Consider the following 57,671-nt stretch of genomic DNA (forward strand, 5'->3'; position numbering starts at 1 on the left):
TTTGCTGATCGGCCACGGTGACGGCGTTAAGCCCCTGCCAGTCGCTGACCAGCTGATAGCCCAGTGCCTGCGCCTGCTCATTCAGCGTTTTACCCTGATATTCGCCGGCTTTCGCTACCTCGGCGAACGATTTTGCCCCGCCTCCTAAGGTTACGTCGGGACGGGTTTTCAGTAACTGTTCGCTAATCGATCCCTTACCGCCCTGCTCTGCGGCGTTGGTCGGACAGAGTTCGCTGGTCTTCTCCGGTCCGTAACATTTACGTGAGGTCACGTGCGAGAACAGCACCGCGGGCGTCGCATCCTGCAGTTCGGCGGTCGAGACATCGCCGGTGGCTTTGCCCGCTGCTTTCGCCAGCTCCAGCAGCGTCATCTGATCCTGACCATTAACATCGACGCTGATGGCACCGTTATAACTTTTGGTGCCGGTTGCCCAGGCCGTGGCTGACGCGGCCGAGTCGGTGACGTAATTAGGTTTGTGGGTTTTCTTATCTAACGAATAATGGGTGTACTGGCCGGTCAGCGGCAGCGCATCGATACCTTTAAAAAAGCCGCCTGCGCCTTCTGCCAGATTACGCGCCGCGGTGATTTCAGAGTCACCCATGCCATCGCCAATCAGCAGGATGACGTTTTTGGCGGTGCTATTGCGTAGCGAGGCTTTTAACGCCTCAGTCTGGTCACCGGTCAGCCGACGAGCCCCACCATGCTGGCTGAGATCGCCCTGCGCCGCTCGGGAAACGAGGTCGGTATCCGCTATGGCCGAAGTCGCGATCGCTGAAGCGAGCAGAGAGAGGGTAAACAGAGGAAGCTTTTTCATTATTCGATCCTTGTAAGCAAAAAATACCAATGATTTCAGGCGGTAATTTTGCGACGATCGGGTGATATTTTTGTGTCACTGGGATTTCAATTTGATGACAAAACCGGCGGAGTGCGTAACGCTAAATCGATTCGTTCAGAGCTTAAGCGAATAGAACAAAAGAGAAAAATAGTGCTTGACCCTTTTCAGCCGACTCCCTATAGTAGCGCCCCGTTGACCCGGCGCGGTCAATGGAAAAAATGTGGTGAGGTGTCCGAGTGGCTGAAGGAGCACGCCTGGAAAGTGTGTATACGGCAACGTATCGGGGGTTCGAATCCCCCTCTCACCGCCACATTCAAAGAAGAGCCTGAACGAAAGTTCAGGCTTTTTTTTATGCGTAGTTTTGTGCAAAGTTCAGAGAGGGGGTGAGAAGCCCCGCCGGGGTTCGACAACTGGCGCAGCCAGTTGAACAGCGGAGCCTGCGACGCTGCCCGCAGGGCGAGCGCAGCGAGTTCATCCCCCTCTCACCGCCACATTCAAAGAAGAGCCTGAACGAAAGTTCAGGCTCTTTTTTATGCGCAATTCTATGCGCTGTTCAGCGACGGTAAGAAGCCCCGCCCCACCATAAGAAAACCCGGCCGAAGCCGGGTTTGGGCGCTACACTGCTACTCAATCAAACGCTAGCTATACGCGTGCAGGGTGCGCTGACACAGCGCAGAACGCACACAATCCTCTTTGCCGAAACGTACGATGCCAACCATCTCGTCCTCTTCGAAACGCGCCAGCGCGTCTGCGAGACCGGAAGGCACCCCAGCGGGCAAGTCGCACTGGGTAATATCACCATTCACAATGACCGTGACGTTTTCGCCCAGGCGGGTCAGGAACATTTTCATCTGGGCGGCGGTCACGTTTTGCGCCTCATCCAGAATAACCACGGCATTTTCAAAAGTCCGGCCGCGCATATAGGCGAACGGGGCAATCTCGACCTTGGCGATTTCCGGACGCAGACAGTACTGCATAAAGGATGCGCCAAGACGTTTAACCAGAATGTCGTACACCGGTCGGAAATAAGGGGCGAATTTCTCGGAGATATCGCCGGGCAGGAATCCCAGATCCTCATCGGCCTGTAATACCGGGCGCGTAACGATAATCCTGTCAATATCCTTATGAATCAGGGCCTCTGCCGCTTTCGCAGCGCTGATCCAGGTTTTGCCGCAACCGGCTTCACCGGTAGCGAAGATCAGCTGTTTCGATTCTATGGCGTTGAGATAGTGTGCCTGAGCTTCATTACGGGCTTCTATCGGTCCCCGGTCGCGCACATCGCGCGCCATGCCAATTGAGTCCAGCCCACCCATTTGCACCAGCGAAGTGACCGATTCTTCTTCACGCTGACGATGACTCCGGGAGTCATTGCGAAGCACTCGTCTTGCTTCCCGACGCGCTTTGATCACTGCTTTCTGTCTTCCCATAGTGGCACCTTACAGTTGGTTTCATTTCCCGCGTCAGGCCAGTAGCCCGTTGCGATTACGTGAACGCTTTAGAGGTTTCAGTTGGCTTCCTTTAGAGCCGTGACAGGCCATGAATTCAGGCATGCAGCAGCAGTACAGCGTTGCTGTATACCGGTAAAAAAAGGATGCGAAATGACAAGAGAGAACGTTGGAGAGAGGAGGATGTTACGAGGCAGAATAGCCCTCGCGGTTAAGCGCAATCTAATTACTGATACAGACTTTCCATAAAAGAATCGACCCATGCGCGAACTCCAGTGTGATACATCAACACGTCTGATTACGCTTACTGAATAAAGTGCACCATTTTATTGGCGCTTTGCAACAGTAATTTTACTTCATGGCAAAGTAATTGCGAATCGGGTGTTAACACTTTAGCAGTCAAATACAGCATATTCTTTTATTTTCAATGCTTTATTTTATTTTGTCACACTCAAAATCGCGTTAAAATTTCAGCTAAAACTGAGCAAAAAAAGCGTCTGGGCGGGTTATCAGACAAAAAAATGCTCCGCCGGTGGCCAGGCAGAGCAGGATGGATGAAATTTAATCAGGCTTCAAGTAACGGCTGGGCTAAATAATGGCTGGCATCGGCGACGCCGGGCAGAACAAAAAAGTATCCACCGCCAAACGGCCGGATATATTCTTCCAGCGCTTCGCCATTCAGACGCTGCTGGACGGTAAGAAAGCCCTTTTCCAGATCGTGCTGATAACAGACAAACAGCAGCCCCATCTCCAGCTGCCCTGAAGCGGAAATCCCTGCCGAATAGCTGTAGCCGCGACGCAGCATCAGGCTGCTGGCGGTTTCCGGGGTTCGCGGGTTGGCGAGACGAATATGCGAATCCAGCGCAATCAACTCACCATCCGGATCGTTGTGGTAATCCGGAATGTCGCGTTCATGCTGCATCCCCAGCGGCGCCCCGCTCAGCTTATCGCGGCCAAAAATGGTTTGCTGCTCGCCCAGCGGCGTGCGGTCCCACATCTCAACGTGAAAACGGATCAGGCGCACCGCCTGATAGCTGCCGTTACGTGCCCAGACCGGTTCATCCTGATCGTCCGTCACCCATAACAGCTGATTCATCAGGGCACGATCGTGAGTATCCGGATTGGCGGTGCCATCTTTGAATCCCAGCAGGTTGATCGGCGTCTCCGCCCCCTGACTGCGCGCCGCGTGATCGGAAATAAACCCTTCTCGCCGCCAGCGTACGCCCAGCAGATCGGGCGTATGCTTGATGATGTCACGCAGGGCATGAATCACCGTATCCTGGGTGTTGGCGCACAGCTGCAACAGCAGGTCACCATGGCACTCGGCAGCATCCAGTGAATCGTTGGGAAAACGGGTCATCCGCTGCAGTTTTTTCGGCTTATGCGGTGCCAGACCAAAACGTTCATCGAACAGCGAATCCCCCACTGACACGGTAATTGTCAGGTTATCCGGGGCGATAGTGGCACCCAGAATGCCGGAGTCCATCGGCGGCAGACGCGGATTGGTCACCTGCGGCGCAGGACCGCCAGCGGTCAGAAAAGCGATGCGCTGGGTCAGCAGACGAAACAGCCGCTCCAGCTCTGCTTTGTCACTGCTCAGCAGATCAAACGCCACCAGCATCATTGATGCCTGCTGTGGCGTCACGATGCCCGCCTGATGCGGACCATAAAATGGCTGCGCCTGTTGCCGCGCCTGCGGCGTTACCGTGCCCGGTGAAAAGCTGTCGGCGGCCGCCGCATGAAACGGACAACCGCCACCCAGTGCGGCCGCCCCACCCAGCAGGCCCAGACCTTTTAATAAACGACGACGCGCGGGCTGCGCGTCATCTTCCTGACGACTCATGATTAATCCAGACCCAGGGTGCCACGCAGTAATGAAAGATCTTCCGCCAGGGCGGTAATCGGTCCTTTCAGCGCATTACGATCGGCGCTGGTCAGTTTCTCATACGATTCGAAACCGGTTTTGGTGCGATATTTGCTCAGGATCGCATCCACTTTCTTAAAGTTGCCGTCGATTTTTGCCAGTAACTGCGGGTTAGCCTGACTGACCATCGGCCGCAGCAGTTCAACAATTTTCTGGGCACCATCAACGTTGGCCTGGAAGTCCCACAGGTCGGTACGGCTGTAGCGATCTTCTTCACCTGAAATTTTGCTGGAGGCGACCTCTTCAATCAGCCCAGCCGCACCACCGACCACTTTGGCTGGCGGGAAAGCCAGTTCGCTGATGCGGGTCTGTAAATCTTTAACGTCTTTGTTCAGCTGATCCGCGTAACCCGCCATCCCTTCGGTGCTGTGATCGGCAAACAGCGCTTTTTCCAGCCGGTGGAAACCGGTGAATTTTGGATCTTCCGCTTTCTTCTCATAATCATCTTCGCGGGCGTCAATGCTGCCGTCGAGATCGGAGAACAGCTCAGCAATCGGCTCAATACGCTCATAATACTGACGCGTCGGGGCAAACAGCGCTTTGGCTTTTTCAACATCGCCAGCTTTAACCGCATCGGTAAAGGCCTGAGTTCCATTCACCAGCTGATTCACCTGCTCAGTGACATAGGCTTTGTAGGCGCTGATCGGGCCGACCAGCTGCATCCGCTCGGACGGCGCGCTTTTCGCTGCGGCGTCACCGGCCTCAACCACCAGCTTGCCTTTCGGATTACTCAGCAGGCCACAGGTCATCTCATATTCGCCTGGCTGCAGATTGGCGGTCAGCTTCTGGCTGAATCCGGGTGCGATGTTCTCGCGCTCTTCAACCACCATCACCCCTTTCAGGATCTCCCACTCCAGCGCTTTCTGACTGTTGTTCTTGATCAGGAACTGAGTTTTACCGGCCTTAACGGTTAAGGTCATCGGTTCACACTGCTTGTCGTTAACGCTGACGGTCACCTGAGGCACCGCGGCGGCAGCGGAGGCGGAGATCGCCAGCAAAGGAACCAGCAGTGCCTTGCGGCGGAAACGCATTGTCATGTTTATTTCCCTATCACGTTGTTGAGCGCGGCAGGCACGCCCGATAAATGGCTTAGCGCACAGTGGCCGACGCGGCAGGACGCGCGGGCATAAAAAACAGAATCAGAGCGGGGATCAGATAGAGGCCCCAGACCACCACTTCGCTGACGCTGGGGGCTTCCTGATAGCCAAGTACCCCTTCCAGCAGCGTACCGAACAGCGAATGGGTCGATAAGGTGTTGCTGAGATCAAACGCCACATCCTGAAAGCGATTCCATAGTCCTGCTTCATGGAAAGCCCGAATCGCCCCGGCCGCCAGCCCCGCCGCGACAAACAGGATAAAGATGCTGGTCCAGCGGAAAAAATGGGCCATGTTAAGGCGAATACCGCCCCAGTAAAGCAGCATGCCCAGTACCACCGCGGTCGCCAGCCCCAGCACCGCACCAATCGGCGGCGCGTAGCCAACATCCTGGGTAAAGGCCGCCAGCAGGAAGAACACCGACTCCAGCCCTTCGCGCGCCACTGCCAGAAACACCATCAGCACCAGTGCCAGTCCGCCGCGCCCTGAGCGTTGCAGCGCCTGGTCCACCGCCTGCTCCAGCTCCACTTTGATATTGCGCGCCACTTTGCGCATCCAGAACACCATCGAGGTGAGGATAACCACCGCGACCAGCGCAACCAGCCCTTCAAACAGTTCCTGCTGTTTCTGCGGAAACTCGCCGGTGGTGGCGTTGATGAACAGCCCGAGCCCGAGGCAGAGCGCCGCAGCGATTACTACCCCAGCCCACATGGCAGGAAACCATTGGGTGCGCTGGGTGCGCTTCAGGTAGCTGGCTATCAGGCTGACAATCAGTGCGGCTTCTAAGCCTTCGCGCAGCATGATGAGAAACGGAACAAACATCGCCAACCTCTTGAATGTTAAGCAGCGTCAATAAAAGTAAAATCAGGTAAAATGTAAACGATACCGATTATCATTATCGCCACGAAAAAAACAAGTTGCCGGATGAGATAATTTCGCATTTGAGTGGTTTATCTTTGTAACAAAAAAAAGCCCGCCACGATTAACCGGCGGGCTTTTTTACGCTCTGCGCGCGTTATTTAGTCTGGAACTCCGCTTCCGCGGCGGCAAAACGCTGCTGCGCTTCGGCTGAAGGTTCACGTCCCATCAGGCTGAACACCACAATGGCGATACTGGCGAACAGGAAGCCCGGGATGATTTCATACAGGCCGAGCCAGCCATATTGCTTCCACACCAGCACGGTTAACGCGCCGATGATCATGCCCGCCAGCGCGCCGTTGCGGTTCATGCGCTTCCAGCACACCCCGAACAGCACCACCGGACCAAACGCTGCCCCAAAGCCCGCCCAGGCGTAGCTTACCAGGCCCAGCACCCGGTTCTCCGGATTAGACGCCAGCGCGATAGCGATTAACGCCACCAGCAGCACCATCAGACGTCCGACCCACACCAGCTCTTTCTGGCTGGCGTTTTTTCGCAGCAAACCTTTATACAGATCTTCAGTCAGGGCGCTGGAGCAGACCAGCAGTTGGCAGCTCAGGGTCGACATCACCGCCGCCAGAATCGCTGACAGCAGAATACCGGCTACCCACGGGTTAAACAGGATACGCGCCAGTTCGATAAACACCCGCTCCGCGTTGTCATTGACGCCCGCCGCCAGGGTCGGGTTGTTCTGGAAATAAGCGATACCGAAGAAGCCCACGCCGACCGCACCGGCCAGGCAGAGGATCATCCAGGTCATACCGATACGGCGTGCGGTGCGGATTGAACGGTGGGAGTCGGCCGCCATAAAGCGCGCCAGGATATGCGGCTGACCAAAATAGCCCAGTCCCCAGCCAAGCAGTGAAATCACCGCGACAAAGTTCAGACCTTTCAGCATGTCGAGGTTTTCGAGGCTTTTCGCTTCAATCACGGCCATGGAGTCAGACCAGCCGCCGACCGCGATGATGACAAACACCGGCGTCAGAATCAGCGCAAAAATCATCAGGCTGGCCTGCACCGTGTCAGTCCAGCTCACCGCGAGGAAACCGCCAACCAGGGTGTAGAGGATGGTCGCGGCTGCGCCCGCCCACAGCGCCGTCTGGTAACTCATCCCAAAGGTGCTTTCGAACAAACGTGCGCCAGCCACCACGCCAGAAGCACAATAGATGGTGAAGAACACCAGGATCACGATGGCAGAAATGATGCGCAGGATTTTACTGTGATCTTCAAAGCGGCTGGTGAAAAAGTCCGGCAGCGTCAGCGCGTTATTGTGATGCTCAGTCTGTACCCGCAGGCGACCGGCAACAATTTTCCAGTTCAGCCAGGCACCAATCGTCAGGCCGATGGCAATCCAGCTCTCGGAGATGCCGGAGATGAAAATGGCACCGGGTAATCCCATCAGCAGCCAGCCGCTCATGTCTGACGCACCGGCAGACAGCGCCGTAACCACGCTGCCGAGACTGCGGCCGCCGAGGATATAGTCATCAAAGTTTTTGGTTGAGCGGTATGCCACAAAACCAATCAGCACCATCCCAAGAATATAAACTACAAAGGTCACCAGCATCGGTGTACTTAGACTCATCTGTCTCTCCACTTATTATTTGATATCCCAGAGAAATCGCCAGCTGCCTGCTTGCCGGAACGGGGCAAAACGGACCGATTATCCTCGTCAGGGCGTTAGCCATTTCCCTGCGGCGCGGTATCCTGCCGGAAAGGCGTTCGGCGCACAATGGATTTAACACAGGCGTTACAGCGATTTCACTAACCGATTGCGAAAAAGTGTTCAGAGGTTGCACTCGCTCACATAACGTCGGTTGCAACCCGGCGCAACCTCACATAAACCGCGCGTTGCCAGGCCCGTCAGGTTGGCGAGGATCTTGCAGCAATATCCGTGCCGCATTGCAAAAATTAACAATTGACGGCGTTAAAAGGGTGTTAACTGGCTCACATTTAACACGGTTGCACAAAGTTGCAACTTAAGTGATAGTGCAGCCACGCCGTATCGAACCACTATAAGGAGCACTGGAGTCATGGGTACAACCACCATGGGGGTAAAACTGGATGACGCGACACGTGAGCGCATCAAACTGGCTGCGCAGCGTATCGATCGCACGCCACACTGGCTGATTAAACAGGCGATCTTTAACTACCTCGGCCAGCTTGAGTCGGGCGATTCGCTGCCTGAAATCCCGTTATCCAGCCTGGCGACAGTGGAGGCTGATGAGGCGCTGACCGACGAGACGCATCAGCCGTTCCTTGACTTCGCAGAGCAGATTTTGCCGCAGTCGGTGAACCGTTCGACCGTGACCGCCGCCTGGCGTCGCCCGGAGACCGACGCGGTGCCGATGCTGCTGGAGCAGGCACGTCTGCCTGCGGCGCTGGCGGAGAAAACCCATCAGCTGGCTTACCAGCTGGCCGACAAGCTGCGGCACCAAAAAGGAGCAACCGGACGCGCTGGCATGGTGCAAAGCCTGCTGCAGGAGTTCTCTTTATCCTCGCAGGAAGGCGTGGCGCTGATGTGCCTCGCCGAAGCGTTATTGCGTATCCCTGACAAGCCGACCCGCGATGCGCTGATCCGCGATAAGATCAGCAACGGCAACTGGCAGTCGCATCTCGGTCGCAGCCCGTCGCTGTTCGTTAACGCCGCCACCTGGGGCCTGCTGTTCACCGGCCGTCTGGTCTCAACCCATAACGAAGCCAATCTGTCGCGATCGCTGAACCGCATTATTGGCAAGAGCGGCGAGCCGCTGATCCGTAAAGGCGTGGATATGGCGATGCGTCTGATGGGTGAGCAGTTCGTCACCGGCGAAACCATTGCTGAAGCGCTGGCTAACGCCCGCAAGCTGGAAGAGAAAGGGTTCCGTTACTCTTACGACATGCTGGGTGAAGCGGCGCTGACCGCCAGCGATGCCAAAGCCTATCTGGTCTCCTACCAGCAGGCGATTCACGCCATTGGCAAAGCGTCCAATGGCCGCGGCATTTATGAAGGCCCGGGCATTTCGATCAAGCTGTCGGCGCTGCATCCGCGCTACAGCCGCGCTCAGTATGAGCGGGTGATGGAGGAGCTCTACCCTATTCTGAAATCGCTGACGCTACTGGCTCGCTCCTATGACATCGGCATCAACATTGATGCCGAAGAAGCTGACCGGCTGGAGCTGTCGCTCGACCTGCTGGAAAAACTCTGTTTCGAGCCGGAACTGGAAGGCTGGAACGGCATCGGCTTTGTCATCCAGGCCTACATGAAGCGCTGTCCGTTCGTGATTGACGAGCTGATCGACCTGGCACAACGGAGCCGCCGTCGCCTGATGATCCGTCTGGTTAAAGGTGCCTACTGGGACAGCGAAATCAAACGCGCCCAGATGGAGGGGCTGGAGGGCTATTCGGTCTATACCCGCAAGGTCTACACCGACATCTCTTATCTGGCCTGCGCCCGTAAACTGCTGGCGGTGCCGAACCTGATCTACCCGCAGTTTGCCACCCACAATGCCCATACGCTGGCGGCGATTTATCAGCTGGCTGGCAACAACTACTATCCGGGTCAGTATGAGTTCCAGTGCCTGCACGGCATGGGCGAACCGCTGTATGAGCAGGTGGTAGGCAAAGTGGCGGACGGCAAACTTAACCGTCCCTGCCGTATTTATGCGCCGGTCGGTACGCACGAAACGCTGCTGGCTTATCTGGTGCGTCGCCTGCTGGAAAACGGTGCCAACACCTCCTTCGTTAACCGTATCGCCGATACCTCACTGCCGATTGATGAGCTGGTCGCCGATCCGGTGACGGCGGTGGAGAAGCTGGGTGCCAGCGAAGGGGCGATTGGCCTGCCGCATCCGAAGATTCCTCTGCCGCGCGATTTGTATGGGGCTAACCGCGTCAACTCGGCCGGTCTGGATATGGCCAATGAACACCGTCTGGCCTCACTGTCCAGCGCCCTGCTGAGCAGTGCCGCGCAGCCGTGGCTGGCTCAGCCGATGATTGAAGGTGAGCTGGGTGAAGGTGAAAGCCGCACTATTGTTAACCCCGCTGCGCCGAACGATATTGTCGGACAGGTACGCGAAGCGACTGAGCAGGAAGTCTCTCAGGCGCTGGACGCGGCGGTCAACAGCGGCCCGATCTGGTTCGCCACTCCGCCTCAGGAGCGTGCTGCAATTCTGGAACGCGCGGCACAGATCATGGAAGGCCAGATGCAGCAGCTGATTGGCATTCTGGTGCGTGAAGCCGGTAAGACCTACAACAACGCCATCGCTGAAGTGCGCGAAGCGGTCGATTTCCTCTATTACTATGCCGGTATGGTGCGGGATGATTTCGATAACGAAACCCATCGCCCACTGGGTCCGGTGGTCTGTATCAGCCCGTGGAACTTCCCGCTGGCGATCTTTACCGGTCAGATTGCTGCGGCGCTGGCTGCGGGTAACAGCGTGCTGGCCAAACCGGCGGAGCAGACACCGCTGATTGCGGCGCAGGCGGTACAGATTCTGCTGGATGCGGGCGTGCCAGCTGGCGTGCTGCAACTGCTGCCGGGTCTGGGTGAAACGGTTGGCGCGCAGCTGACCGGCGACGATCGGGTTCGCGGCGTCATGTTCACCGGTTCAACCGCGGTTGCGACGCTGCTGCAACGTAATCTGGCCGGTCGTCTCGATCCGCAGGGTCGCCCGACACCGCTGATTGCTGAAACCGGCGGAATGAATGCGATGATCGTCGACTCCTCCGCGCTGACTGAGCAGGTGGTGATTGATATCGTCGCGTCTGCCTTCGACAGCGCCGGTCAACGTTGTTCTGCCCTGCGTCTGCTGTGCATTCAGGAAGATGTTGCCGACCACACCCTGAAGATGTTGCGCGGTGCGATGGCGGAATGCCGGATGGGTAATCCGGAGCGCCTGTCGACCGATATTGGTCCGGTGATCGATGCTGAAGCCAAAGCCAATATTGAGCGTCACATTCAGGCGATGCGCAATAAAGGCTTCACGGTCTATCAGGCGGTGCAGGAGAATCCACACGATAGCAAAGAGTGGAGCAGCGGCACCTTCATCAAGCCGACCCTGATTGAACTGGATCAGGTTAAAGATCTGGATAAAGAGGTGTTCGGCCCGGTACTGCACGTGGTGCGTTTCACCCGCAATAATCTGCCGCAGTTAATTGAACAGATTAACGCCTCGGGTTATGGCCTGACGCTGGGTGTACATACCCGCATCGACGAGACTATTGCTCAGGTGACGGCGAATGCCAGAGTCGGCAACCTCTACGTCAACCGGAATATGGTGGGCGCGGTGGTTGGCGTGCAGCCGTTTGGTGGCGAAGGATTATCCGGTACCGGCCCGAAAGCCGGCGGACCGCTCTATCTCTATCGTCTGCTGGCGCATCGTCCGGACGGCGCGCTGCGACTGACGTTTGATCGTCAGGATGCCGAGCGCCCTGCCGACAGCACCCTGCGTCAGGCGTTGCTGGCACCTCATCAGGCGCTGACGGGTTGGGCTAAAGAGAAGCCTGAACTGGCGGCGTTGTGCCAGCACTATGCCGATCTGGCGCAGGCGGGCGTAGTACGGTTACTGCCCGGTCCGACCGGCGAGCGCAACACGTTCTCGCTGTTGCCGCGTGATCAGGTGCTCTGTCTTGCCGACAACGAGCAGGATGCGTTAGTGCAACTGGCCGCCGTCACCAGCGTGGGCAGCAAGGCGCTGTGGCAGGATGATGAGTTGCATCGTCGCCTGCTGACTTCCCTGCCAGACGCGGTGAAAGCGCGTATTACCCTGGCGCGTGATCCGTTAGCGGCAGAATTTGATGCGGTGATTTATCACGGTGATGCCGATCAGCTGCGCACCCTGTGTGAGCAAATTGCCGCACGCGAAGGCGCGATTGTTTCGGTGCAGGGCTTCGCCCGCGGTGAGACCAATCTGCTGCTGGAACGGTTGCTGATTGAGCGTTCGCTGAGTGTGAATACCGCCGCAGCCGGTGGGAATGCCAGTCTGATGACAATCGGGTAAGGAGCTGCGTGTTCGCTGTGCGAACGGGGCTGAGAGGGTTTCGTTCACATGGTGGCCACGGGCTGGGGTTCGCTGCGCGAACGGGGCTGAGAGGGTTTCGTTCGCCAGCCGGTGAGGTTTGGCGGTTCGCTGCGCGAACGGGGCTGAGAGGGTTTCGTTCGCCGGCTGGTGAGGTTTGGGGGTTCGCTGTGCGAACGGGGCTGAGAGGGTTTCGTTCGCCGGCTGGCTGTGGCAGTTTCAGCTTCGCCGCTGCCGGCGACCGACAAGGGGGCGCCAGTCGCCGCGCCCCCTTGACCCCGGGCTCCGGCCTGCTTCACCGCCGCTTCGCGGTCCCTTCGCCTCTTCCGGATTTCTCACGGACCGTCGGGACGCGCCATCCCTGGCACGACCCCGACTCTTCGCGACCTCCCTGTCGCTCGTCCTGAAATCTCTCATCGGCTCAGCGGTTCTGACGGCCTCCTAACTTCTCGCTGTTATTTCTTTTTTTATGTCGGGTACTTTATCGCTGTCGGTTTTTGGGATTGCCTCTGGCTTTCGGCTCAGCAGACAGAATGTTATTCAACCCACCCGCTGTTATCTATTCTTTTTATGTTGGGTATTTTATCGCTGTGGATTTTTGGGATTGTCTTTTCTATCGGGTCGGCAGACAGCGCGGCTTTGTAAATCGCAGCGGTTGTTTCGTCTTTTTCAAGTTGGGTTCGTCATCCCGGTAAATATTGAGGTTTGTCTTTGCAACGGGCCATCAGACAGCACGGCAACAGCGAAATGAAAAAAATAATTACAGGCGGAGGTTTGTGAGAGGCGTCCGCAGCGCTGAGAAGTGAACGGAGGCCAGGAGAGCCGACAGGAAGTCGGCAAAAGGACGGATCGCGCCACGGATGGCGCGTCCGGCCGGTCCGTCGGCCGCAGGGAGTGACGAAGGAACCGCGCGCAGCGTGGCGCGCAGGCCGCCGGACGCCGGGATTGTTAAGGGGCGGGCGTCCGCCCCTTGACGCGTCCGCCTGCTCAGGCAATCTGAAACTCCCCACTGCCCGGCGGGCGTAACCTTACTCTATGCCAGCCCGCAGCGATACGTAACCTGCTGAATGACAGCCCGCTGCACAGCGTTAAACCACTGCCAGCCGGCTCCTGCGCATTCAGGCGCTCAGCCACCCCAACTTAATCACAAACAGAATCGACAGGATCACCAGCGCCGCGTTGACCTCTTTGGTGCGGCCACTCAGCAGCTTCACCAGCGTCCAGGTAATAAAACCAAACGCGATACCGTTGGCGATCGAATAGGTCAGAGGCATCGCCAGCGCCGTGACGGTTACCGGTGCGGCAGTGGTGATATCTTTCCAGTCAATCTCCGCCAGACCCGAGGCCATCAGCACGGCGACAAACAGTAAGGCAGGCGCAGTTGCATAGACCGGTACGCTGGAGGCCAGCGGTGAGAAGAACAGCGCCAGCAGGAACAGGACAGCGACCACAATTGCCGTCAGACCGGTACGGCCGCCCGCACTGACGCCAGCCGCAGATTCCACATAGCTGGTGGTGGTCGAAGTACCCAGCAGCGAACCAAACAGGGCGGCCGCACTGTCAGCGATCAGCGCCCGGCCCATCTTCGGCACGTTACCCTGCTCATCCGCCAGACCGGCACGTTTGGTCACGCCCAGCAGCGTCCCGGTATTGTCGAACACATCAACAAACAGGAAGGCGAAAATCACGCTTACCAGCCCGACGTTAAAGGCACCGGCAATGTCCAGTTGCATAAAGGTCGGCGCGATCGACGGCGGTGCAGAGAACACGCCGGCAAAAGGTGACAGGCCGATACCCATCGAAATAAAGGTCACCAGTAAGATACCGATCAGCACTGCGCCGGTTACACGACGCGCTTCCAGCACCACAATCACGATAAACCCCAGCATGGCCAGCAGCGGCCCAGGCTTAGTCAGATCGCCAATCCCCACCAGCGTAGCGGGGTTATCGACCACAATGCCCGCCCCTTCCAGCGCAATCAGCGCCAGGAACAGCCCGATACCGGCACCAATACCGGCGCGCAGCGGCAGCGGAATGCTGGCAATGATCCATTCGCGGATTTTAAAAATCGACAGCGCAAAGAAGATTACCGCCGACAGGAATACCGCACCCAGCGCCACCTGCCAGGTGTAGCCCATGTGCAGCACCACGGTGTAGGTAAAGAAGGCGTTCAATCCCATGCCCGGTGCCAGTGCAATCGGGTAGTTAGCGATCAGCCCCATCAGAACGCAGCCAATCGCCGCCGCCAGACAGGTGGCCACAAATACCGCGCCTTTATCCATGCCGGTGGCACCCAGAATGCTCGGGTTCACAAACAGAATGTAAGCCATCGCCAGGAAGGTGGTGATGCCGGCGATAATCTCGGTGCGAACCGTAGTGTTGTGTGCTTTGAGTTTGAATAATTTTTCTAACATCATCATCTCTCGATACAGGAGACGTCACGAATGTGCGTTCTCACTTGCCAAAGGGGTTTGCATGCTGATTATTCTGTTTCCGGTACAGCGAAACGGGCTGCTGCATACTCGCTAGCCTGAATTCGGTGAAAAAACGTTTATTGACCCACAGCCCAAAGCAATTGCCATGCCATAAGCCGACGCAATCGATTACCTGGCGCGCTACAGAAGGGCTAAGACAATTCCGAACCAAAACAAGGCGCGATTATGGTGCAATGCACTGATTGTGCGCAATCGTTTTCCTGCGGCGACATTGACCGCCTGAAAAACTCTGCGCCAGCGCACGATTCCGCACTCTGCCAGGCGAAGCTGGTCACGTTTCAGCAGGCTCATACAGCAACCGTTGTTAGCCTGTGTACACTCCAGAATTAACTCTTTCGTAACATTGGGGCCGCGCAATGAAGCCAGCGATTTTGGTGGTGGATGATGATCTTGCCGTCTGCGACGTGTTGCAGGACGCGCTAAGTGAACATGTGTTCAATGTCTACAGCTGTCATCAGGGCAAAGAGGCCCTGACGATGCTCCATCAGCACCCGGAGATTGGGCTGGTGATGCTGGATATGATGCTGCCGGATACCAATGGCCTGCTGGTGTTACAGCAGTTACAGCGCCAGCGGCCCGATGTGCTGGTGATTATGCTGACCGGAATGGGATCGGAAGCGGAAATGGTGGTCGGGCTGGAGATGGGCGCGGATGATTATATTGCCAAACCGTTTAATCCACGGGTGGTAGTGGCACGCGCGCGGGCGGCCCTGCGCCGGGGAGGACGCCTGCTGCCGGCCGAACAGGAACAGGAAGGCTGGCGCTTTAACGGCTGGCAACTCGACGAGAGCCGCTGCCAGTTATTTAATCCGCAACGTGAACTGGTGCCGCTGACGCAGGGCGAATATAGCCTGTTGCGTGCGCTGGTGCGTCATGCCCGCAAGGTGCTGACCCGCGATCAGCTGCTGGAGCTGACCCACAGCGAAACGCTCGACGTATTTGATCGCACCATCGACGTACTGATCATGCGGCTGCGGCGTAAGATCGAAACCAATCCACATCAGCCTAACCTGATCCGCACCATTCGCGGCCTCGGCTATGTTTTTTCCGCTGATGTGGTCAAACCCGATACGCTGGCGCGCACCAGCCAGATTGCCTGACTGACCGCGCCGCGCCTGCCCTGCTCACGGTAGCCAGTGCGCATAATCGTTGCACAGCAGCCAGCGCGGCGTCTCATCCTCCAGCAGTGGATTGAAACGTGCCAGCGGCGTCAGAAACACGTTGTCATTTTCGTCATCATTCGGCATCGACACCTCACCCACCAGCACGTCCCCGAAGCCGTTCTCGCCCCAGAAACTGTGCCAGATGCCCGCTTCCAGCGTCACGCTTTCACCCGGTGACAGCCGCAGTTGCGAGCCGGCAACGTGCGACTGACGCATGCCGTCGAGCGTCACCGCGACCGCCGAATGTGCCAGTCCGTCGCCGTCGCGGTTATGTATTTCGATAATCAGATTGCCGCCGCCGCGATTGATAATGTCTTCCATTTTCTGCGGATGATAGTGCATCGGCGTCCGCTGGCCCTCACGCACGTGCATCACCTTTTCGGCATAGGGTTTGTGCCACGGATGCCCACCCGGTGAACCGTTACGCAGAGTGAACAGCGTCAGACCGGTGTGCAGAAAGTCAGCCGCGCCAAAGCTGGTCAGATCCCAGCCCAGCCGCAGCGCCAGAATCTCCTGCGCCTGCTGACGATCCTGAGCGCGCCACTGGCTGAGGCTGAAATCGGCCCACGGCGGCAGATGCACATCCTGACGCATCAGAAACTCGCGGGTCAGTTGCAGATAGTGATTCACCTGTGATCGCTGCATTGTGGCCTCCTGTGGGCGGCACCCGACGGTGCCGCCGGTGGCTTATTTCACCGTCCAGCCCTGATAGCTGCCGATGTTGTTACGATCGATCAGCTTCACCGGAATCAGCACCGGCTTATCGGGTGCCGGTTTGCCCTGCAGAATGTCATAGCCGATCTCCACCGCTTTGGCCGCCATCACCTGCGGGTCCTGCGCCGGTGTAGCGACGAACAGCGAGTTCTTACGTTTCAGCGCCTCTTCACCGTCCGGCGATCCATCGACGCCGACAATAAAGAATTCGTTACGTTGCGCCTGTTTGGCCGCCAGATCGGCACCAATCGCCGTCGGATCGTTGATGGCGAATACCGCATCGATCTTCGGATTCGCCGACAGCAGACCGGTCATCACTTCCAGCCCGCCTTCGCGGCTGCCTTTGGCGTTCTGGTTGTAAGAGAGCAGCTTGATATCCGGATGGCGCTTCAGCTCGGTCATACAGCCCTCAACGCGGTTCTGTACCGCCGAAACCGGCGGCCCGTTGATGATCACCACGTTGCCTTTGGCTTTCAGACGGTCAGAAATATATTTACACGCCATCACCCCGGCCTCGGTGTTATCGGAGGTGATGGTGGCGTTGGCACCATCGGCCGCCACGTCAACCGCCACCACCACGATGCCGGCGTCCCGCGCCCGTTTCACCGCCGGGGCGATGCCTTTGGAGTCGGCAGCGTTGAGGATGATCATATCGACTTTCGCCGCGATAAAGTTATCGATCTGGCCGACCTGCTGACCGAGATCGTAACCGCTGGAGACCAGCGTCACGTTGACCTTATCCCCCGCCAGTTCCCGCGCTTTCATCTCCGCACCTTTGGTGATCTGCACGAAAAACGGGTTAGCCAGATCGCCGACCGTCACGCCGATAGATTTGAGTTCTTTTGCCTGAGCCATGCCGGTACTGAACAGCGTCGCCGCCAGCAGTCCGGTTACAATCGGATTAAAACGCATAGACCTTCTCCTGCGGTTATCAAAGTGCCAACGACTAAATGGCGTTTTTATGGCGGCGGACGCGCGGCTGCGCATCCCCCTTTCCAGCCTTAACTCACGTGATGGCGGGTGCGATATTTGTCGATCAGCACCGCAATAATGATCACCGCGCCCTTGATCACCAGCTGCCAGAAATAGGAGACGCCCATCAGCGTCATGCCGTTATTCAGGGTGGCGATAATCAGCGCGCCAATCAGCGTACCGGTAATGGTGCCGATGCCGCCGACGAAACTGGTGCCGCCGAGGATCACCGCAGCGATTGCATCCAGCTCATAGCCGACGCCGAGGTTACCGTTGGCGCTGTAGAGCCGTGAGGCGCTCATCAGTCCGCCCAGCCCCGACAGCAGGCCGCTCATGCCGTAGACAAAAATCAGCACCATGCTGACCTTGATGCCGGTCAGGCGGGCAGCCTGCATGTTGCCGCCCACCGCGTAGATATGTACCCCAAGCGTGGTGCGGCGCAGGATAAACCAGCAGATAGCGATGACAGCGAATGCGATCACAATCAGCCACGGCACCGGGCCGAGATAGCCGTTGCCGATCCATTCAAAATTGATATCGGAGTTGATTACCGTGGTGCCGTCCGCCAGCAGATAGGCCGCTCCGCGCAGCGCGGTATAGGTGCCAAGCGTGACGATAAACGGCGGCAGCCCTGCCCACGCCACCAGCACACCGTTGAACAGCCCCATCACCAGTCCGGCACCCAGCGCCATCGGAATGGTCATTGAGGCCAGCATTGGATCGAGCGACGCCACCAGCGCCACCACTGCGGTAGTGCCCAGCATTGATCCGACCGACAAATCGATGCCGCCGGTCAGGATGACAAAGGTCATGCCCGCCGCCAGCACGATATTGATTGAGGCCTGGCGGGTAATGTTCAGCAGGTTCGCTTCGGTAAAGAAGTTCGGCGTAACAAAGCCAAACACCGCCACGATCAGGATCAGAATCGGCAGGATACCGACGGTTTGCAGCAGATCGCCCATCAGCGCGCGTTTCAGCGTCGGGGCTTTGGTCCGGGCCAGTTGTGTCATGATGGTATCCTTATACCTCGAGCGGTGACGCGCTGTGCGCACCGGTTGCCAGCGTCATAATATTTTCCTGACTGATGTTGCTGCCTTCCAGCTCACCCACGATGGTGCCTTCGTGCATCACGTAAACGCGGTCGCTCATCCCGACCACCTCCGGCAGTTCGCTGGAGATCATTAAAATCGCCACGCCCTGCCGCGCCATCTGCTGCATCATGCGATAAATTTCGCTCTTCGCGCCGACATCGACGCCACGCGTCGGCTCGTCGAGGATCAGAATGCGCGGGCCAATCGCCACCCAGCGCGATATCAGCAGCTTCTGCTGATTACCGCCGGAGAGTCCGCCAGCCCGGACCTGGGCATGCGGCACCCGGATATTGAGTGAAGCGATCGCCTCATTGGCAATCGACTGTCCTTTGCGACGGTCTAGCATGCCGTAGCTGGCATCACGTTCCAGCGTGGCCATCACGATGTTTTCCTGCGCCGCCATCTCCAGAAACAGCCCCTGCTCTTTGCGGTTCTCGGTCAGAAAACCGATCCCGCGCGCAATCGCCTCACGGGGTGAGCGAATCGTGACCTTCTCGCCGTCGATCCAGATCTCGCCGTCTTTCGGTGGGTGTACGCCAAATATCAGCTGCGCCAGTTCGCTGCGCCCCGCACCCACCAGCCCGGCCAGCGCCACGATTTCACCGGCCCGCACCGCCAGACTGCTGGGATGAATTTTGCCGCCGTCGGTGAGGTGATTCACCGCCAGCCGGATATCGCCGAGCGGAATAGTACGGTCCTTATTGAACAGATCGCTGAGCGGCCGCCCGACCATCATCCGCACCAGTTCGCTGGCGTTGAGCTGTTCGCGGGTCAGACTGCCGACATACTGGCCGTCGCGCAGCACGCTGACCCGGTCGGACAGCTCATAGACTTCGGCCATTCGATGACTGATGTAGATGATCGCCATCCCTTCGCTGCGCAGCCGTTTAATCAGCGCAAACAGCTGTTCGGTCTCACGGTTGGATAGCGCCGCGGTTGGCTCATCCATCACCAGAATGCGGCTGTTACGTTGCAGCGCACGGGCAATTTCTACCTGTTGCTGCTCGGCAATGCTCAGCCGGCTGACCAAATCCCAGGCGCTGAACTGCGCGCCCAGCCGGTCGATAACCCGCTGCGCCTGCTCCGCCATCTGCCGCCGCTTCACCAGCCCACCGGGCGCAATTTCGCTGCCGAGGAAGATGTTCTCCGCCACTGTCAGATTGGGCGCCAGATTGATCTCCTGATAGATCAGGGTAATCCCGGCGGCCAGCGCCTCTTTGGGCCCCTTCAGCGCATAGGGTTTACCTTCGATTAAAATTTCCCCGCTGCTGGCGGTATAGGCACCGGCCAGAATCTTCATCAGCGTACTTTTACCGGCGCCGTTCTCGCCCATCAGGGCGTGAACTTCGCCGGGATAGACGGTGAGATCGACCCCTTTCAGGGCATAAAAACTGCCGAAGCGCCGGGTGATCTCCCGCATTTCCAGTATCGGTGTGGCTGTCATCGGCCGGCTCCTGCTGATTATGAAGAGCCGCCAGTTAAGCAACGCCAGATAAACGGAAAATGTCAGGGCCCGTTCATATTTGTCATATTCGTCCGCCTGTGCGCTCCTATACTCGGCCCATCGTTGCAGTGATGATGAGGTCGTGGGATGCAGCGCAGTTATCCGTGGCAGGCCGGGGCGCGCGGCCGCCTGTTACTGTTCAATCTGCTGGTGGTGCTGGTCACGCTGATGGTGAGCGTGGTGGCGATCTTTGGCTTTCGTCATGCTGGCGCGATTCAGGAACAGGCCCAGGCGCAGACGCTGGCCGACATGAACGGCAGTCTGGCGCTGGCGCGCGATACCGCCAACGTGGCCACGGCGGCGGTGCGGCTGTCGCAGGTGGTCGGGGCGCTGGAGTACCAGAGCGAATCACAACGCCTGAAACAGAATCAGCAGGCGCTGCAGCATTCACTGACGCTGCTGGCCAGTGCGCCGCTGGCAGCGCGCCAGCCGGAACGCATCGCCCGCATTCGCGCCCGCAGCCTGATGCTGGAACAGACCATCAACCAGTTACTGCTGACCGGCCATCAGCGCCACCTGCAACGTAACACCATGCTGAGCGACCTGTGGCAGGCGCAGCTGTTGCTCAGCCATATCGACCAGCTGGTGCGACGTGAACAGCAGACTCAGCCAGACGCCGCGCTGCGCCAGCAGACCGAGCGGCTGATCGGGATCGCCATTCGTACTCCCTCGCCCGTCGCGGTGATCGATCAGTTACAGCAGGTGATGATGCAGTGGCGCGCGGTGCCGTTGCAGGGCGTCACCGGCGAGAAAGTGCAGCGCCTGCTGGCGACTCAGCAGCGCCTGCTGCCGCTGGCCGATGCGCTGGAACAGAGCGATCTGGCGATTGCCTACGCCACCTATCGCATCAAAGCGCTGGTGGCGATGCTCAATGAGGACATCAGTGCCTCGGTGCAGCAGGTGGCGTTGCAGAGTGAGGCGCGGACCCTCGCCACCCACCGCGAGCTGGATTCGATAATCGGCTTTATTACGCTGTTTGCGCTGCTGGCGCTGGCGATCACCGGTTACGCCGGCATCTATATCTACCGCAATCTCGGTTCCAGCCTGACGGCGATTGCCGGGGCGATGACCCGGCTGGCGCAGGGTGAACAAAACGTCAGCGTGCCGGGGCTGCAACGGCGGGATGAGCTGGGCGAGCTGGCGCGCGCCTTCAACGTCTTCGCCCGCAATACCGCCTCGCTGGCCCACACTTCACGCCTGCTGAAAGAGAAGAGCAACCAGCTGGAATCCACTTTTCTGGCGATGCGCGACGGGTTTGCGCTGTTTGATAACGACGGTCAGCTGGTGGTGTGGAATGCGCAGTATGCCGAGCTGCTGGGCATTCCGCCGCGTGAACTGCACCGGGGCGTGCCGTGGCAGCAGCTGCTGCAACCGCTGGCGGTTGATCTGCATGGACCCGGTGAACCGCAGGAGATCCGGCTGGCCGATGGGCGGACGCTGGAACTGCGCTTCAGCCCGATCCCCCGGCGCGGCATGGTCAATACGGTGCTGGAACGCACCACCCGCAAAGCGCTGGAAGAGGCGTTGCTGCACAGCCAGAAGATGAAAGCGGTCGGTCAGCTGACCGGCGGCCTGGCGCACGACTTTAATAATCTGCTGGCGGTGATCATCGGTAGCCTGGCGCTGACCGAAGGCCAGCTGACGCCTGGCCCACTCGCCAGCCGGATTGAGCGGGCGCGCCAGGCAGCCGATCGCGCTGCCCAGCTGACCCAGCGTTTGCTGGCCTTCTCACGTAAACAGGCGCTGTTTCCACGCGCGGTCTCGGTGGTGACGCTGGTGGATAATCTGCAGGGGCTGTTGCAGCACTCGCTGCTGCCCGGTCAGCAACTGGTTATTGATGCGCAGCGTCCCGGCTGGCCCGCCTGGATCGATGCCAGCCAGCTGGAAAACGCGCTGATGAATCTGGTGGTCAACGCCCGGGATGCGATGCAGCAGCAGAGCGGAGAAATCCGCATCCGCATCTGGAACCAGCGGCGACTGGAGCAGGAGGAGAAACGTGACCGTGTCACAATTGAGGTAATTGACCACGGTTGCGGCATGTCGGCCGCGGTGCGCGAGCAGGTATTTGAGCCGTTCTTCACCACCAAAGCCACCGGCAGTGGCAGCGGGCTGGGGCTGTCGATGGTGTATGGCTTTGTCCGCCAGTCCGGCGGTCAGATTGAACTGGAGACGGCACCGGGACAGGGAACCACGGTGCGGCTGCTGTTGCCGCGCGCGCCAGAGATGCCGGCCACCGCCCCGCTCCCGCCGGTCCAGCCGACGCCACCCGACGCGGCCAACGATCGGCTGGTGCTGGTGCTGGATGATGAACCGGCGGTGCGCCAGACGCTGTGTGAGCATCTGCACCAGCTAGGCTACCTGACGCTGGAGTGCGGCGACGGTGAACAGGCGCTGGCGCTGCTGCGTCAGACGCCCGATATCGATCTGCTGATCAGCGATCTGATGCTGCCGGGCGAGATCAACGGCGCTGAGATGATCCGCCAGGCGCAGCAGAACTGGCCGCAGCTGGCGACCCTGTTGATCAGTGGTCAGGACCTGCGCCACCAGCCGGTCACCTTACCGCTGTGCGAACGGCTGGCGAAGCCCTGGCAGCAGGCGCAGCTGGTGCAGGCGCTGCAGCGCGCCTGGCAACGCAGCGAACGGCTTAATCGCGCCCAGCAGGCTGCCACAGCGGCACCGGTGTCCCGCTGATATAGCGCTTGCGCAGACGACTGGAGAGCGCATCCATCGCCATCACCACCACCACCAGGATCAGCGTCAGGAACATCACCACGTCCCAGTTCCACAGCCGCATATTCTCGGCATACACCAGGCCGACGCCACCGGCGCCGACGAAGCCCAGCACCGCCGCTGAGCGGGTATTGGACTCAATCTGATAGAGGCTGAGCGCCAGAAACTGCGGGAACGACTGGGTAAAAATGCCGAAACGGTGCTTCTGCAGACTGTTGGCACCGACGGCACCCAAGCCGCGGCTCGGCGAGCGCTCAACCGATTCGTGCCCTTCGGCATACAGTTTGCCCAGCAGCCCGACATCCTGCAGGATAATCGCCAGTACCCCGGCCAGTGGCCCCATGCCGACTGCCCGGACAAAAATCAATCCCCAGATCGCCATGTCGATGCCGCGCAGCAGGTCAAACAGCCGGCGCATCACAAAGGCAACCGGTCGGGTCGCCCGGCTGTGCATCACGTTGCGCGCCGCCAGAAATGACAGCGGCAGCGCCAGCAGCGTGGCGGTCAGGGTGCCGGCAAACACGATGCCCAGCGTAATCCCGACCTGCGAGAAGTAGTAGCCAAACGGCCAGTTGGCAAAATCCTGCCAGACAAACATCCGCAGAAAGTAGCGCCCCAGTTGCTGACAGCCGTTCAGCAGGCGCGACCACTCAATGCCATAAAACGAAAAGAAGAACAGATAGTAGAGCAGCAGCGCCAGCGCCAGCAGGCCAAGGCGGCGCAGGTAGCGCGGTTGCGCGGCAAACAGCGCGCGATGCTGCGCTCTGAGATGCGTGATATCCGGTACGACGCTGATCATGCGGTTTCTCCTACGACGCGACGGCGCAACTGGCCGGAGAGCGTATCCAGCAGCGACACTACAATCAGGATCAGCAGCAAGGTCATGCTCACCTGGTCGTAGCGATCGAGTTTGATATTGGTCATCAGCTCCTGGCCGATGCCGCCCGCGCCCACCAGCCCGAGGATGGTTGAGGAGCGGAAGTTGATCTCCAGCCGCATAAAGCTGTAGGAGAGAAAGATCGGTTTTACCTGCGGCCAGAAGGCGAAGCGCATCCGCTGCAGGGTGGTGGCACCACAGGCCGCCAGGCCGCGCACCGGCTTGTCAGACGCCGATTCAATCGCCTCGTAAAACAGTTTGGTCAGGCTACCTATCGTGTGCAGCGCCAGCGCCAGAAAGCCGGGGATTGCGCCGATGCCAAACGCCATCACGAACATCACCGCCCACGCCAGCTCCGGCATGGTGCGCAGAAAGGCGACAAAGGCGCGGATAGCCAGTCGCAGGCTGGCGGGCGTACGGGTATTGTCAGCGGCAAAAAAGGCCAGCATTGCCGCCAGCGCCACTGCCAGCAGAGTGGAGGCCAGCGCCAGCTGCAGCGTTTCCCAGATCAGCGGCAGCTGGATCGGCAGACGGTAGCCCCAGTAAGCCAGCGACCCTTCGGTTTTGCCATCCGCGAACAGCAGCGGCAGATGCAGCACCGGCATAATTTCATGCAGATAGTCGAAGAAGTGTGGCAGCGACTGCCAGACGGTCAGCAGATTGAACTCCGCCACGTTGCCCGCCGCCAGATAGAGGGCGACCAGCAGCAGTGACCAGAGCAGCGTGTCGCGCTTCTGCTGGTGTCGGATGCGTTGGTAGTAACGTTCGAATTCGGTCAAGAGGGGGATCTCCGGAGCTGAAGCAGCGGGACGCCGGCCGGTTTGCCGCGTCCCCCTTCCCCGGATAGTCAGGGAAGGAGGTAATGAGATTGCCGCCGCCGCGTTAGCCGCGGCTGCCTTTCATCAGGTCGCGCTTCATATCAATGATGTTCTGATAATCTGCCACGGTGGCATTACCGATATGCTGCTCACCGCCAACCGCTTTGACGAAACAGGCGTGATCTTCTTTATCCAGCTTCTTAATCGCCGCCACCACTTTGGCTTTAAAATCCGCCGGCAGTTTGTTGCTGACCAGCACCGGACCGTTGGGGATCAGCGGCGACTGCCAGATAATGCGGATCTGCTTCATCAGATCCGGATGGTCCATACGGATCAGACGGCCAAATGCGCCGGAGGTATAGCCGCTGTTGTAATCGCCGACCAGTGAGGTCCAGGTCACTGCGCCGTCGAACTGGTTGTTCAGCACGCCGAGAATGTCCTGCTCATGGCCGCCGGAGAAGGTCACGCTGGAGAAGGTATTGTTGTATTTATCGTCTACCGTGCCGCCAAACTGTTTCTTAAAGGTCTGGTTAGGCATCAGAAAGCCGGAGGTCGAATCGGGATCGGCCATGCCAAACGATTTGCCTTTCAGGTCTTCCAGTTTTTTATACGGGCTGTCCGCTTTGACGATCACCACCGAGTGATAGCCGCGTGACTGATCTTTGTCATCCACCACAATGCCGACCACATCGACCGCTTTCGGGTCCTGCAGGTAAACCGAGGCAAACGAGGCCGGTGACATGCTCAGCACCATATCAATTTTGCCGCCCAGCAATCCCTGGATCACCCCGGAGTAGTCAGAGGCGTTACGCATCTGCGTATCCACGCCCAGCTCTTTATCAAAGAAAGTCTTCACACACTGGTTATCACCAATCTGCTGGGTGGCGTTTTGTCCGCCCAGAATGCCGAGGTTGAGTTGTTTCGGCGCATCCGCTGCGTTAACACCAAAAGCCATTACACCCGTCAGTAGCGCTAAAGAAGTCAGTTTCATTCGAGGTTGTTCTCTTGCCGTGGAAGTTAGTGGATCTGATTAAGTTCATCGCCGTACAACTGATGCAGCAGGCTGTCGGTAAGCTGCGACGGATGGCCATCGAACAGCACCACCCCGCGCTGAATACCAATCACCCGGGTGCAGTAACTTTTTACCAGTTCGATTGAGTGCAGGTTCACCATCACGCTGATGCCCTGCTCGCTCACCTGACGCAGCACATCCATGATGCGTTTGGTGTTTTTCGGGTCGAGTGACGCCACCGGCTCATCGGCCAGCAGGATTTTGGGGTTCTGCATCAGCGCCCGGCAGATCGCCACGCGCTGCATCTGACCGCCCGACAGGTTTTCCGCGCGTTGCAGCGCCTGCGGCAGCATGTTCATCCACTGCAGCAGTTCAATCGCGTGGGCGCGGTCATGGTCAGAAAAAATTTTAAAGAACGATTTCAGCGTACTGGTCTGGCTCAGTCGGCCCAGCAGCACGTTGGTCAGCACATCGAGACGCGGCACCAGACAGAAATCCTGAAAGATCATGCCGCACTGGCTGCGCCATTCCCGCAGCTGGCGGCTGCTGAGTGCGACCACGTTGCGGTCCGCTTCGCCCTGATGCAGGCTGATAATCGCGCCGGAGCTGGCGGCAATGGTGCCGTTGAGCATGTGCAGCAGGGTCGATTTCCCGGCGCCGGAACGGCCAATCACCGCCACCAGTTCCCCGGCGTGCAGATCGAAGCTGACCTTATCCAGCACCTTGCTGTCGCCGTACGCTTTGCTCAGACTCTGCACCGACAACACTTTTTGTCCGCCGAGACTGGCCGGTGGCAGGTCGTTATCGACCACCGTTTTCAGAAGTGCCTGTGCCATATTGTTCTCCGTCATCACTGATTACGTTCTGCCGGTTATTAAGGCGTGGCGGCATGAAGGCGGCATGACAGTCAGATGATCAAACTGTGACAGGCCAGCCGGAGCCCGATGACAGGATCAGACCATCGCGCGCAGGCTGAACCGCCTCTGGCAGCGGGTGATTGGCTAACCAGTTGTCCATCTCGTGACTGAGGTGGGTTAACCAGGCCTGACGCGGCTGAAGCCGGTCGATGATCGCCAGCGCCAGGTTGAGATCGTTGTGATTGCGCGGCGCGGTCTGCGGCGGATCGTTACAGTCGATCACCAGCCGATCGAGCGGCTGACCGCGCAGAAAATCTTCGGTATCGGGCGGCAGGCCACAGGTATCGCACAGCCAGGCCAGCCGGCTGCCCTGCCAGTCGAACAGGTAGCCATGGGTCAGCCGTGAATGCTGCAACGGCAGCGGCGTGACCTGCAGTTCACCAAACGACTGGGCAACAAACGGGGTTAATGAGGGCCGGAAATCGAGCAGGCCGGGATGCTTAAACAGGTCATCGCTGCCGCGCGTATCGGGCGGCCCCCACACCGGAATAGAGGCACCCTTGCCCCAGCGCAGCGCAAACAGCCCCTGCACGTGATCCATATGGTAGTGCGTCAGCAGAATGCGGGTCAGCTCACCGGGCCGGAAACGCGTGGCCAGCAGCGGCAGGCCGGCGTCGAGCAGGATGCGCTCGTTGCCCGCCTCAATCAGCGCACTGCACGGCGCACGATGATAACGCCGGTCCTGCTGCGCTCGCTGACAGGCGCGGCAGTCGCAGCCAAACAGTGGCGCGGCGGTGACCCCGCCAGTCCCCAGAAAAGTGAGCTTCATTGATACGCCTCCGGTCGCTGAAGTCGATGCCGGACTGTCTCCGCGCTGCCAGCAAAGGTCTGTTTCATTGATGCGTCTCCAGCAGCTGTCGAAGTTGCTGTACCGTGCGGTCCAGCGCCCCGTCATTATTGAGCAGCAGACACCCGTCCGGCTGGGGCTGGGCAGCACGCGCCAGCCGCCGGGCGATCGCCGCGTCATCTTCCCGTCCCCGCTGACGCAGCCGCACCGCCAGCACCGACGGTGTCACCTGCAGACAGAGCGGCAGCAGCTGCGACCCGAATCGCGCCTGTGCCTGCGCCAGATGCAGCCGCGAGCCGTTAACCACCACGTTCTGACCGCGCTGCAGCCAGCTTTCCACTTCAGTACCGATGCCGTAATGAAACCCGTGCGCCTGCCAGCTGACCGCGAACAGCCCCAGCGCGGCACGCCGGGCGAACTCCGCCTCACTCAGCGCCACATGGTTTTCACCGCCAGCATCGGCGGCGCGGGTGATGTAGCGATGGGCAATCAGCAGCCGTGCCGGCGGGGCATCGCGCAGCGCATTCAGCAGGCTATCCTTGCCCGATCCGGACGGCCCGATTAACCAGATAAGGCGCGCCATTAATAGACCTGCCGGCCTTTGCTCCAGACGTGGCGCACGTGCGGGTGACCGTGGGCGGTATGCGCCAGCACCAGATCGGCGCGGCAGCCTTCTGCAATCACGCCGCGATCTTCCAGTCCCAGCGCCCGCGCCGGATTACAGGTCACCAGCGCGATAGCCTGCGCCATGCCAAGGCTGTTGCGCTCATCCGCCGCCAGCCGGAACGCCGCATCCAGCAGGCTGGCCGGGTAGTAATCTGACGACAGGATATTCAGCAACCCGTGTGACGCCAGCTCCCAGGCGGCGACGTTGCCGGAGTGCGAGCCGCCGCGCACGATGTTTGGCGCGCCCATCAGCACCTGCATATTGCGATAACGCGAGGCGCGGGCCGCCTCCAGCGTGGTCGGGAACTCGGCGATACGGCTGCCCGCCGCATGTGACTCCTCAACGTGCGCCGCGGTGGCATCGTCGTGGCTGGCGATGGCGATGCCATGCTCACGGCACAGCGCAGCAATCGCCTGGCGGTTAGGCTGAGACCAGGCAGCCGCCAGCGTGAGCTGGTCATGCTCGAACAGGTTCATCTCCTGATCGTTGAGCTGATATTTGCCCTGATAGTACTCGCGATATTTTTCCAGCGAGGCGTACTGACGCTGCCCCGGTGAGTGATCCATCAGCGATACCAGCGCCAGTTCCGGCGTCCCCATCAGCGCCTCAAACAGCGGCAAGGTGGTCGGATGCGGCAACTCACAGCGCAGGTGCAGCAGATGCTCGGCGCGGTTCAGCCCTTTACGATTGCTGTCGCGGATGGCGTCGATCATCTTGCTGAGATTCTCCAGCCGGTGCCCGCCGTCGCGCACGTCTCCGACGCCAATCGCATCCAGCACGGTGGTAATCCCGCTGGAAACCATCAGCGCATCGTGGCTGCTCATCGCCGAATGGGCCGGCCAGTCCACTTTGGGCCGGGGAGTGAAAAACTTGTCGAGGTTATCGGTGTGCAGCTCCACCAGCCCCGGCAGCAGCCAGGCGCCCTCGCCGTCCAGCGCGCCCCGCTGCTGACTGGCGGTTTCGCTGAAGCTGCTGATGCGGTCGTCACGGAACTCCAGCGATCCGGCGACCACCTCGTTTTCCAGCACCAGTCGGACGTTATTAATGATCATGCTTGTGCTCCTGTGGCGATCGGTTGCATCAGGTGCAGCCGATCGGCCACCCGGTCGCGCACCGCTTCATCGTGGAAAATGCCGACAATGGCGGCACCGCGGGCGCGCGCCTGTTCAATCAGTCCGACCACCGCGTCACGGTTAACACTGTCGAGTGAGGCAGTCGGTTCATCCAGCAGCAGCACCGGATAGTCGGCGATAAAACCGCGCGCGATGTTAACCCGCTGCTGCTCACCGCCGGAAAAGGTCGACGGGGCCAGCGACCAGAGACGCTCCGGCACGTTAAGCCGGCTCAGCAGCTCACGGGCGCGCTTTTCACAGAAGGCGCGCTCGACGCCGCGCTCCAGCAGCGGCTGCATCACAATCTCCAGCGTCGGCACCCGCGGAATAACCCGCAGGAACTGGCTGACCCAGCCGACCGTATCCCGCCGGATGGCGATGATCTGCCGCGCCGTCGCCTGCGCCATATCGATCAATTCGCCCTGATGCTGCAGCCGGATATGGCCGCTGTTGGGCTGATAGTTGCCGTACAGCGCCCGCAGCAGAGTCGATTTACCGCTGCCGGAGTGGCCCTGCAGCACCACACATTCGCCCTGACTGACCGTCAGGCTGGCGTTCTGCAATACCGGCAGCGCAGCGCCGTTCTGGTTATGCAGCACAAAGGTTTTACACAGATTCTCAACCTGCAACATGGGGGTGTGAGTCATCATTTAATTGAGCACCGAAGAGACCAGCAATTGCGTGTAAGGATGATGGGGATCGTCAAGCACCCGATCGGTTAATCCGCTCTCCACCACCCGCCCCTGCTTCATCACCAGCAGCCGGTGCGCCAGCAGTCGCGCCACCCCGAGATCGTGGGTGACAATCACCACCGCCAGATTAAGTTCCCGCACCAGCGTGCGCAGCAAATCCAGCAGTCGCGCCTGTACCGACACATCCAGCCCGCCGGTCGGCTCATCCATAAACATCAGGCGTGGCTGGGTCACCAGGTTGCGGGCAATCTGCAGACGCTGCTGCATCCCGCCGGAAAAGGTGGTCGGCAGATCGTCGATACGGTTAGCGGCAATCTCTACCGCCTGCAGCCAGCGGCTGGCTTCGGCACGGATATCGCCATAGTGGCGCTGGCCGACCGCCATCAGCCGTTCGCCGATATTGCCGCCGGCGCTGACCTGCGGCCGCAATCCGTCCAGCGGATGCTGATGCACCACGCCCCATTCGGTGCGCAGCAGACGACGGCGATCGCTTTCGCTCATCTGATAGAGGTCGCGTCCCTGATAAAGAATGCTGCCCTGTTGCGGCGTCAGACGCGCCGACAGGCTGTGCAGCAGTGTGGTTTTGCCGGAGCCGGACTCGCCGACAATGCCCAGCACTTCGCCCGGATAGAGATCAAAACTGACCTGTTCGAACCCTTTGCCCGGCGCATAAAGATGGGTGAGCTGGCTGACCGCAAGCAGCGGCTGATCACTGTGCATGTTGCTGTTCCTGCTGCTGATGGCAAAAGTCGGTGTCGGAGCAGACAAACATCCGCGTTCCCTGATCGTCCATCACTACCTCGTCGAGATAGCTGTGGCGCGAGCCGCACAGCGCACAGGGTTCATCCCACTGCTGAACGGTGAACGGATGGTCGTCGAAGTCGAGACTTTCTACTTTGGTATAGGGCGGTAAGGCGTAAATGCGCTTTTCGCGGCCGGCACCGAACAGTTGCAGGGCCGGCATCATGTGCATTTTCGGGTTATCGAATTTGGGGATCGGCGATGGGTCCATGACATAACGATCGTTGACCCTGACCGGATAGGCATAGGTGGTGGCGATATGACCGTAGCGGGCAATATCTTCATACAGTTTGACCTGCATGATGCCGTACTCCTCCAGCGCGTGCATGGTCCGGGTTTCGGTTTCACGCGGCTCGATAAAGCGCAGCGGCTCCGGGATCGGCACCTGGAAGATCAAAATCTGGTCCTCTTCCAGCGGCGTTTCCGGAATGCGATGCCGGGTCTGGATCAGCGTGGCATCGGCGGTACGTTCGGTGGTCGCCGCCCCGCTGACCCGCTGAAAAAAGCGACGAATCGACACCGCATTGGTGGTGTCATCTGCACCCTGATCGATCACCTTCAGCACATCCTGATCGCCAATCACGCTGGCGGTGATCTGAATGCCGCCGGTGCCCCAGCCGTAAGGCATCGGCATTTCCCGTCCGGCAAACGGCACCTGATAGCCAGGGATCGCCACTGCTTTGAGGATCGCGCGGCGGATGGTGCGTTTGGTCTGCTCATCCAGATAGCCGTTGTTATAACCGTGGAGTTCAGCCATGGTTGCGCTCCTGATGATCCTGCCGCAGCCGTTTCAGCAGTTCCAGCTCGGCCTGGAAATCGACGTAGTGCGGCAGTTTGAGGTGGGAGACGAAGCCCGCGGCTTCGACGTTATCGGCGTGCGACAGCACAAACTCTTCATCCTGCGCCGGGCTGGTGATGCGTTCCTGCTGCTCACGGCTCTGCAGCGCCCGGTCAACCAGCGCCATCGCCATCGCTTTGCGTTCGGCGCGACCAAACACCAGACCGTAGCCGCGGGTGAAATGCGGCGCGCTGTCATCGCTGTGGGCGAAGCCGTTGACCATTTCGCACTCGGTCAGCAGCAGTTCACCGATCTCCAGCTCAAACCCCAGCTCTTCCGGGCAGATGCTGACGCTGAGATAGCCGGTACGGATCTCACCGGCAAACGGGTGGGTGCGACCATAGCCGCGCTGGGTTGAATAACCGAGCGCCAGCAGAAAACCTTCATCACCGCGCACCAGTTGCTGTAACCGGGCGGCGCGTGAGGCAGGAAAGCTCATCGGCTCGCGGGTGATATCGGTCGGTTCGCTGCCGTCATCCTCTTCACGCACCGCCAGCCCTTCATCGCTCATCATGCTGAACATGTGCGGACAGGCGGCGTCCAGTGCCCGATCGTCACGTGGCGATGCCGGCGTTTCACCGTTGGCCAGCAGCGTAAAGTCGAGCAGACGGTGGCTGTAGTCATAGGTCGGTCCCAGTACCTGGCCGCCCGGCAGATCTTTGTAGACCGCCGAGATACGCCGCTCGATACGCATCGATCCGGTCGCCAGCGGTCGGCTCTCCGCCAGTCGTGGCAGCGTGGTGCGATAGGCGCGCAGCAGGAAGATCGCCTCCACCAGATCGCCGCTGGCCTGCTTGATCGCCAGCGCCGCCAGTTCCGGATCGTAAATTCCACCTTCAGTCATCACCCGATCGACCGCCAGACCGAGCTGCTGTGCCACCTGATCGCAGCCCAGTTCGGCGACATCCCGATCGCCGCGCCGCAGATCGGCCTGCAGTTGATGGGCGTGGGCAATCGCCTTTTCGCCCCCTTTTACCGCAACATACATCAGCACACCTCCACAAGCGTGGTGCGCGGCACCGCCATCATCGCTTCGCCACAGGTAAAAATCAGATCGACGCCCTGCGGGAACGGATGTGGTCGGCTGCGCAGATAGGCCAGCACGCTTTCCGGCAGCTGCGGCGCAATGGCGCGGGTTTCACGCAGGCCCGGTCCGGAGAGGCGCAGCGTCAGGCCGCCATTCAGCGACGGCACTTCAATAATCAGGGTGGTGCTCTTTTCCGGTGCCAGATTATCACCGGCGGCAAAATGGGCCGGATCGGGATGTGAGCTGGCATGACTGAGCGCGAAAGGCGCATCCTGTTGCGCAGTAATCGGCGCGCCGGTATGGAAGCGCAGGTTATTGCGCAGCTGTTCGTTATCGATCTGCGCATCCAGCCAGACCGGGCTTTCCTGATCGACCAGCGTCAGTAACAGTGCGGTGGCGGCAGGCGACAGTGCGCCCCAGCCCTGTTGCAGCGGCAGCGACACCATCACGCCAGGTTCGCTCATCGCCTTGAGGATGCGACGAAATGCGCGCTGTGCATCCGCCACCGGATGGTTAAAACTTGCCAGTAAAGTCATCAGTTATCTCCGCGTACCAGCGTAAAGAAGTCCACTTTGCTGCTGGCAATTTCACGCGCGCGCAGCTGACGCTGCTCATCACGCCATGCCGCCAGCGGGGTAATAATTTTCTCTTCCAACAGCGTCCGGGTTTCCGGCTGCTGTAACAGGGCATCGAGTAAGGCGCAGCGCTCGGCATGGGCTTTGTCACGTCCCAGGATGTAGCTGTAGCCCAGCGTCCCGTCGCTGAGCTGCACCACCGCGCGCGTCACCGTCGCATCCCCCATCACAAAGCGTTTACCGGTCGCGCCCATCCGCGCCTGCAGCCGGGTCAGGCCGATCTCTGCCGGACGAATCAGGGTGAACGCTGGCTGGAGGTTAAGCGCCTGCCAGTGCGCGTTAAGCTGTGCCGCGCTGCTGTGTGCCAGCACTGAAAGCCAGCGCTGGCGGGCCGTTTGCTGTTCCATTAATGCTCCAGAGTCAGTTCAATCATGTCGCCGCGCGTCAGGCTGACCGAGTATTCGGCCATCGCACCGTCACGGGTTTTATTCAGCGTCCGCACGCAGAGCAGCGGCGAATGCAGCGCGATTTCCAGCTGCTTGCACTCTTTCGCCTGCGCTCGCCGGGTGCTGATGCGGGTCTGGGTACGCACCAGCTGTTTGCCGGTGTGCTTGTCGAGGTAATCGTGCAGCGAACCGCTGTTAAAATGCTGCAACTGCGGCCACCAGCTGAGATCGGCAAGGAAATGGTTGATGACACACAACGGCACGCCGTTGGCACGTCGCAGAGTGCGCAGGTGAATGACGTTGTCGCCCTCTTTGATGCCCAGTGCGCTGGCGACGTCCTGGCTGGCCGGACGCAACACCGCCAACAGCCGCTCGCTGGTCGGGTGACTGCCCTGCTCCATCAGGTTCTGGCTAAAGCGCGCCTGAGCGTGCAGCGGATAGTCATAAGGCCGCATCAGCACCAGAATGCCGACGCCATGACGGCGTTGCAGCAGCCCTTTGTTCACCAGTTCATCCACCGCCCGGCGCAGGGTATGGCGGTTAACTTCATAGTGATCGGCCAGTTGTTGCTCGGAGGGAAGATAGTCGCCACAGCGGTAGCGTTGCTGTAGCGCCTGTTCGAGTTGTGCAGCGACGGCCTGATAGACAGTGGTCGGATGTCTGGATAACTCCATCACGATGAAATCCTCACGGGTTACAGAGTGGGGACGCAGCGAAAAGTCACTGCGGGATGGCATTACCTTGACCGGATCAGATGACAGAACCGTGACGGAGGAGTGAAGGAGAGGTGAATTTGGGGGATGGGGGCACATCAAAAAACCCATCACCCATAAGCCTGACTGGATTAAATCCCCTCAAGCCATCTTTTCCTTTCTGTCACAGCTGCTCCTGCTTCCCTCACCTTCACCGCAAAAACCATCGCCGGCTTCACTGTGCGTGAAGGTTTGTGTGGAAGACCCGTTACCGTCTGCTAGTTTTTAAGCTGTACTCCTGCTGCAGAGAAAAAATAAAAATGATAAACAGCCTTAAACTTTCTGGCGATTTCCGCCGCAGTTTTCTGCGTGAAGTGCTGGTGCCGCTGGTGGCGATTCTGCTGCTGACCTTTGGCGGCGCGGGCACAGCGCTGTTCATTGGCACCTCTCTGACCAACGCCGAGGCCCGGCAACAGCAGCAGCGGATGATTGAAGCCTCTTTCTCCCAGAGCCTGGACGAACATCTGCGCCAGCTACGCAGCCTGTCGCGCTGGCGGCCGCTTCAGCAGTATCTGCTGGATCAGGATACCGCGCCGGGCTGGCTGGATGAGAACATTGGCAACTGGCTGTTTGAGATGTTTGGCCATCAGCTGATTCTGGTGCTGGACCCGCAAAACCAGATCGTCAGGGTATGGCGTGATGGCCAGCCGGTCGCGCCAAAGCAGGAAGCCACACTGATTAACGACATCCTGCAAAGCCCGGTGGTTCAGAGTCGGGGCCGTGAGGATAAGGTCGATTATGCCCGCTTAGCTGGTCGTGCAGCCGCGCTGGCGGTCGGTAATATTCAGCGCGACAGTGATGCCCTGCCGCGCTTCCGGCTGGTCAGCCTTAAGTTCCTCGACGATGGCTATCTGGCCAGCCTGGCCGAACGCAACCAGCTAAAAGGACTGCACTTCTCCAACGGGACGCCGCAGCCCGGAACCGAAGCGCGCTACCTGCTGATTGCGCAATCCGGTGATGCGGTCGGCTACCTCAACTGGGTGCCAGCCCGTCCCGGCGCGCAGATGTTGCGCACGATCGGCCCGTCAACCGGTCTGGCGGTGCTGGCGATCTCCCTGCTCTGCCTGTATATGGTGCGTCGCCTCTGGACCTCGTCGATCACTCTGTCGCAGTCGATGCTGAAGCTGGGCGCGTCTGAGGCGCAGGCGCAGCATCTGGCGTTTCACGATGTGCTGACCGGTCTGCCCAATCGTGCGCTGGTAGAAGATCGTCTGACTCAGGCTCTGGCGCTGGCCACGCGTCACGATCAGCGGGTGGCGCTGCTGCTGATCGATCTGGATCGTTTTAAAGCGATCAACGATACCCATGGCCATCATGCCGGTGACGAGCTGATCATTGCCGTGGCGCAGCACCTGAGCCGGATGGTGCGCGCCAGCGATACCGTCGGGCGGATCGGCGGCGATGAGTTTATCGTGGTGATGCCAGAAGTAGAGACGCTTTCCCAGGCGCAGGGGCTGGCGCAGCGCATCATCGACCAGCTCAGCCAGCCGTTTACGCTGTTTGGCAGTGAGGTCTGGAGCGGTGCCAGCATCGGTCTGGCGCTGGCCCCCAAAGATGGCGTTGATCGGCTGGAATTAATGCGCAAAGCGGACATTGCGCTGTACGAAGCCAAAAGCGGCGGACGCGGTAAATATCGACAGTTTGAACGGGCGATGGATGAGTCGGTGCGTACCCGTCAGACCATCGCCGCTGACCTGCGCAGCGCGCTGCAACGCCAGCAGGGGCTGGAAGTCTGGTATCAGCCGCTGATGGACATTGGCGGTCAGCAGATGGTCGGCGTCGAGGCGCTGCTGCGCTGGCATCATCCGACCCGTGGCCTGGTGGTGCCCGGCGAATTTATTGCGATTGCCGAAGAGACCGGGCTGATTATTCCGCTCGGAGAGTGGGTGCTGGCGGAAGCCTGCGCCACCCAGCAGCGTTTTCCCGGCCTGATGGTGGCGGTCAACGTCTCGCCGGTGCAGTTTCGTGCCACCGGCTTTGTTGAACGGATGACTGAAATTGTCCGGCAGCACGGCGGCGATCCGATGTGGATTGAGCTGGAGATCACCGAAGGAGTGTTGATCGAAGATGAGCAAGAGGCGCGCGCCATCATTATCGCGCTACGCGAGGCGGGTTTCCGCATCGCGCTGGATGATTTTGGTACCGGCTACTCAAGCCTGAACTATCTCAGCCACTTCCCGGTCGATAAGATCAAAATTGACCGCTCGTTTACGCAGTCGCTGGGCGTAGCGGATAATTCGGTCGCCATTATTGAGTCAGTGGTTAAGCTGGGACATGCGATGGGCCTGATGGTGACCGCCGAAGGCGTTGAGACGCCAGGCCAGATGTCAGCGCTGGCAGATGCGGGCTGTAATCAGCTACAGGGTTATCTGTTCAGTCACGCGGTTCCGGTCGATCAGCTTGCCAGTCTGGTTGAGGCCAGCCCACAGCGCGATGCGCGGCAGAGCTGACCGTCTGCGGGCCGCTGTGGGTTATCCGCCGAGGCTATCCAGCAAGGCAGCCGAACTGGCAACCGCGCCAAAAATCCCGCCCTGCATGTGGATCATACTCAGCGCCGCTTCATGATGTCGCCGCTCGGTGGCGGCGCAGCAGTCAGACAGCACCAGACATTCAAATCCGCGATCGTTGGCTTCACGCAGCGTGGTGTGCACGCAAACATCAGTGGTGATGCCGCTGAGGATCAGATTGCGGATGTTGCGGCTGCGCAGGATCAACTCCAGATCGGTGGCGTAAAACGAACCTTTGCCCGGTTTATCAATCACCACCTCGCCCGGTAGCGGCGCCAGTTCCGGGATAATCTCCCAGCCGGGTTCGCCTCGTACCAGAATACGACCGCACGGCCCGGCATCACCGATGCCCGCCTTCATCCGTCGCGATCGCCAGTGCTTATTGGCCGGCAAATCGCTGAGGTCCGGCCGATGCCCTTCGCGGGTATGGATGATCGGAAACTGTCGGGCGCGCATCGCCGCCAGCACCTGCTGCAACGGCGCAATCGGGGCACGGGTCAGCGCCACATCGTAACCCATAGTATCGACGTAGCCGCCAACGCCGCAAAAGTCAGTTTGCATATCAATCACCACCAGCGCGGTATCGGCCGGGCTGAAACCGCCGTCAAACGGCCAGGCGTAAGGCACAGAGTTGACGCTGTAATCAGGCATTTTTATTCTCCATCACCGGCTGCGGCGCACGCGCCCGGCTAATCAGGCTGTAACTGAGGGCGGCGGTCACCAGGCCAATCACCGCCTCACCAAATTGCGGAAAGGCCAGATGAGCGATGACCGCGCACAGGCTGCCGATCGCCCAGGCCGCAAAGGCGGTAGCGCGAAAACGCTGTGACGGTCGCTGCTCGCTGATTTTCGCCATAAAAATCAGATCAACAATCATCACTGCGCCAAACGGCGGCACCACAATCCCCAGCAGACTCAGCCATTCAAGGAAGTAAGACCAGACGCCGGCCAGCGCCAGCGCCCCGCCAATCGCGCCCAGAATCAGCGTCCAGAGGCGCATTTTGCTGCTGAACAGATGGCTGAAACCCACTGCGCCGTTATACAGGCAGTGGGTGCAGACCGAGCCGAGGTTGATGAACACGAACAGGCAGGCCACTACCGATAAAAAGGCGCTGTGTCCCATCAGCATCGGCAGAAAGTTGCCGCCATTGGTCAGCGGATCGACCGCCGCGCCGACCGCGACGATCACCACCCCAAACAGATAGGAGATCACATTCGCCACCGGAAAGGCTGAGAATGCGGCGATCACCGCGGAACGGCCATTTTTCGACCAGCGGGTAAAGTCGGCGGTCATGGTGCCGGAGTCGGCAAAGCCAGCTACCACCATGGTGACGGCGGTGCCCATACTCATCGCGCCCGCCGCACTGGCGCTGCCCTGCCAGTGGGTGACGGTTGTGAAATCATGCTGCTGGCTAATCAGCCAGAGCGCCACCCCGCCCAGCACCACAAACAGCGGCGCGGCGATCATCCCCAGTACCGACAGCGCACGCACCCCGAGAAAGGTAATGGCGGTATAAAGCACCATGGCAAAGGCGGTAACCGCCAGCGCATTCCAGCCAAAGGTCTGATTAATTACCGTGCCGGTCAGCCCGGTCTGAAACGCGTACCAGCCAATCACCACGGTCGAGAGAAAGCCGGAGACCAGAATGTAACCTTTACTGCCAAAAGTGCGGCGCGCCTGTAAGGCAAAGTTCATCCCGCTGTTACCGGCGTACCAGCTCAGCGCGCCGACGTAGGCGAACAGCACCAGATTACCGAGCAGAATGGCGATCAGCGCCGGCCAGAAGCCCAGGTGCCAGGTGATGATGCCGCCGAATAGCGCATTGGTCAGGATCATCGGAAAGCCGAACCAGACTGCCGAGACGGAACGGGTGGAGTGGCGGTGCGTTAGCGGCACCGGCTGATGTTCAAATTCCTGTTCTAATGCAGGTGCAGAGGCGTTTTTCATTGGGCGATTCCAGGTTGGAGGTGGTTCCACGGCTGAATGCGCTCGAAAGCCGCGCTGGCAGCCAGCACTAAAGCATCATCAAGATGCCGTCCGACAATTTGCAGTCCCACCGGCAGGCCACTGGCGGTGAAACCGGCCGGCACCGAGGCCGCTGGCTGGCCGGTGAAGTTGAACGGGAAGCAGAACGACAGCCAGTGATCGCTGCGTACCATGCGGCCATCGATGATTTCCGGCCCCTGCATACCGAGCGCGAACGGCGGCACCGCCAGCGTCGGGGTGATCAGCAGATCGTAGCGCTGCATAAAACGCCACAGGCTATTGCTGACCGCTTTGCGGGTGGTGATGGCGTCGGTAAAGGTTTCGGCCCGCCAGTCGCGCTGTAGCATGGCGACCAGGTGCGGCGACATCCGATCGCCCTGCTGCTCCATCATCCTGCGCATCCCACTAAGATCGCTTTCCATCGCCACCAGCGCACCAAATGCCGCCGAGGGATCGCTGAAACCAGGATCGGCCAGCTCCAGCTCTGCGCCGATTTCCGCCGCAAAACGCTGCGCGGCGCCACTGACCACGGCGCGGACCTCAGGATCGACCGCCACGTAGCCAAAATCGGCGCTAAAGGCGATGCGCAGTTTTTCGACCGGCTGATCGGGCGCGCCCAGCCAGTCAACGTCGCTACAGGGAATCGAGTGGCGATCGCGCATATCCGGGCCAGCCATCAGCGACATCATCAAGGCGGCGTCGCGTACCGTGCGCGTCATCGGGCCAATGTGCTCCAGCGATTCCCAGCTCGAGACGCCCGGATAACGTTCATCGCGACAGCCGGGCCACAGCGGGACGCGTCCCATTGAGGCTTTGAACCCGTAAATGCCGCAGTGAGCCGCCGGAATGCGCACCGAGCCGCCGCCATCACTGCCAAGGGCGATCGGACAGAGCCGCGCCGCCACTGCCGCGCCCGATCCGGCACTGGAGCCGCCAGGTGTCTTCGTCAGATCCCACGGATTGCGGGGCGACGGGAACAGAGGATTGTGTCCGACGCCGCTATAACCAAACTCCGGCGCGGTGGTTTTGCCCAGCAGAATGGCATCGGCTGCCAGCAGTCGCTCGACCGTAATATCGTCGTCGTCAGGAATAAAATCCTGATATGCAGCCGAACCCGAGGTGGTACGTACGCTGGCGGTGCAGATCAAATCCTTTACCGCCAGCGGCACGCCTGCCAGCGCACCCAGCGTTTCACCGCGTGCCCTGCGGGCATCCAGCGCTTTTGCCTGTGCCAGCGCCCGATCCGGCGTCGGCGTACAAAACGCCTGAATGTCAGGCTCCCGCCGCGCCATACGCGCTAGCGCGGCCTGAGTCAGTTCGCTGGCCGAAACGTCACCGCTGCGGATCATCGCCGCCAGGGTGGTCGCATCTTCATCTAATAAGGAGTCAAACATGGTCTACCTCGCCAGTAACATCGCTGATGAGTAAGTGCAGGAAGCGTGCCAGAAAGCGGTGAACGGACCGGTCTGAAACGGGGATGCCAGACGGGATACGGACTGGGATACAAGATCGAATTCTTATGATGGCCTGAGACCACTAACGGATGCGGGGGCGGATTTTTTCAGCACGGCGATAGCGCACGGATGCGCGATAACGGGGCGCATTGCTGAGATGAAGTGCGGCAAGGGTCGCAAAATAAGGTCGATGCGCAGCAACAGCGACTATCACTCTGGAATGGATAACCCTAATTTTCATATGGGTGTTTGACGAGTCCGGGCAGCTACTGAAAAATCGCGGCTTAAGGATTTACAGGCTGCATGCAAGGATGATAAGTGCGCATAGACGAAGAGGTTTTTCTCGAACACTACGACATCAGGCGAAAAAGATTCATTTACGACCGGCGGGTTCATCACAGCTACGTGTTTGTTGCCGGTAATAAGTCTTACACCGTTATCGCTGGCAACCTGATTGATGAACATATCTTTACCCGTATCGGATACCGGATGCCACAAGGCATCTCCTTTCCGGTTAACGGCCTGGCTGAGGTCTGTTTTGACGTGTTCGATGGTCTGGAGTGCCTGGGTGATTTTCGCCACATTAGCCTTGCCGGATTGGGCAGTGCTGTCGTTTTAAAGAACGTAGTACTGGCGTTAATTGCACACTATGAAAGCTGCTGTATTGGCGGTTTTGTTTTCCAGGCCGCGTCAGGAGAGATCGTTGACCGCAATCGTCCGACACCCCTGGAGGAGATTTACGATGCCATGCTTGGGTTAAAAAATGAACTACGCTACAATCGCCGAACAGGGTTGCCGAAGAAAGCACCGCAACCTTTAATCCCGGAATTTTTCCAGGCTTATAAAATAGTGACTACAGGGAGAGCTTGTTATGTCGTATTACGATAAACACGATGATACCACCGCTTTGGATCCGACTGAGGTCGGGAACCGGGAGTTAAAGGCACTGTTGATTGCTGAGTGGATGGCCAGACCCGATCTGCCCGCCATTAAAGCCCAGTTAGCTCAGGCGAAAAAACGCTCCTCCTCTGCCCTGGTGCGCCGCAAGTTGCAAGAGCTGCAGGTGCGCGAAACGCAGGAAATTTAGGCTCGCGCTTCGCGGTGAAAGGCCCGTTATCCGGGCCTTTCTGTTGTACCGGCTTCGGATTCATTTCCACATTCTGACGACTTGCCGCCATCCGCAGTACAGTCACCTACTACCTACTCAGGAAAATCGGTGTCCACCGACGTCTGTTTCCACGCTTCAATCTGCGCCAGACGTTCTTTGAGCTTACTGGTGACTGCCTCATAGCCCCATGCGCCCATTACCAGATGACGTGGCGGATTATCATGTTCGGTAATCGCAATCATCGCCTGAGCTGCACGGGCAGGATCGCCTTTCTGAGTGCCGCTGTATTCGGCGGTAGCTTTCATCCGGGCGGCAGCGGTATCAGCATATTCCGGCAAGGTGCTTGGGGTCTGATGCAGCGAGCGGCCGGCCCAGTCGGTGCGGAATGGACCCGGCTCGACGCAGGTGACGTGAATACCCAGCGGACCCGCTTCCTGTGCCAGCGAGTCGGACCAGCCTTCCACCGCATGCTTGCTGGCCGAGTAGTAACCGGAGCTGGCAAAGCCGATAAAGCCCGCCACTGAGGTGATGTTAATGATGTGCCCGCTGCGCGCCTTACGCATCGCTGGCAGCACTGCCCGGGTCAGGGCAAACAGACCGAATACGTTGGCATCGAACTGAGCGCGGATCTCCTGCTCCTCACCCTCTTCCACCGAACTCTGGTAGCCATAACCGGCATTATTCACCAGAACATCAATGGTGCCGAACGCATTCAGCGCTGCCTGCACCGCCTGATCGATGCTGGATTGCTGAGTGACATCCAGCGCCACCGCCAGCGCATTGTCATGCCCTTCAACCAGATCGGCGACTTTCGCGGTGTCACGTGCCGTGACCACCACCCGGAAACCGCGCGCGATAGTCTGCTGCGCCAGTTCGCGACCAAAACCGGTAGAGCATCCCGAAATAAACCAGACAGGGCTTGTATCAGTAGCCATGGTAAGACTCCCGTTAGTTATGCTGAAGAAGGGGGAATACCCGGACGCGAGTGCGCCCGGGGAGAAAAGCGTAAGGGTAGCGGCGCAACATGGCCCGGCTTAACCCTTAATGCTTTTTATGCAACAGCTGACTGGCGGTATCACTGATGATTTGCGCCGCGCCACGGTCACCTTTCGCCATCGACGCCATAAAGGCTTTTGCCTGCTTAAAGGTGATGTGCGGCGGCAGCGGAGCGACTTCCGGATCGGTTTTCACCTCCAGCAACACCGGGCGGTCGGCGCTCAACGCACGCTGCCAGGCGGCAGCCAGATCGTCAGGGTTGTCGACAAAAATGCCAGTTAATCCCAGCGACTCAGCAAACCCGGCGTATTTTACATCCGGCAGCTGCTGCGAAGCGTCAAAGCGCGGATTGCCTTCCATCACCCGCTGTTCCCAGGTCACCTGATTAAGATCCTGATTGTTGAACACGCAGACGATCAGACGCGGGTCGGCCCACTGTTGCCAGTATTTCTGAATGGTGATCAGCTCCGCCATGTTATTCATCTGCATTGCGCCATCACCGACCAGCGCCACCACCGGTTTTTCCGGGTGAGCAAACTTAGCCGCGATGGCGTAAGGGACAGCGGCACCCATGCAGGCCAGCCCGCCGGAGAGCGAGGCGCGCTGTCCCTGTTTGACCCGATAATCGCGGGCAAACCAGTTGGCGCACGAGCCGGAGTCAGAGGTGACAATCGCATTGTCCGGCAGCTGTGGTGACATCTCCCACACGACGCGCTGCGGATTGACCGGATTCGCCGGTGCCATGGCCCGCTCTTCCATCAGCGTCCACCAGTCACGTACCTGAACCGCAATATCTTCCTGCCAGCTTCGATCCTGCTTATGCTCCAGCAACGGCAGCAGCGCGCGCAGGGTTTCGGCGGCATCGCCATGCAGGTTGACTTCACAGGGATAGCGCAGGCCGAGCATCGCCGGATCGATATCGATCTGTACCGCCCGCGCCTTGCCCTCTTCCGGCAAAAATTCGGTCCACGGGAAGCCGCTGCCAATCATCAACAGGGTATCGCAGTTTTTCATTAAATCTGACGAGGGTTTGGTGCCGAGCAGGCCAATCGATCCGGTAACAAACGGCGCGTCGTCCGGCAGCACATCTTTGCCCAGCAGCGCTTTCGCCACGCCGGCACCCAGCACGTTGGCGGCCTGCACCACCTCAACCGCAGCGTTACGCGCGCCGGCGCCAATCAGAATCGCCACTTTTTTACCGGCGTTCAGTATGTCGGCAGCCCGTTGCAGATCCGCTTCATACGGAACCACTTTTGGCCGCTGATAGCCGCTGCCCGAATGGGTGAAGCCGTGCAGATGCTGCGGCGCCTGCCACTCTTCATCCTGGATATCTTTGGGGATGATCACCACCGCGACGCCGTTCTGGGCCTTCGCAATACGCACACCGCGATCGATCAGGTGACGAACCTGAGCCGGCGCGGCCGCTTCCTGGACGAAATTCGCCACGTCCGAGAAGATGCGATCCAGATTCATCTCCTGCTGATAGCTGGCTCCCCGGGCCGTGGCTTCCGCCTGACCGGCAATCGCCAGCACCGGCGCATGGTCCATTTTGGCGTCATACAGACCGGTCAGCAGATGGGTTGCGCCAGGCCCGCCGGTTGACAGGCAAACACCCATTTCACCGGTGAACTTGGCGTGACCGGCCGCCATAAATGCGGCCATTTCCTCGTGGCGCACCTGAATAAATTCGATGCCATCACCCTTCTCATTGGCGCGCTGAATCGCCCCCAGCACGCCGTTAATACCGTCGCCAGGGTAGCCGTAAATCCGGGTGACGCCCCATTCTTTCAGGCGCTGGACAAAAAAATCACTGGTTTTCATGCTCATCGTCGCGTTTCCCTTGGTTGTCCTTGCAGACTTAAAGCGTAGTAGACGATGCCGCATTGCCGTTAGTTGTTCGCCATTGCCGGGTATCGCTGACGCAAATCACTGAATATTTGCGCCATATCCGCCGTTTCGCCTATTTCTTCCACCGCGCGGAATACCTGGGTTTTCAGGAAGTGCCGCCAGCTGACCGGCGCTGCGGCAAGAAAAACCGTAAGCAAGTGATACCGCTGCGCTGTCCAGAGCGATTCAAAGCGCTGACGCGCCGCGCCGTGCTCAAAATGCTGGCTCGCTTGCTGTGGCATCGCGGCGCGCAACCGGGCTGTCTCCTGCAGATCCAGCTGATCATCCACTATCGCCACGCCATACTGTTGCCGGGCCGCGTTAAGGCTGAGAAAGCCGCAGCGCACATCCTGTAGCACCGCTTGCGGGTCGCGCTGTGACGGCAAACCATAACCGCCTGCGCCCGGCCCGCGCACTTCCACCACGTCGCCCGGCTCTGCGCTGATCACATCGGTATTGCCGTGGTTAATCACTCTGCCGTCACGCAGAGTGCGGAAGTGCGACAGCGCCCCGCTCTGCCCGCCGACCACGCCGGCGGAGGCAAATACCGACCGGTTGCGGTTACGTGCGGTAATAGTGGTATTGGGCGAGAAAACTTCGAATGCCATTTCGGTGGCTAATCCGCCGCGATACTGGCCTGCACCGGCGCTGTCCTGGGCCAGTCCATAGCGGTGAAAACGAATCGGTACTTCCGCTTCATTAATCTCAATCGGGGTATTTTTCAGGAAGGCGGAGAGGCCACCCGAGCCGTCTGGTCCGTCATGACGCGGCGTGCCGCCTGCGCCACCGCCGACCGGACCGAGCGAGGCAACCACGCTGCGGTTTTGAGTCTGGGTGCGGATATTCATGATCGAGTTGCCGCCGGGCGAGTTAGCAGGCAGACGGTCCGGCATTGCCAGCGAGAAGACGCCGACGGTAGCAATCTGCGACAGCGCGCAGGTCAGTGAGCGCATGCCCACCGCCGCCGGTGCCTCACAGTTCATCACCGTGCCCGGCGGCAGTATCGCCCGGGTCGGCCGCAGCGTACCGGCGTTGAGCAGCAGCGAACGATCGAGCGTAGAGAGCACATAGGTCACGCCGACCAGCGCCAGCGGATGCCGCTCACGGCCGCCGGTCGGCATGTTCAGCGAGGAGGCTAACTGGGGATCGCTGCCGGTGTAGTCCAGCTCCAGCCGATCGCCCTCTACCCGCAGCGTAATGGCGATGCGACAGGGATAGCCGCCTTCGCCATCTTCATCGGCGTAGTCGGCATAAAAATAGTCGCCGTCAGGAATGGTGGCGATAATGCTGCGCGCCTGTGCTTCGGCATAATCGAGAATCCCTTCAATGCCCTGCAGGAAATCATCTACGCCAAAACGGGCAATAATGTCGTGAATTTTGCGCTCACCCACGTTAACCGACGCCAGCTGCGCTTTGAAGTCGCCCCAGTTCTGCTCTGGTGCCCGCACGTTGAGCCGCATGATGCGGGCCACATCGTCGTTCAGTTCGCCGTTGCTGACGATTTTCAGCGGCGGAATGCGGATCCCCTCCTGCACGATATCGGTCAGCGAACGCGACAGCGAAGCCGGTACTGCCCCTCCGACATCGGTGTTATGAATGTGGCCAACCACGAAGCAGACAATTTCGCCCTGATGAAACACCGGCTTCCAGATATGGATATCGGGCGAATGGGTGGCGACGTTACCGGCGTAGGCATCATTGGTAATGCAGATGTCGCCCTCGGCGTAATCCTCAATCAGCGCCAGCACCGGCGCATAGTCGATGCCGCTGTACCAGGGTGCGCCAAAGCTGCGCGGTGAGGCGAACGCCAGGCCAGTGCGGCTGACAATCTGGCAGGAGAAATCTTCAGTCTCTTTGACAAAAGTCGAGTGCGCGGTGCGCATCAGGGTAAACGCCATCGCATCGGCGGCGGCCGCGCAGTAGTTGGCGAGGATTTGCAGGTTACGTCCGTCAATTGCCATATTACGCCTCGCTCGCAGTGATCAGCAGGTTACCAAAGGGGTCGACTTTGACCCACATGCCGGGCGGCACGCAGGTGGTGCAATCATCCTGGGCGACGATCACCGGACCGGTCAGCCGATGCCCGGCGCGCAGTTCCGACCGCAGCACCACATCCACCTGATGCCACGCGCCATCAATCCACGCCGTCACCTGCTTCAGCACCGCGACCGGTTCGGTGGCGGCTGGCAGGCGATTAATTTCTGGTTTTGGCACCGGCGAGGCGATCACCAGCCGCAGATTGATCAGCTGCACCGGCGCATCTGCGTCACAGTGACCGAACAGCTGCTGATGCTGACGATCAAACGCCTGATGCAGCGCCGTGACGTCAGCCGTCGTCAGCCAGGTCGCCTCCAGCGGCACTTCAATCTCAAACGACTGGCCGCGATAGCGCATATCCGCGCTGAATTGCAGCTGGTACGGCATCTCGCTGCCATGCTCCTGCACCAGCCAGCCACAGGCACGTTGCTGTAACGCCTGCGCTTCGCTGGCTAAGGTGTCGGCCAGCGCTGGCGTCAGGTCACTGTAAAGAGTGCGGATAAAGTCATTGCGGATGTCGGCCACCAGCCCGCCGAGCGCCGAAAGGACACCAGGCGTGGGCGGCACGATCACCCCTTTCATGTTCAGCTCGCGTGCCAGGAAGCAGCCCATCATCGGCCCTGCGCCGCCAAAGGCGAGGAACCAGAATTCGCGCGGGTCGAGGCCAAACCGTGACAGCAAACCGCTGGTATCGCTGTACATGCTGGAGATCGCCAGCTGGATGGCGGTCTCTGCCGTTTCATGCACCTTCACCTTGAGCGCATCGGCCAGTGGCTGCCAGGCCGCGCAGGCGGCGGCTACATCTACGCTCACGGCGTTATAGCCGAGCGCGCCGTGGCCCATCATGCCACAGGCGGCAAAGGCATCGGTGGCGGTAGGCTGCGTCCCGCCGCGCTGGAAGCAGACCGGTCCCGGCAGCGAACCGGCGCTGTCCGGTCCCATCTGCAGCACGCCCTGGCCGTCGATCCATGCCAGTGAACCGCCGCCCTGCCCGACCGAGGTCACGGCAACCGACGGAATAAAGATCGGGAAATCACCAATGATTTCGCCGTTGCCCTGCGCCACCTTGCCATCCACAATCACCGCCACGTCGGCACTGGTGCCGCCGATATCGAGGCTGAGAATTTTGTCGAAACCGCAGGCGCTGGCGAGATAACTGGCCCCGATCACTCCGGATGCGGTCCCGGAGAGTACCATCTGTACGCACTCGCGTTTCGCCTGCTCAATGCCCATCACGCCGCCATTCGATTTGGTAATGCGCGGCGGGGGCTTCACCCCGATACGCTGCAGCGCCTGCTCAAACGATTCGAGGTAGTTGATCACCATCGGCTGGACATAGGCGTTGATGGTGGCGGTGATGGTGCGTTCGTATTCACGAATGATCGGCCAGATATCGGCCGAACAGGAGGTCAGCAGCTCGGGTGCCACTTCGTCAATAATCGCTTTAACGGCAGCTTCATTGTGCCGGTTGCGGTAACTGTGCAGCAGCGAAACCACAATGCCCTGACAGCCCGCCGCCCGCGCCTGCGCGATCGCATCCAGCACGCTTTGACGATCGACCGGTTGCAGCACGTTGCCGTGACAGTCGCTGCGTTCGCGGATAGCAAACACCCGATCGCGGCTAATCAGCGGTGCGGGACGCCGCGAGAAGAGGTCATGGATATGCGGAATTTTCAGCCGTGCCAGCTCCAGCACATCGCAGAAGCCTTCGGTGGCAAACAGCGCCAGCCGAACGCCGCGGCGCTGGATCACCGCGTTGATTCCGACCGTGGTGCCGTGGGTAAAATAGCCAATCTCTGTCGGTTCAATGCCATCACGCTGCTGAAACTGCGTCAGCCCGTTGACGATTTCGCTGCCCGGCCGATCCGGGCGCGACAGGACTTTGAGGGTATGAATCTGATTGGTTTGCTGATCAAGCACGGCGAAATCGGTAAAGGATCCGCCAATATCCACGCCAACGCGGTATCGCATCTCAGGGTAACTCCGGAGTCAGGAGGGAGGAAATTCCATCAGCGTCTGCGGATCTTGCACCACACGCCAGCCAAGTCGCTGGTAGACCTGATGGGCATCACGGGTTGACAGCATCCAGCGGTGCACCGTTTGCAGTTCGGGATGTTCACGGACGCAGGCGGCCAGCCAGCTGCCCAGCCCGTGCCCACGCCAGTTTTCATCGATCATCACATCACACAGCCAGCCAAAACGGGTGTAGTCAGTAATCAGCCGGGCGAAACCGATCTGCGCCTGCTGGTGATAGAGGCCAAACGGCAATGATCCGGCAATCGCCCGCTCGGTTTTGGCCCGCGGCTGACCCTGCGCCCAGTAGGACTTTTCAGCCAGCTGGCGATGGATCCAGTCAAGGTCCAGCTGCTGGCGCGCGGTGGACACGGTGAACGCATCACGTTGCCAGTGCTGGTCAGCAATGATTAATGAACTCATGACAACTCCTTGTATCGGTTGAAAACAGTGTAAAAGGGTTTGCGAAACGGTTAAGACCGTAGCGTGCATCAGAAGGTGTTGTAGCGCCTGAATTTCAGCGGCGAAAGAAATTTTATGCTGTGCGCCGGATTCCCGCTGCTGGCATGACCGGCCATCAGTTTCACTGTGGCGCGTCGACGCAGAAAACAGGGCTAAAATGACGGACGCGTTGGCGGGGGTAAATCAGAACGGGAAATGCGGGGTTAAATAACAGGCACGTTGGCGAAGGCAAATCTGAACAAGGAACGCGGAGAATATGCCGTTAAGCCGCAGTCATGACCAGCGGCGGGATCGTTACTGACAGTGCAGCTGCCCCGCCTTCCCTGGGATGAGGGAAAGCGGGGATGAGCGATCACAGACCGCCCGCTACACACCAAACTCGACCGAATTTTGTTTACCGATCAGCGATCGTAACGGCACGCTGCTTTTCATGATCGGTGACTTAATAACGATATAGCTGAAGTACTTATCGATGCCGATCTGTGCGTCGAGCATCTTCTCAATCACTTCCTGGTAATGTTCAATGCTGCGGGTAATAAAGCGCAGCAAATAGTCGTAACCGCCGGTGATCAGATGGCACTCCATCAGTTCATCCACGTCGCGCATCGCACTTTCGAATTTCATAAAGTCTTCGCGACGATGACCGGAGAGAGTCACTTCGGTAAATACCGTTACCGAATCGGTGATCCGCGTCAGGTTAATATGCGCTTCATAGCCGGTGATAAAGCCCGCCTGTTCCAGACGCTTGACCCGTTGCAGACAGGGGCTGGGGGAAAGGCCTACCGCATCGGCGAGGTTAACGTTGCTGATACGGCCATCTTTCTGGAGTTGCACCAGGATATTGATGTCGATGCGGTCAAGTTTCATTAAGCCGTTCATAGCACCCCTCATTGTCAGAGCCTATCCCAGTAGGCGTAATTGTTGCAGGCAGTCTGGGCACGAACAGCGCGGAACAACCGGAGCGTACCAGGTAGTACGGGAGGATTGTGAGCACTGCCCAGGTTCAGACTGACAAATGAAATAGCCTAATGGGATAGGCTCTTAATCAAATGTGCAGAACCTCCCGAAGGTATAACACGCTTTACGGTAAACGCGCCAGCGCTAAGCAGTGGTTATACCAGCGGGAGATTTTCAAATTACTTTAACAATATCAATGAGGAAGCTCGACTTATCCTAACCGTCCCGTGGCACGGGCCAGGGCAATATCGAAGATATGCAACGCTTCTTCCAGTTGCGAGTCGGTGGTGACCAGCGGCGCCAGAAAGCGAATAGTATTACGATGCAGCCCACACTTAATCAGCAGCAAACCTTCCTGGCAGGCGCTATCCAGGATCTTCTGCGTCAGTGCCGCGTCGGGCCGTCCGGTCTCAAAATCCAGAATCTCTACCGCCTGCATAAAGCCGACGCCACGCACGTCACCGATGCAGGCATATTTATCCGCCAGCTGCCGCAGACGCGCATTGAGCTGTTCGCCAAGCTGGCAGGATCGCTGCAGCAGGTTGTCCTGCTCGAACAGGTCCAGTACCGCCAGCGCCGCGGCACAGGCCAGCGCATTGCCGCCATAGGTGCCGCCCAGCCCGCCGGGAGTCGGCGCGTCCATGATCTCTGCTTTACCGACTACGCCGGAAATCGGCAGGCCGCCGCCCAGACTTTTCGCCAGAGTAACCAGATCGGGTTTGATGTCGAGATGCTGGAAGGCGAACATCTTGCCGGTACGGCCAAAACCGGTCTGCACTTCATCACAAATCAACAGAATGCCGTGCTGAGCGGTGATGCGCCGCAGCGCCTGCATAAACGCCGGACCGGCCGGCAGGAAGCCGCCGTCGCCCTGCACCGGCTCGATAATAATTGCCGCCACCCGCTCCGGCAGGATCTGTACCGCAAACAGCTGATCCAGCGCTTTCAGGCAGTCCACTTCACTGATGCCATGCAGCGGATTAGGAAACGGCAGGCGATAGATATCGCCAGGGAACGGACCAAAATTCTGTTTATAAGGCGCAGACATGCCGGTCAGAGTGACACCCAGCAGCGTGCGGCCGTGAAAGGCGCCATCAAAGGCGATGATGCCGGGGCGCTGGGTATGCGCACGGGCGATCTTCACCGCATTTTCTACCGCTTCGGCACCGCTGGTGAAAAAGACGCTTTTGTACGCGTCGTCACCGCCCACCAGCTTGTTCAGCCGCTGGGCCAGCGTAATGTAGCCCGGATAGGCGACCACCTGAAAACAGGCGTGGGACACCATGCCCAGCTGACGGGTGACGGCGTTGACCACCGCCGGGTGATTATGACCGACATTCAGCACGCCAATGCCGCCAACAAAATCGAGATAGCGATTGCCTTCTACATCCCACACTTCGCTGCCTTTGGCTCGTTCGATCACCAACGGATGTGCGGTGACCACGCCACGCGGCACGTTCTGCTCGCGTGCATCCAGTAACAGGCTGTTATCGGAGTATGCTTGCTGCTCTGCCATGACATTCTGCATTTTAAACCCTCATCCACGTAACGTTCGGTTGGCTCAAGTATCGCAACCCGTTGGTTTCTTACGCTGCCGTAATTCCGCAGGCAGCGGCATTTCCTGTCAAAATCCTGCTGCATTCAGCAGGGAAATTTCTCTGCCAGCGCCTGACGGATCAGCGCGACAAATACCTGAATGCCATGCGGAATCAGCGCATCATTAAAGTCATAGGCAGCATGATGCAGTGGCTTACTGGGGGCCGATCCCAGCCACAGATACGCGCCGGGACGCGCCTGCAGCATGAAAGCGAAATCTTCGGAAGTGAGCGCCGGCTGCGGTGCGACGTCAGTCGGGATGCCCGCCTGACTCAGCGCCTGCAGACAGAACTGCGCTTCGGCGGCACTGTTGATGGTCGCCGGGTAATAGCGGTGATAGCTGACCTCGGCACGCAGGCCGTGCGCGGCGGTGATGTGTTCTGCCATCTGGCGTAGCCGCGCTTCCAGCGTCGCCTGTGCCGCCGGGTTGAAGGTGCGAACCGTGCCGGTAAGGCTGGCTTCGGCCGGGATCATATTGTGCGAAAAGCCGCCCTGCATCCGGGTGACGGTTAACAACCCGGTTTCGCAGGGATCGAGCGCACGCGCCACCAGGGTATTGAGCTGCACCACCAGTTCACTGGTGGCCAGCAGGGTATCGCGTGTCAGGTGCGGTTGTGCTGCATGACCGCCACCGCCGAACACCCGGATATCAAAGCGATCGGCCGCCGCCATAATCGGCCCGGGCCGGGTTTGCACCGTGCCCAGCGGCAGTTGCGGCCAGTTATGAATGGCATAGACGGCGTCACAGGGAAAACGACTGAACAGCCCGTCGTCGATCATCGCCTTCGCCCCGGCCAGTCCTTCTTCGGCTGGCTGGAAAATAAAGCAGACGCTGCCATCAAAGGCGATATCGCGTGCCAGCACCTCCGCGGCCCCCAGCAGCATCACGGTGTGACCATCGTGACCGCAGGCGTGACTGACCTGCTCCACCTGACTTTTCCACGCCGCCTCCCCCTGATCCTGCATCGGCAGCGCATCCATATCGGCGCGCAGCCCGATCATGCGGGAGCTGGTGCCCTTTTTCAGCACCCCGACCACGCCGGTTTTACCGATGCCGCGATAGACCTCAATACCCTGCTGCTCAAGAAAGGCGGCCACGATATCGCTGGTGCGTTGCTCCTGAAAACCGATCTCCGGATGAGCGTGCAAATCACGGCGCAGTGCGACTAAAGCGTCCATTTTAATATCCTCGCGAGCGGTCAATCAGCCCGTGCAGCGGCTCCCCGCGCTGATAGCGCCGCAGGTTATCCAGCAGGGCGACAATGGCACTTTCGTTTTGAGTCTGGCTGGCGATGTGCGGCGTCAGCCAGATCGCCGGATGACGCCAGAAGGGATGCGACGGCGGTAACGGCTCCGGATCGGTGACATCAATCACCGCCGCGCGAAGCTGACCGCTCTCCAGTGCCAGCAGCAGATCGTCATGATTGAGCTGCGGACCGCGGCCAGCCTGCACCAGCGCGGCACCGTGCGGGAGCTGGTTAAACAGCGCGCTATTGAGGAGGCCGTGAGTCGTGGCGGTCAGCGGCAGCAGGCAGACCAGGATATCGCTGTGTGCCAGAAATTCGGCCAGCTGGTCGTCGCCGTGCCAGCAGCGTACGCCGCTAAACTGGCGTGGGGTCCGGCTCCAGCCGGCGCAGTCAAAACCCAGCGCCACCAACTGTCGCAATGCCGCCTGGCCCAGTTCGCCCATTCCCATTACCCCAACCCGCCGCTGCGCGGCTGGCAGCGCACTGTGCGCCTGCCACTGTTGCTGGCGTTGCTGCTGGAAATAGCGCGGCATATCCCGATGCAGGCCCAGCACCGAGAAGGTGACATATTCGACCATGCCCTGCGTCAGGCCCGGTTCAATCATCCGGATGACCGGCAAATCGGGCGGCAAGACGGTCAGGTCAAACTGATCGGCCCCTGCGCCAACTGAAAACAGCAGTTTCAGATTGGGGAAACAGGCGGCTATATCGTCGGGTGGCTGCCAGGCGATCAGCGCATCAACCTGATCCGGTTCACCGGTTTCGGGCCAGATATGCAGCGTAATGTCTGGCGCATGTTGTGCCAGCCAGCGCTGCCACAGCCGGCCACGTTCCGGCTCAGATTTATAGACGAGCTGCATCAGGCCATCGCCTGCGTCATCAGGCCAAACGCCTGCATTCCCTGCGGCGTCCACGGCGTGCCGCGTACCATGGTGGTCGGCGCGTCAACCTGTTCCACTCCCAGAGTGCTGAGCCAGGCGGCCAGCGGCAGGCTGGCATCGGTATCAATGCGCAGAAACTCCCCCTGCACGCCCTGCATCAGCGCGGCGACCAGCGTCTGCGCCAGCGGGAAATCATCGGCAATCACCGGACCAATCGCCCAGCCGTGACCAAAGCGGCGCAGGCTGGCGAAACCGTGGATCTGCCGATCGGCATCCTGTAACAGTACGGTCTGCGTGTCGCTGAGCAGATGATCAAACAGCGCCGGACGGTGCATCCCGTGCGCCTGATAATCCAGCGCCACCAGCGACGATTTGTCGGCTGCGCTGGCGCGGCGCAGTTCCAGTCCGGCAGGCACGGTGACCTGCGGTACGCTTAACAGTGCGCGGGTCTGATGCTGGCGGATCTCACCGCAGCTGACAAAACCGAGTTTTTCATACAGTCCTTTGCCCATTTCCGTGGCGTGCAGACGCACGTTGTAGCCGGGCAGTTTTTCCAGTTGCGCCAGCATCAGCTGTTTGCCGAGCCCCCGTCCCTGCTGCTGATTGTCAACGATCACCAGACCGACGGTGGCCGCCTGTTCGCCCCAGCGCCACAGCACGGCGCTGGCAATCAGTTTGCCCTGCTCCTCAATCACCGTGCCCTCACCTAGTTGCAACGCCAGCTGCCAGTCTTCGCGGCGATGCGGCCATTTCAGCGCCTGGGTCATCGCGTAGCAGTTATCGAGGTCATCTGGCGTCATTGCACGTAGCGTTATGCTCATCGGGTCTCCTTACATCATGCCGGGGGTTTCTAAGCCGCTGCCGTCAACCAGACGGCTGTAGCGATAAGGTCTGGGATCGACGATCGGGGTGGCGTCAGTGGCGAGATCGGCGGCCAGCCGTCCGGCACCCGGCCCGATGCCGAAGCCGTGCGCGCTATAGCCGGCTGATAACACCAGCCCGGGCAGTTTTGCCACGGTCGAAATCACCGGAATCGCGTCCGGGGTGCTGTCGATCATGCCGCCCCACGACTGTGCCAGCCGCAGATTAGCCAGCGCCGGATATTCCCGACGCATCGCCGCCAGCCCCTCTTCGACGATATGCGCATCCGCCGCCGGATCGAGAATTCGCATCCGCTCAAAGGGCGACATGCGGTCAAATTCCCAGCGTCCCATCGCTTCCGGACCACGGAAGAACGGGGTAATGCCGAGGTTGAGGGTGAGATTTTTACGCCGGCTTTTAAAGGTCGGATAGAACTGCCGGGCATAGCGCAGCCCCTGAGCCCCCGGCTCCAGCCGTCCCCGCCCGGAGACTGACACGGTGTAGCTGCCATCCAGCTGTGGCCGACAGGCGAAGCCCGGCGTGTAGAGCGGCATGGCAATCGCCTGCTCAATCGGCTGGGTGCGGAAGGCGGTGCCGATTACGTTGCCGAGCGGCAGATCGATACCGTGACGACGGCAGAACATCGAAGTCCAGGCACCCGCGGCACAGATTACCCGGCTGGTTTTAATCAGGCCGCGCTCGGTCCAGACGCCGCTGACCCGGCCTGCGGCAATATCCAACCCACGCACCGCACATTGCTGGAACACCAGCGCGCCGTGCTTCTGCGCTCCCATCACCAGGCCAGGTGCGGCAAGACGCGGTTCGGCATGGCCGTCGGTCGGGGATGAGACACCACCACGCCAGGCGGTGGTGCTGCCAGGCGTCATCGCTTTCGCCTGTTCGGCAGTCAGGATGTCGCTGCGGACACCGTAGCTTTTCGCCATCTGCCCCCACTTCTCCCATGCGGCGATATCCGCTTCAATCCGGGTGGCGTAAACCAGACCGCTGCGGCGAAAACCCAGCTCTTCACCGGTTTCGGCGTTGAGTTCACCCCAGCGTTGCAGGGCATAGATAATCAGCGGCAATTCACGCTCATCACGGTTTTGCTGGCGACACCAGCCCCAGTTGCGGCTCGATTGCTCTGCCCCCACCAGTCCTTTTTCGATTAACACCACCTTCAGTCCCTGTTTTGCCAGCTCCCAGGTGGCGGCAGCCCCGGCGATACCGGCGCCAATCACCACCACATCGGCGGCCTCGGGAAAGTTTGCACTGTCCTGTACATAACGAATCGGTGCAGGCATAGCATTGCTACCTCTGTTATTGGTTATCAGGCCGGGCGCGATCCGGTAAACCGGCCGCCGGCCCTGCTCCGCGCCTCTGCCACCGTGGGCAGAGACCTCTGTCAGATGCGCTTCGCTGCGTCTCTACCGCTGTGCGGCGAATGACGCAATGGGGGCTACTCCGCTTTCAGCACCTCTTCATGCTCATCCAGCCAGCCCTGACGCAGTTCCGGTACGGCCCGCTTCAGGCGCTCAAAATAAAGCTCACTGGTCGGCTTATCGTAATCGTTGCGCGCCAGCTGCGTGACGATACGTCCGCTCTTCATCACCACGATTTCATCACACACCGCACGTACCGCATGCATATCATGGCTGATAAAGATCACTGAGAGACCCAGTTCGCGGCGCAGCTCGCTGATTAAGTCCAGCACCGCTGCGGCCACCACGGTATCCAGTGCCGAGGTCACCTCATCACACAGGATCAAATCCGGCTCAGCTGCCAGTGCGCGCGCCAGATTCACCCGCTGTTTCTGCCCACCGGACAGCGCCCATGGGCGACGCCACAACACGCTGCGCGGCAATTTGACCAGATCCAGCAGCTGCCAGAGCCGCTGTTGCCGGGCCGCACCGCTCAGACCGTGAAACAGGGTCAGCGGCCGCGACAAAATGCGTTCGACGCTGTGCGCCGGATTGAGTGCGGTGTCCGCCATCTGAAACACATACTGAATGCGACGCAGCTCGTTGTCAGGACGTTTTTGCATATCACCGGCAATGTAGTGGCCGTTGAACAGAATATGGCCGTGACTCGGCGCGTTCAGCCCGGCGATGGCGTGTGCCAGCGTGGTTTTACCTGACCCCGATTCGCCAATGATGCCGATTGCCTGCCCCTTCCACAGCTTGAGGTTGATCTCTTCCAGAATGCGTACTTTCGGGTGGCCGTCACTGCCGCGCGGACCGTAACCTGCATTCAGGTCGCGCACCTCCAGCAATGGCTGAACATCAGCCGCCGCCGGGCACCAGTTGCTGGGCCGCTCTTTCTGTCGTGCCGCATCCATCAGTAACCGGGTGTACTCTGCCTGCGGCGCGCCAATCAGATGGGCGGTGGTGCCGTACTCCGCCATCTGGCCGCGCAGCAGCACCAGAATCCGATCGGCCATCTGCGCCACCACCGCCAGATCGTGGCTGACGTAAATGGCGGTGACACCACGCTGAGCCACCACGCGGCGGAACGCTTTAAGCACCTCCACCTGGGTGGTGACATCCAGCGCGGTGGTCGGTTCGTCGAGGATCACCACGTCCGGATCGCCAATCAGCGCCATCGCCGTCATCAGGCGTTGCAGTTGCCCACCGGAAACCTGATGCGGAAAGCGGTCGCCAATGGTGTCCGGGTCGGGCAGCGCCAGTTCGCGAAACAGGCCAATCGCCTTGGCCCTGGCCGCTTTACGGGTCATGGTGCCGTGGATCACCACTGGCTCGATGACCTGGTCAAGAATCTTCATGCCGGGGTTAAAGGATGCGGCGGCGCTCTGGGCAATATACGAGACTTTATTACCGCGAAAGGCGCGTAGCTGGCCCGGCGACAGGCTGTTGACGTCGGTGCCCGCCACGTGAATATTGCCTTCGGCGATGCGGCAGCCGCTGCGGGCATAGCCCATCAGCGCCATGGCGATGGTGGTTTTTCCCGAGCCGGATTCGCCAATCAGCGCCAGCACTTCGCCTTTCTGAACGGTAAAGTGAATGTCGGAGACCAGATCGATCTCTTCGCCGCGATCGGTCTGCGCGGTAACACGCAGCTTATCCACCGAAATCACCGGCATTGCAGTATGTGGCGTCACGTTCATGCTCCCTCCTTCGCCAGCGTCATCGGACGCATCGCCTGCAGGCTGTCGATAAACAGGTTGGCCCCGATAGTCAGGCTGGCAATCGCCAGCGCCGGCATCAGTACCGCGGGCGAGCCATCAAACAGTCCCTGGATATTTTCGCGCACCAGCGTGCCCCAGTCGGCATACGGTGGCTGAACACCGAGGCCAAGAAAACTCAGGCCGCTTAACAGCAGCACGATGTAGACGAAGCGCAGGCCAAAATCGGTCAGCATCGGGTGCACCATGTTAGGCAGAATGTCATGAATGGCGATGTACCAGCGGCTTTCACCGCGCAGTCGCGAGGCGCGGACGTAATCCATGCTGCGCAGCGTG

At 59.7% G+C, this 57,671-nt stretch carries 48 protein-coding genes and 1 tRNA gene (2 of these 49 cut by a window edge); 7 read left to right on the forward strand and 42 right to left on the reverse strand.

The genetic code is table 11. The features are described 5' to 3' along the window. Nucleotides 1–814, reverse strand: partial view of an alkaline phosphatase gene (gene phoA, locus FHW04_RS11125; protein WP_046288258.1) — the 5' portion only. Its footprint begins 605 nt before the window's first position; only the first 814 of its 1,419 coding nucleotides appear in the window; its start codon is at nt 812–814; the stop codon falls past the left edge of the window. Nucleotides 815–1,057: 243 nt separating this feature from the next. Between phoA and FHW04_RS11130 the strand changes: the two genes are divergently transcribed. Further along, nucleotides 1,058–1,145, forward strand: a tRNA-Ser gene (locus FHW04_RS11130). A gap of 328 nt (nt 1,146–1,473) precedes the next feature. Here the strand turns inward: FHW04_RS11130 and phoH are convergent. From phoH to putP, 5 genes are all read right to left on the reverse strand, one after another. After that, complete coding sequence (gene phoH / locus FHW04_RS11135; RefSeq protein WP_089562017.1) at nt 1,474–2,262, reverse strand: phosphate starvation-inducible protein PhoH; 789 nt, start codon at nt 2,260–2,262, stop codon at nt 1,474–1,476. Nucleotides 2,263–2,845: 583 nt separating this feature from the next. After that, nucleotides 2,846–4,123: an iron uptake transporter deferrochelatase/peroxidase subunit gene (efeB, locus tag FHW04_RS11140; protein WP_094106262.1), complete on the reverse strand. Its 1,278-nt coding sequence runs from the start codon at nt 4,121–4,123 to the stop codon at nt 2,846–2,848. Between the two features lie 2 nt (nt 4,124–4,125). Next, a complete protein-coding gene (gene efeO / locus FHW04_RS11145) occupies nt 4,126–5,241 on the reverse strand; it encodes an iron uptake system protein EfeO (RefSeq protein ID WP_089562016.1) in 1,116 nt (371 codons plus the stop codon). Nucleotides 5,242–5,293: 52 nt separating this feature from the next. Next, on the reverse strand, nt 5,294–6,121 hold the full coding sequence (gene efeU / locus FHW04_RS11150; RefSeq protein ID WP_031378123.1) for an iron uptake transporter permease EfeU: 828 nt from the start codon (nt 6,119–6,121) through the stop codon (nt 5,294–5,296). 193 nt (nt 6,122–6,314) lie between these two features. After that, complete coding sequence (putP, locus tag FHW04_RS11155; protein ID WP_031378122.1) at nt 6,315–7,799, reverse strand: sodium/proline symporter PutP; 1,485 nt, start codon at nt 7,797–7,799, stop codon at nt 6,315–6,317. Nucleotides 7,800–8,247: 448 nt separating this feature from the next. Between putP and putA the strand changes: the two genes are divergently transcribed. Further along, complete coding sequence (gene putA, locus FHW04_RS11160) at nt 8,248–12,195, forward strand: trifunctional transcriptional regulator/proline dehydrogenase/L-glutamate gamma-semialdehyde dehydrogenase (protein ID WP_089562015.1); 3,948 nt, start codon at nt 8,248–8,250, stop codon at nt 12,193–12,195. A 1,136-nt stretch (nt 12,196–13,331) separates the two neighbouring features. Here the strand turns inward: putA and FHW04_RS11165 are convergent. Next, nucleotides 13,332–14,630 (reverse strand): NCS2 family permease, encoded by a 1,299-nt coding sequence (locus tag FHW04_RS11165; RefSeq protein ID WP_218833860.1) that lies wholly within the window; start codon nt 14,628–14,630, stop codon nt 13,332–13,334. A 198-nt stretch (nt 14,631–14,828) separates the two neighbouring features. After that, entirely contained in the window at nt 14,829–14,999 is a 171-nt protein-coding gene (locus FHW04_RS11170; RefSeq protein WP_158087053.1) for a hypothetical protein, read from the reverse strand. Nucleotides 15,000–15,064: 65 nt separating this feature from the next. Here FHW04_RS11170 and FHW04_RS11175 point away from each other — a divergent pair, with 65 nt between their 5' ends. Beyond that, entirely contained in the window at nt 15,065–15,808 is a 744-nt protein-coding gene (locus FHW04_RS11175; RefSeq protein ID WP_031378040.1) for a response regulator, read from the forward strand. 24 nt (nt 15,809–15,832) lie between these two features. Here the strand turns inward: FHW04_RS11175 and FHW04_RS11180 are convergent, their stop codons facing one another. From FHW04_RS11180 to FHW04_RS11195, 4 genes are all read right to left on the reverse strand, one after another. Then, complete coding sequence (locus tag FHW04_RS11180; RefSeq protein WP_089562014.1) at nt 15,833–16,516, reverse strand: D-lyxose/D-mannose family sugar isomerase; 684 nt, start codon at nt 16,514–16,516, stop codon at nt 15,833–15,835. Nucleotides 16,517–16,558: 42 nt separating this feature from the next. Further along, on the reverse strand, nt 16,559–17,497 hold the full coding sequence (locus FHW04_RS11185; protein ID WP_031378038.1) for an ABC transporter substrate-binding protein: 939 nt from the start codon (nt 17,495–17,497) through the stop codon (nt 16,559–16,561). 89 nt (nt 17,498–17,586) lie between these two features. Next, complete coding sequence (locus FHW04_RS11190; protein ID WP_089562013.1) at nt 17,587–18,567, reverse strand: ABC transporter permease subunit; 981 nt, start codon at nt 18,565–18,567, stop codon at nt 17,587–17,589. Between the two features lie 10 nt (nt 18,568–18,577). Next, nucleotides 18,578–20,092, reverse strand: a complete 1,515-nt coding sequence (locus tag FHW04_RS11195) for a sugar ABC transporter ATP-binding protein (RefSeq protein ID WP_031378036.1) — start codon at nt 20,090–20,092, stop codon at nt 18,578–18,580. A gap of 147 nt (nt 20,093–20,239) precedes the next feature. On the opposite strand from FHW04_RS11195, the gene FHW04_RS11200 reads away from it, so the two are divergent. Next, nucleotides 20,240–22,843: an ATP-binding protein gene (locus FHW04_RS11200; protein WP_089562012.1), complete on the forward strand. Its 2,604-nt coding sequence runs from the start codon at nt 20,240–20,242 to the stop codon at nt 22,841–22,843. On the opposite strand, the gene phnE (FHW04_RS11205) is transcribed toward FHW04_RS11200, so the two are convergent. The 14 genes from phnE (FHW04_RS11205) to phnF form a co-directional block, all read right to left on the reverse strand. Beyond that, nucleotides 22,797–23,681 carry a phosphonate ABC transporter, permease protein PhnE gene (gene phnE, locus FHW04_RS11205; protein WP_046288245.1) on the reverse strand — a complete coding sequence of 295 codons (885 nt, stop codon included), beginning with the start codon at nt 23,679–23,681 and terminating at the stop codon, nt 22,797–22,799. The two genes, FHW04_RS11200 and phnE (FHW04_RS11205), sit on opposite strands and share 47 nt — an antisense overlap. Then, nucleotides 23,678–24,538 carry a phosphonate ABC transporter, permease protein PhnE gene (gene phnE, locus FHW04_RS11210; RefSeq protein WP_031377626.1) on the reverse strand — a complete coding sequence of 287 codons (861 nt, stop codon included), beginning with the start codon at nt 24,536–24,538 and terminating at the stop codon, nt 23,678–23,680. The genes phnE (FHW04_RS11205) and phnE (FHW04_RS11210) overlap by 4 nt, the downstream gene beginning before the upstream one ends. Before the next feature lie 103 nt (nt 24,539–24,641). Then, nucleotides 24,642–25,568 (reverse strand): phosphonate ABC transporter substrate-binding protein, encoded by a 927-nt coding sequence (gene phnD / locus FHW04_RS11215; protein ID WP_031377627.1) that lies wholly within the window; start codon nt 25,566–25,568, stop codon nt 24,642–24,644. Nucleotides 25,569–25,594: 26 nt separating this feature from the next. Next, complete coding sequence (phnC, locus tag FHW04_RS11220) at nt 25,595–26,425, reverse strand: phosphonate ABC transporter ATP-binding protein (RefSeq protein WP_031377628.1); 831 nt, start codon at nt 26,423–26,425, stop codon at nt 25,595–25,597. Nucleotides 26,426–26,504: 79 nt separating this feature from the next. Further along, on the reverse strand, nt 26,505–27,275 hold the full coding sequence (gene phnP, locus FHW04_RS11225) for a phosphonate metabolism protein PhnP (RefSeq protein ID WP_089562011.1): 771 nt from the start codon (nt 27,273–27,275) through the stop codon (nt 26,505–26,507). A gap of 64 nt (nt 27,276–27,339) precedes the next feature. Further along, nucleotides 27,340–27,876, reverse strand: a complete 537-nt coding sequence (phnN, locus tag FHW04_RS11230) for a ribose 1,5-bisphosphokinase (RefSeq protein ID WP_089562010.1) — start codon at nt 27,874–27,876, stop codon at nt 27,340–27,342. Beyond that, nucleotides 27,876–29,012: an alpha-D-ribose 1-methylphosphonate 5-triphosphate diphosphatase gene (phnM, locus tag FHW04_RS11235; RefSeq protein WP_089562009.1), complete on the reverse strand. Its 1,137-nt coding sequence runs from the start codon at nt 29,010–29,012 to the stop codon at nt 27,876–27,878. Before phnM ends, phnN begins: the two co-directional genes overlap by 1 nt. After that, nucleotides 29,009–29,722 (reverse strand): phosphonate C-P lyase system protein PhnL, encoded by a 714-nt coding sequence (gene phnL / locus FHW04_RS11240; RefSeq protein WP_031377909.1) that lies wholly within the window; start codon nt 29,720–29,722, stop codon nt 29,009–29,011. Before phnL ends, phnM begins: the two co-directional genes overlap by 4 nt. After that, complete coding sequence (gene phnK / locus FHW04_RS11245) at nt 29,723–30,484, reverse strand: phosphonate C-P lyase system protein PhnK (protein WP_031377908.1); 762 nt, start codon at nt 30,482–30,484, stop codon at nt 29,723–29,725. Further along, nucleotides 30,474–31,322: an alpha-D-ribose 1-methylphosphonate 5-phosphate C-P-lyase PhnJ gene (locus FHW04_RS11250; protein ID WP_046288242.1), complete on the reverse strand. Its 849-nt coding sequence runs from the start codon at nt 31,320–31,322 to the stop codon at nt 30,474–30,476. The genes phnK and FHW04_RS11250 overlap by 11 nt, the downstream gene beginning before the upstream one ends. Beyond that, entirely contained in the window at nt 31,315–32,391 is a 1,077-nt protein-coding gene (locus tag FHW04_RS11255; protein ID WP_089562008.1) for a carbon-phosphorus lyase complex subunit PhnI, read from the reverse strand. Before FHW04_RS11255 ends, FHW04_RS11250 begins: the two co-directional genes overlap by 8 nt. Continuing rightward, nucleotides 32,391–32,966 (reverse strand): phosphonate C-P lyase system protein PhnH, encoded by a 576-nt coding sequence (phnH, locus tag FHW04_RS11260; RefSeq protein ID WP_031377906.1) that lies wholly within the window; start codon nt 32,964–32,966, stop codon nt 32,391–32,393. The genes FHW04_RS11255 and phnH overlap by 1 nt, the downstream gene beginning before the upstream one ends. Next, complete coding sequence (gene phnG, locus FHW04_RS11265) at nt 32,966–33,412, reverse strand: phosphonate C-P lyase system protein PhnG (RefSeq protein ID WP_031377905.1); 447 nt, start codon at nt 33,410–33,412, stop codon at nt 32,966–32,968. The genes phnH and phnG overlap by 1 nt, the downstream gene beginning before the upstream one ends. Beyond that, the gene (gene phnF, locus FHW04_RS11270; protein ID WP_089562007.1) at nt 33,412–34,125 is read right to left on the reverse strand and encodes a phosphonate metabolism transcriptional regulator PhnF; all 714 of its coding nucleotides are present in this window, start codon (nt 34,123–34,125) and stop codon (nt 33,412–33,414) included. The genes phnG and phnF overlap by 1 nt, the downstream gene beginning before the upstream one ends. Before the next feature lie 338 nt (nt 34,126–34,463). On the opposite strand from phnF, the gene FHW04_RS11275 reads away from it, so the two are divergent. Then, nucleotides 34,464–36,653 carry a putative bifunctional diguanylate cyclase/phosphodiesterase gene (locus FHW04_RS11275; RefSeq protein WP_089562006.1) on the forward strand — a complete coding sequence of 730 codons (2,190 nt, stop codon included), beginning with the start codon at nt 34,464–34,466 and terminating at the stop codon, nt 36,651–36,653. 21 nt (nt 36,654–36,674) lie between these two features. Here FHW04_RS11275 and biuH read toward each other — a convergent pair whose 3' ends face one another. The 3 genes from biuH to FHW04_RS11290 are packed head-to-tail and all read right to left on the reverse strand — an operon-like array spanning nt 36,675 to nt 40,091. Next, entirely contained in the window at nt 36,675–37,361 is a 687-nt protein-coding gene (gene biuH, locus FHW04_RS11280) for a biuret amidohydrolase (RefSeq protein WP_046288241.1), read from the reverse strand. Further along, on the reverse strand, nt 37,354–38,658 hold the full coding sequence (locus tag FHW04_RS11285; RefSeq protein WP_046288240.1) for a purine-cytosine permease family protein: 1,305 nt from the start codon (nt 38,656–38,658) through the stop codon (nt 37,354–37,356). The genes biuH and FHW04_RS11285 overlap by 8 nt, the downstream gene beginning before the upstream one ends. Continuing rightward, nucleotides 38,655–40,091, reverse strand: coding sequence for an amidase (locus tag FHW04_RS11290; RefSeq protein ID WP_046288239.1), 1,437 nt, complete (start codon nt 40,089–40,091; stop codon nt 38,655–38,657). Before FHW04_RS11290 ends, FHW04_RS11285 begins: the two co-directional genes overlap by 4 nt. 378 nt (nt 40,092–40,469) lie before the next feature. On the opposite strand from FHW04_RS11290, the gene FHW04_RS11295 reads away from it, so the two are divergent. Both FHW04_RS11295 and FHW04_RS11300 read left to right on the forward strand, forming a co-directional pair. Further along, nucleotides 40,470–41,039, forward strand: coding sequence for a hypothetical protein (locus tag FHW04_RS11295; RefSeq protein ID WP_089562005.1), 570 nt, complete (start codon nt 40,470–40,472; stop codon nt 41,037–41,039). Continuing rightward, complete coding sequence (locus FHW04_RS11300; protein WP_031377802.1) at nt 41,023–41,238, forward strand: hypothetical protein; 216 nt, start codon at nt 41,023–41,025, stop codon at nt 41,236–41,238. The genes FHW04_RS11295 and FHW04_RS11300 overlap by 17 nt, the downstream gene beginning before the upstream one ends. Nucleotides 41,239–41,351: 113 nt before the next feature. Here FHW04_RS11300 and FHW04_RS11305 read toward each other — a convergent pair whose 3' ends face one another. The 13 genes from FHW04_RS11305 to FHW04_RS11365 all read right to left on the reverse strand — a co-directional run. After that, entirely contained in the window at nt 41,352–42,194 is an 843-nt protein-coding gene (locus tag FHW04_RS11305) for an oxidoreductase (protein WP_089562004.1), read from the reverse strand. A 106-nt stretch (nt 42,195–42,300) separates the two neighbouring features. Continuing rightward, nucleotides 42,301–44,082, reverse strand: a complete 1,782-nt coding sequence (locus tag FHW04_RS11310) for a thiamine pyrophosphate-requiring protein (RefSeq protein WP_089562003.1) — start codon at nt 44,080–44,082, stop codon at nt 42,301–42,303. Nucleotides 44,083–44,144: 62 nt separating this feature from the next. Then, nucleotides 44,145–46,103, reverse strand: coding sequence for a hydantoinase B/oxoprolinase family protein (locus FHW04_RS11315; protein ID WP_089562002.1), 1,959 nt, complete (start codon nt 46,101–46,103; stop codon nt 44,145–44,147). A 1-nt stretch (nt 46,104) separates the two neighbouring features. Next, nucleotides 46,105–48,150, reverse strand: coding sequence for a hydantoinase/oxoprolinase family protein (locus FHW04_RS11320; protein ID WP_089562001.1), 2,046 nt, complete (start codon nt 48,148–48,150; stop codon nt 46,105–46,107). Between the two features lie 18 nt (nt 48,151–48,168). Then, nucleotides 48,169–48,615, reverse strand: coding sequence for a GNAT family N-acetyltransferase (locus FHW04_RS11325; RefSeq protein ID WP_031377063.1), 447 nt, complete (start codon nt 48,613–48,615; stop codon nt 48,169–48,171). A 405-nt stretch (nt 48,616–49,020) separates the two neighbouring features. Then, the gene (locus FHW04_RS11330) at nt 49,021–49,533 is read right to left on the reverse strand and encodes an Lrp/AsnC family transcriptional regulator (RefSeq protein WP_031377062.1); all 513 of its coding nucleotides are present in this window, start codon (nt 49,531–49,533) and stop codon (nt 49,021–49,023) included. 289 nt (nt 49,534–49,822) lie between these two features. After that, entirely contained in the window at nt 49,823–51,139 is a 1,317-nt protein-coding gene (gene gabT, locus FHW04_RS11335) for a 4-aminobutyrate--2-oxoglutarate transaminase (protein WP_031377061.1), read from the reverse strand. A 113-nt stretch (nt 51,140–51,252) separates the two neighbouring features. Continuing rightward, a complete protein-coding gene (locus FHW04_RS11340; RefSeq protein ID WP_031377060.1) occupies nt 51,253–52,386 on the reverse strand; it encodes a M20 aminoacylase family protein in 1,134 nt (377 codons plus the stop codon). Nucleotide 52,387: 1 nt separating this feature from the next. Further along, nucleotides 52,388–53,314, reverse strand: a complete 927-nt coding sequence (locus tag FHW04_RS11345) for a 2-hydroxyacid dehydrogenase (protein ID WP_089562000.1) — start codon at nt 53,312–53,314, stop codon at nt 52,388–52,390. Beyond that, entirely contained in the window at nt 53,314–54,156 is an 843-nt protein-coding gene (locus tag FHW04_RS11350) for a GNAT family N-acetyltransferase (protein ID WP_089561999.1), read from the reverse strand. Before FHW04_RS11350 ends, FHW04_RS11345 begins: the two co-directional genes overlap by 1 nt. Before the next feature lie 9 nt (nt 54,157–54,165). Further along, complete coding sequence (locus tag FHW04_RS11355; protein ID WP_046288236.1) at nt 54,166–55,497, reverse strand: NAD(P)/FAD-dependent oxidoreductase; 1,332 nt, start codon at nt 55,495–55,497, stop codon at nt 54,166–54,168. A 155-nt stretch (nt 55,498–55,652) separates the two neighbouring features. Then, nucleotides 55,653–57,317: an ABC transporter ATP-binding protein gene (locus FHW04_RS11360; RefSeq protein ID WP_031377058.1), complete on the reverse strand. Its 1,665-nt coding sequence runs from the start codon at nt 57,315–57,317 to the stop codon at nt 55,653–55,655. Beyond that, nucleotides 57,314–57,671 carry the 3' portion of an ABC transporter permease gene (locus FHW04_RS11365; RefSeq protein WP_031377057.1) on the reverse strand. It continues 494 nt past the right edge of the window, so only the last 358 of its 852 coding nucleotides appear in the window; the start codon falls outside the window, past its right edge — the gene reads right to left on this strand; its stop codon occupies nt 57,314–57,316. The genes FHW04_RS11360 and FHW04_RS11365 overlap by 4 nt, the downstream gene beginning before the upstream one ends.

The sequence above is a fragment of the Pantoea sp. AN62 genome (genome assembly GCF_050432985.1).
GTDB classification, from domain to species: domain Bacteria; phylum Pseudomonadota; class Gammaproteobacteria; order Enterobacterales; family Enterobacteriaceae; genus Pantoea; species Pantoea brenneri.

Excerpts from the sequence above, each read along its gene's own strand:
- FHW04_RS11190 (WP_089562013.1), bottom strand. The coding sequence starts at position 18,567 with ATGACACAACTGGCCCGGACCAAAGCCCCGACGCTGAAACGCGCGCTG.
- FHW04_RS11285 (WP_046288240.1), bottom strand. The coding sequence starts at position 38,658 with ATGAAAAACGCCTCTGCACCTGCATTAGAACAGGAATTTGAACATCAG.
- FHW04_RS11175 (WP_031378040.1), top strand. The coding sequence starts at position 15,065 with ATGAAGCCAGCGATTTTGGTGGTGGATGATGATCTTGCCGTCTGCGAC.
- FHW04_RS11345 (WP_089562000.1), bottom strand. The coding sequence starts at position 53,314 with ATGCAGCTCGTCTATAAATCTGAGCCGGAACGTGGCCGGCTGTGGCAG.
- FHW04_RS11200 (WP_089562012.1), top strand. The coding sequence starts at position 20,240 with ATGCAGCGCAGTTATCCGTGGCAGGCCGGGGCGCGCGGCCGCCTGTTA.
- phnP (WP_089562011.1), bottom strand. The coding sequence starts at position 27,275 with ATGAAGCTCACTTTTCTGGGGACTGGCGGGGTCACCGCCGCGCCACTG.
- FHW04_RS11300 (WP_031377802.1), top strand. The coding sequence starts at position 41,023 with ATGTCGTATTACGATAAACACGATGATACCACCGCTTTGGATCCGACT.
- efeU (WP_031378123.1), bottom strand. The coding sequence starts at position 6,121 with ATGTTTGTTCCGTTTCTCATCATGCTGCGCGAAGGCTTAGAAGCCGCA.
- phnE (WP_046288245.1), bottom strand. The coding sequence starts at position 23,681 with ATGATCAGCGTCGTACCGGATATCACGCATCTCAGAGCGCAGCATCGC.
- FHW04_RS11185 (WP_031378038.1), bottom strand. The coding sequence starts at position 17,497 with ATGCGTTTTAATCCGATTGTAACCGGACTGCTGGCGGCGACGCTGTTC.
- FHW04_RS11310 (WP_089562003.1), bottom strand. The coding sequence starts at position 44,082 with ATGAGCATGAAAACCAGTGATTTTTTTGTCCAGCGCCTGAAAGAATGG.
- FHW04_RS11195 (WP_031378036.1), bottom strand. The coding sequence starts at position 20,092 with ATGACAGCCACACCGATACTGGAAATGCGGGAGATCACCCGGCGCTTC.
- phnD (WP_031377627.1), bottom strand. The coding sequence starts at position 25,568 with ATGAAACTGACTTCTTTAGCGCTACTGACGGGTGTAATGGCTTTTGGT.
- FHW04_RS11325 (WP_031377063.1), bottom strand. The coding sequence starts at position 48,615 with ATGAGTTCATTAATCATTGCTGACCAGCACTGGCAACGTGATGCGTTC.
- gabT (WP_031377061.1), bottom strand. The coding sequence starts at position 51,139 with ATGCAGAATGTCATGGCAGAGCAGCAAGCATACTCCGATAACAGCCTG.
- phnM (WP_089562009.1), bottom strand. The coding sequence starts at position 29,012 with ATGATCATTAATAACGTCCGACTGGTGCTGGAAAACGAGGTGGTCGCC.
- phnC (WP_031377628.1), bottom strand. The coding sequence starts at position 26,425 with ATGGCACAGGCACTTCTGAAAACGGTGGTCGATAACGACCTGCCACCG.
- efeB (WP_094106262.1), bottom strand. The coding sequence starts at position 4,123 with ATGAGTCGTCAGGAAGATGACGCGCAGCCCGCGCGTCGTCGTTTATTA.
- phnN (WP_089562010.1), bottom strand. The coding sequence starts at position 27,876 with ATGGCGCGCCTTATCTGGTTAATCGGGCCGTCCGGATCGGGCAAGGAT.
- FHW04_RS11330 (WP_031377062.1), bottom strand. The coding sequence starts at position 49,533 with ATGAACGGCTTAATGAAACTTGACCGCATCGACATCAATATCCTGGTG.
- FHW04_RS11315 (WP_089562002.1), bottom strand. The coding sequence starts at position 46,103 with ATGGCAATTGACGGACGTAACCTGCAAATCCTCGCCAACTACTGCGCG.
- FHW04_RS11305 (WP_089562004.1), bottom strand. The coding sequence starts at position 42,194 with ATGGCTACTGATACAAGCCCTGTCTGGTTTATTTCGGGATGCTCTACC.
- FHW04_RS11320 (WP_089562001.1), bottom strand. The coding sequence starts at position 48,150 with ATGCGATACCGCGTTGGCGTGGATATTGGCGGATCCTTTACCGATTTC.
- FHW04_RS11275 (WP_089562006.1), top strand. The coding sequence starts at position 34,464 with ATGATAAACAGCCTTAAACTTTCTGGCGATTTCCGCCGCAGTTTTCTG.
- FHW04_RS11180 (WP_089562014.1), bottom strand. The coding sequence starts at position 16,516 with ATGCAGCGATCACAGGTGAATCACTATCTGCAACTGACCCGCGAGTTT.
- FHW04_RS11340 (WP_031377060.1), bottom strand. The coding sequence starts at position 52,386 with ATGGACGCTTTAGTCGCACTGCGCCGTGATTTGCACGCTCATCCGGAG.
- FHW04_RS11290 (WP_046288239.1), bottom strand. The coding sequence starts at position 40,091 with ATGTTTGACTCCTTATTAGATGAAGATGCGACCACCCTGGCGGCGATG.
- efeO (WP_089562016.1), bottom strand. The coding sequence starts at position 5,241 with ATGACAATGCGTTTCCGCCGCAAGGCACTGCTGGTTCCTTTGCTGGCG.
- FHW04_RS11250 (WP_046288242.1), bottom strand. The coding sequence starts at position 31,322 with ATGGCTGAACTCCACGGTTATAACAACGGCTATCTGGATGAGCAGACC.
- phnK (WP_031377908.1), bottom strand. The coding sequence starts at position 30,484 with ATGCACAGTGATCAGCCGCTGCTTGCGGTCAGCCAGCTCACCCATCTT.
- FHW04_RS11355 (WP_046288236.1), bottom strand. The coding sequence starts at position 55,497 with ATGCCTGCACCGATTCGTTATGTACAGGACAGTGCAAACTTTCCCGAG.
- biuH (WP_046288241.1), bottom strand. The coding sequence starts at position 37,361 with ATGCCTGATTACAGCGTCAACTCTGTGCCTTACGCCTGGCCGTTTGAC.
- FHW04_RS11360 (WP_031377058.1), bottom strand. The coding sequence starts at position 57,317 with ATGAACGTGACGCCACATACTGCAATGCCGGTGATTTCGGTGGATAAG.
- FHW04_RS11165 (WP_218833860.1), bottom strand. The coding sequence starts at position 14,630 with ATGATGTTAGAAAAATTATTCAAACTCAAAGCACACAACACTACGGTT.
- putP (WP_031378122.1), bottom strand. The coding sequence starts at position 7,799 with ATGAGTCTAAGTACACCGATGCTGGTGACCTTTGTAGTTTATATTCTT.
- phoH (WP_089562017.1), bottom strand. The coding sequence starts at position 2,262 with ATGGGAAGACAGAAAGCAGTGATCAAAGCGCGTCGGGAAGCAAGACGA.
- putA (WP_089562015.1), top strand. The coding sequence starts at position 8,248 with ATGGGTACAACCACCATGGGGGTAAAACTGGATGACGCGACACGTGAG.
- phnG (WP_031377905.1), bottom strand. The coding sequence starts at position 33,412 with ATGGAACAGCAAACGGCCCGCCAGCGCTGGCTTTCAGTGCTGGCACAC.
- FHW04_RS11350 (WP_089561999.1), bottom strand. The coding sequence starts at position 54,156 with ATGAGCATAACGCTACGTGCAATGACGCCAGATGACCTCGATAACTGC.
- phnL (WP_031377909.1), bottom strand. The coding sequence starts at position 29,722 with ATGATGACTCACACCCCCATGTTGCAGGTTGAGAATCTGTGTAAAACC.
- FHW04_RS11170 (WP_158087053.1), bottom strand. The coding sequence starts at position 14,999 with ATGAGCCTGCTGAAACGTGACCAGCTTCGCCTGGCAGAGTGCGGAATC.
- phnH (WP_031377906.1), bottom strand. The coding sequence starts at position 32,966 with ATGACTTTACTGGCAAGTTTTAACCATCCGGTGGCGGATGCACAGCGC.
- FHW04_RS11255 (WP_089562008.1), bottom strand. The coding sequence starts at position 32,391 with ATGTATGTTGCGGTAAAAGGGGGCGAAAAGGCGATTGCCCACGCCCAT.
- phnF (WP_089562007.1), bottom strand. The coding sequence starts at position 34,125 with ATGGAGTTATCCAGACATCCGACCACTGTCTATCAGGCCGTCGCTGCA.